This window comes from Alteriqipengyuania lutimaris (assembly GCF_003363135.1).
GTDB classification, from domain to species: domain Bacteria; phylum Pseudomonadota; class Alphaproteobacteria; order Sphingomonadales; family Sphingomonadaceae; genus Alteriqipengyuania; species Alteriqipengyuania lutimaris.
The window spans coordinates 2,082,993-2,138,747 of record NZ_QRBB01000001.1; the positions used below are offsets into that span (position 1 = coordinate 2,082,993).

Genomic DNA, 55,755 nt, shown 5'->3' on the forward strand with positions numbered 1-55,755 from the left:
GCCAGTGCCATCGTCATGAAGCTGCAGACGCTAGTGAGCCGCGAGCTGTCGCCGCTCGAGCCCGGGGTCGTGACCGTCGGCAGCTTCCGCTCGGGGTCGAAGCACAACATCATTTCGGACGAGGCGAAGCTGCAGCTGACCGTGCGCAGCTATACCGACGAATCGCGCAAGCTCCTGCTCGACGGGATCGCCCGGATCGCACGGGGCGAGGCGATGAGTGCAGGCCTGCCCGAAGAGCTGATGCCGGTGGTGGAGGTGGAGGATCCTTACACCCCCTCGACCTATAACGACCCCGAATTCACCGAGATGCTGATGGCGGGTTTCCGCGACCGCTTCGGCGAGGATCGCGTGATGCAGGTGCCCAGCGTGATGGGCGGGGAAGACTTCAGCCAGTTCCGCCGGGCCGCGCCCGAGGATGTGAAATCACTGATCTTCTGGATCGGCGGCGTCCCGCAGGATGAGTGGGAAGCGGCGCAGGCGGGCGAAGCCTCGCTGCCGTCGCTCCACAGCCCGTTCTGGGCGCCCGATGCGGAGAAGGTGATCGCGACCGGTGCCGAAGCGCTTGCTGCGGCGGCGATCGATCTGATGCCGGTCGGCGGCAACTGAGAAAGGGCGAGGCGGGCCGCATCTGCGCGGCCCGCGCGCCCTCGTTATTCGGTGCTATTCCGCGTCCGGAACGTAGGTGCCGAGGCGGTGGTGCAGCGCGTTGATCTTCGCCAGTTCCTCGCGGTCTTCCGTGGTGCGGGCGTGGCTCGCGAGCGCGGCGCGCAGCAGGCGGAAGTCGGCGGTGGACAGCAGCGCACGGGCGCGGCCGGGCTCCTTGCTAGGTTCTTGGGGGGTCTCGTCGGTCATAAGTGCATCCGCTCCATCGGAAAATCAGGTGTCCCGGGGTCGTCGGACAGCAATGCCGACCCGACGCCCCGGTGACAAGCCCGCCTCTCGAGCTCTTGATTGAATTGTGAAGGACTATGCGGCGAACTGGTTCATGGTGTTGTCCTTGCCGCCCGCCTTCAGCGCGGCTTCGCCGGCGAAGTATTCCTTGTGGTCGTCTCCGATGTCGGAGCCGGCCATGTTCTGGTGCTTCACGCAGGCAATCTGCTGGCGGATTTCCTCGCGCTGGACGTTCTTGACGTAGCCCAGCATCGCTTCTTCGCCGAAGTAGCGCTTGGAGAGGTTGTCCGTGCTCAGCGCCGCCGTGTGGTAGGTCGGGAGCGTGATGAGGTGGTGGAAGATGCCGGCGCGCTTCGCGGCATCGGCCTGGAAGCTCTGGATTTTCGCATCGGCTTGCTGCGCCAGCTCGGTGCTGTCGTAGTCGACGCTCATCAGCTTGGCGCGGTCGTAGGCGCTCACATCCTTGCCGCTTTCTTCCCACGCATCATAGACTTGCTGGCGGAAGTTAAGGGTCCAGTTGAAGCTGGGCGAGTTGTTGTAGACCAGCTTTGCGTTGGGCACGGTCTCGCGGATCTTGTCCACCATGCTGGCGATCTGCTCGACATGCGGCTTCTCGGTCTCGATCCACAGCAGGTCGGCGCCGTGCTGGAGCGAGGTGATGCAGTCGAGAACCACGCGGTCGACCCCGGTTCCGGGACGGAACTGGTAGAGGTTCGAAGGCAGGCGCTTGGGCGCCATCAGCTTGCCGTCGCGGCTGATGAAGACCTGGCCGTTGGAGATGTTGGCCGGGTCGACCTCTTCTGCATCGAGGAAGCTGTTGTACTGGTCGCCCAGGTCGCCCGGCTCGGTGGAGTAGGCGATCTGCTTGGTCAGGCCGGCACCCAGACTGTCGGTGCGCGCGACGATGATGCCGTCGTCGACGCCGAGTTCGAGGAAGGCGTAACGGATAGCGCGGATCTTCTGCAGGAAATCCTCGTGCGGCACGGTGACTTTGCCGTCCTGGTGGCCGCACTGCTTCTCGTCCGAGACCTGGTTCTCGATCTGCAGCGCGCAGGCGCCCGCCTCGATCATCTGCTTGGCGAGCAGGTAGGTCGCCTCGGCATTGCCGAAGCCTGCGTCGATGTCGGCAATGATCGGCACGACGTGCGTTTCGTAATTGTCGATCGCGTTTTCGAGGCGCTTGGCTTCTGTGTCGTTGCCCGCTTCGCGTGCTGCGTCGAGATCGCGGAACATGCCGCCCAGCTCGCGCGCGTCGGCCTGCTTGAGGAAGGTGTAGATCTCCTCGATCAGCCCGGGGACCGCGGTTTTCTCGTGCATCGACTGATCGGGCAGGGGGCCGAAGTCGCTTCGCAGTGCGGCGACCATCCAGCCCGACAGGTAGAGGTAGCGCTGCTTGGTGCTGCCGAAATGCTTCTTGATGGCGATCATCTGCTGCTGGCCGATGAAGCCGTGCCATGCGCCGAGCGACTGCGTGTACTTCGTGGGATCGGCGTCATAGGCGTCCATGTCCTCGCGCATGATCTTCGCGGTGTACCTCGCGATGTCGAGCCCGGTGCGGAAGCGGTTCTGCAGCCGCATGCGCGCAGCCGACTCGGCGTCGATTGCGGCCCAGGCCTCGCCTCCATCGGCAATGCGGCCCTTCAACTGTTCGATTTCGCGGGTGTAGGTCATGGGGTTTTCCGTCCTTCGTAGTGCGTCTCTGCTCCTCTCAATATGCGCCATGCTGCTCACCGGACAGGATTAGTTACAAACATTCTTGTTTCAAAGCGCTGAATCGCCAATAGCGTCGTGTGTGATTGTGAAAATGTTTACAAATTGAAGGAAGATCCTTCGTCATGAGCGAACCCTCTCTCTATGCGGGCGCTGCGCTGCGCAGGCTCCGTCGCCGCGAAGGTCTGACCCAGGCAGCGATGGCGCAGCGGCTGTCGATCTCGCCCAGCTACCTCAACCTCATCGAACGCAACCAGCGGCCTGTGACTGCGCGTGTCGTGCTCGAACTGGTGGAGCAATTCGATTACGATCCGCGCGGGCTTCAGGAAAGCAGCGCGATCGGCGGGATCGACGGGCTTGCCCGCCGCCTTGGAGACGAGCGCTTTGCCGACCTGGGCATCGACCGTGCCGAAGTTACCGAATTTCTGGCGGCCGCCCCGCAGGCTGCTGCCGCCTTCGCCCGCCTGTTCGACGAGCGCGGGCGGGCCAGCCTGCACACTCGGCCCTTCGAGGAGGAGGTATGGCGCGCGATCGAACGCTGGCGCAACCATTTCATCGAACTGGACGAGGCGGCCGAAGCCCTGGCCGACGAAATGCGGCTGTCACGGGCGGACGTCGGCGCAGCGCTGACCGATCACTTGCGCGATCGCCACGAGCTCGCGCTGCGCTTCCTGCCACGTGCGGCCTTGCCAGAGGCGAACCGGCGGCTCGATCTGCACGCGCGGCAGGTGCAGCTGTCCGAAATGCTTTCGCCGGCCGCGCGCAATCTCGAGATCGCGCGCCAGGTTGCCGATCTCGAACATCGCGACATGATCGCCGACATTGTCGACGGAGCTGCGTTCGAGCATCCGGGCGCACGCGACGCCTTTGCCGCGTACCTGCGCAGCTATTACGCCCGCGCGGTCATCATGCCCTATGGCCGCTTTCTGCGCGCCTGCGAGGCGACGGGGTACGAGCCCCATGTGCTTGCCCGCCGCTTCGCCACCGATGTGTCAGAGGTCGCACGCCGTTTCACGACCATGCAGCGCGTCGGGCAACGTGGCTTGCCGTTCTTCGCCGGCCGGATCGACGGATCGGTGCAGCTGTTCGAACGCCTGCTGGGTGCGAGCGATGCGAGCATCCTCGACCGAAGGCCGGGCTGTCCGCGCTTCGGCTTCGAGCGGCGGACCGAATGGCACGCGCAGGCCGTCATGATGGAGAGCGGCGCGCTGGGTCCCGAACACTGGCTGATCGCCCATATCGCCGCGCCGCCCGTCGCCGACGAACCGCGCACAGATGTGCTCATCCTCGGCATCGAAGCGCGCCTGGCCGAGAATTTCGCATTGGCCAGAGGCATTTCGCTGCGGCCCGAGGACGCGACACCGGTCGGCCCGGGCTGCCGCACATGCAGGCGGACCGACTGCCCCGCGCGCTCGCTGCGAGGTCCCATGCAGGTGCGGGTTGAATGAATATTGCGGGGAACCGCAAGTTCCTTTGCGCTTTCTGCAAGTCAGATCAGCGGAACAGGGCTCAAGCACGATGACCGAGGAACGTATCACCCGGACTACCGACGAGGATGGCAACACACATACCACGCATACGGTCGTGTCCGATGGGGAGCGTAGCTCTGGCGGCGGGATGGGCAAGATCCTCCTGCTGCTGGTTGCCATCGTCGCGATCGTCGCGGCAGTCATGATCTTCAGCAACATGAGCAATGCCGAGGTCGCCAAGGACAACGCCATCGGCGATGCCGCGGGCGAGGTGGGCGAAGCCGCGGGCCAGGTCGGCGATGCGGCACAGGATGCGGCCGAGCAGCTCGACCCGTCTGGCGAATAGGCCGCGCACGAGCGGATTTCCGGGCGTTTCAGCCCGCGTGTAAAGTTTACCGACATTTCACCACTCCCGCGTAAGCCGGGCCCTCGCACATGTTTGCGAAGAAGGGGCCCGGCCAGCTGCGATGATCCGCCTGTTCAAGCACTATATCCCGCAGGCAGTGCTGCTGTTCGGGTTGTGCGACCTCGCGCTGCTGCTGCTCGCGGGCGATCTGGCATGGCATGCACGCGCGTGGCAGATCGGGACCGACGCCGGACCCTGGAGTGAGCGGCTGCTGCCGCTTGCCGGCTTCGTCATCATCTGTTGGCTCTCGCTGGTGGCGATCGGCCTCTATAGCCCGGAGGCACTGCGCAGCCCCCGCTATGCCTTCGCGCGCAGCCTCGTCGCGCTTTCGGTGGGCGGGATCGCGCTCGCGGTCATCGATTTCATACTGCCGACTGTCGGCTTCTGGCGTTCGACATTGCTGTACGCGCTCGGCCTGGCCGCGTTTTTCATCGGAATGGTGCGCATTGCGCTCAGCCATGCATTCGACCGGGAGCGGTTCAAGCGCCGCGTGGTCGTGTTGGGGGCGGGGGCACGCGCCGCGCGGCTCAAGGCCATGGCACAGTGCGAAGATGCGGGATTCGCGATCGTCGGCTTCATCGCCATGAGCGAGGCGCACCGGATCCTGCCCGAGGCGGTGAACCGCGATCAATTGGGCGATCTGGGTGCGTATGTGGCGCGGCTGCGCGCGAGCGAGGTGGTGCTTGCGCTGGAAGAGCGGCGCAATGCCCTTCCGCTGGCGGACCTGCTGCGCGTGCGCACGCGCGGCGTGCCGGTGCACGAGGTGTCCAGCTTCCTCGAACGCGAAACCGGCCGCGTCGATCTCGATACGCTCAATCCCAGCTGGCTGATCTTTTCCGACGGGTTTTCGGCCGGTCGCCGCTATTCGAGCATTGCCAAGCGCCTCTTCGATATCCTCGTCAGCGGCCTGCTTCTGCTGGTCACCTTTCCCGTCATCGCGCTGTTCGCCGTGCTCGTGAAGCTGGACAGCAAGGGGCCGGCATTCTTCCGCCAGCAGCGCGTGGGTCTGTATGGTCGCCGGTTCTCGGTCATCAAGCTGCGCAGCATGCGCACCGATGCGGAGAAAGACGGTGCCAAGTGGGCCAGCGAGAACGACCCGCGCATCACGCGCATCGGACGCTTCATCCGCAAGGTCCGGATCGACGAGCTTCCGCAGACATGGAGCGTGCTGAAAGGCGAGATGAGCTTCGTCGGCCCGCGCCCCGAGGTCCCGCAATTCGTGAACGATCTCGACGACAAGCTGCCCTATTATGCCGAACGCCACATGGTGAAGCCGGGCATCACCGGGTGGGCGCAGATCAACTATCCTTACGGGGCGAGCATGGAGGATGCGCGGCACAAGCTCGAATATGATCTCTATTACGCCAAGAATTACACGCCCTTTCTCGACCTGCTGATCCTGCTGCAGACCTTGCGCGTGATCCTGTTTCCGTCGGGGGCGCGATGATCACGGGGTCCGAAGCCATGCAGGCGGCGGGACTCGTCATCAACACGGGCTGCGCAGCCACCTGCACGCTCGCCGCCGTGTGGTTGAGCCAGCGCCCCATGCCCTGGCGGCGCGAGCGGATCGCGGGCGTTGCCGCCCTGTGCTTCACCGCGCTGTGGGCAGGCGTGCTCGCCGGTCTCGGCCCGGACAGCCTCGCGACGGGCGCGGTCCAGTCCATTCGCAACCTGTCGTGGCTCGCGCTGATCCATGCGTTGTTCGCAGGCGGCGTCGACCGTGAAAGCGCCCAGCGCGTTCGCTTCGTCATTGCCAGTCTCGTTTTCGTCGAGCTGTTGCAATGCGCAATCCTCGCCTCGAACCTGCTGTTCGATCCCGGGCCGGGCTTCGAGTCCGCGGCCCTCGATGTCTCCGCCTTGCTCCATATGCTCGTGGCGATCGGCGCGCTCGTCCTGCTGCACAATCTCTACATCGGGGCATCGCATCGTGACCGTGCGGGCACGCGATGGGCCGCTCTGGCACTCTCGGCTCTCTGGGTGTTCGAACTCAATCACTATGCCGTGACATGGTTTGCCGGTGACTTTCCAAGCCAGATCGCCGTGATCAAGAGCCTGGTGGTCGCGATCGCCTTCATCCCGCTTGCGATGTCGCTAGGCACGGATGTGCGCGGCCTGAAATTCCGCGCGTCGCGCAAAGTCGCCTTCCGATCGCTCTCCTTGTTGCTCATCGGTGCATACCTGCTCGCCATGGCAGGGATCGCGCGCCTGCTCAGCATGCTCGATGCCGACGGAGCCCGGCTCGCGCAGGTCGGCTTTCTCGTCGCGCTGTTGACCGTCATGGCACTGTGGCTGCCCTCGGCGCGCTTTCGCGCCTGGCTCAGGGTGACGCTGCAGAAGCATCTCTTCAGCCACCGCTACGACTACCGCACCGAATGGCTGCAGCTTGCGGACACGATCGGACGCGGCGTCGACGAAGGCGACGGGCTGCACGTCCGCATTCCCAAGGCCATGGCCGACATCACCGAAAGCCCTTCCGCTGCGCTGTTTCTGACTGATGGCGACGGCACGCTTGCGCTGGCGGAAGCGTGGCGCTGGCCCACGCTCGAGGAACAGGGCACCGCGCTTCCGTCTGATGTGACCCAATGCCTGGCGGATCGTGACTACGTGATCGATCTGGAGGAATGGCGGGGGAACACGTCTCCTATGGGCGAGGTACAGAAACTTCCCTCATGGCTCGATCAACGAAGCCGCGCGTGGGCGATCGTGCCGCTGCGGCATTTCGACCGTCTTCAGGGCGCAGTTCTGCTCGCGCGGCCGCTGATCGACCGGCAGCTCGACTGGGAGGATTTCGATCTGCTGACCGCGGTCGGTCGCCAGCTCGCCAGCTACCTTGCCGAACAGACGAGCCAGCGCGCGCTTATGGAGGCCGCACGCTTCGACGAATTCAACCGGCGGATCGCCTTCGTCCTGCACGACATCAAGAACCTCGCCAGCCAATTGTCGCTGCTGTCGCACAATGCACAGCGGCATGCCGACAATCCCGCCTTCCGCGCCGACATGCTCAAGACGCTGGGCACGAGCACCGACAAGCTCAATGCCCTGATCCAGCGGCTTGGCCGCTATGGTCCCGCTCGTGATGCGCGGCTTGAGAGCTTCGATCTCGCGACCCTGATCCGCGAGCTGGGGCCGCGGTTCGCAGAGCGCCACCGGGTCGAAGTCGCTGCGCAGGACGTCTGCATCGTTCGCGGCGATCGCGACGGGCTTGAGCAGGCACTGATCCACCTGATCCAGAACGCCGTCGATGCGAGCCCGCCGGCTGGGCCGGTCTGCGTGTCGCTGCGAAGCGATGCCCACCTCGCGCATATCGAAATCGTCGACGTGGGCGAGGGAATGGACCCCGCCTTCCTGCGCGACAAACTTTTCGAACCCTTCGTGACCTCGAAGCCCGATGGCTTCGGGATCGGTGCGTTCGAGGCGCGCGAACTCGTCCGCGCAATGGGCGGTCGTCTGATGGTCCAGTCGCGCGTCGGGCTCGGCACGCGTTTCATTATCGACCTGCCGCGCGTGGCTCCTGCCGAATTGCCCGGCGAGACATCATCCAGAGAGGCTGCCTGATGAGCGACAAACTGCCCAAGCTGCCCAAGCTTCTCGTCATCGAAGACGACGAGGGCCTGCAGCCGCAGCTTAAATGGGCGTTCGAAGGCTTCGAAGTCTTCATCGCCGGCACGCGAGACGAGGCGCTTGCCATCCTGCGCGCGGAAATGCCGCCGGTCGTCACGCTCGACCTGGGACTGCCGCCCGACCCCGATGGCACGAGCGAAGGCTTCGCCGTCCTCGAAGCGATCATGACACAAGCGCCTGCGACGAAGGTTATCGTGGCGAGCGGGCATGGTGCACGCGAAAGCGCGCTCGATGCGATCGCGGCGGGCGCCTACGATTTCTACAAGAAGCCGCTCGACATAGCTGCGCTGGAGATGATCGTCGGACGCGCGCTCAACCTCCACCGGATCGAGGCGGAGAACCGGCGTCTTGCGGAGAAGGTGGGCGAGAACAAGACCGTGCTCGGCACGCTCATCACCGGCGCGCCCGAAATGGTGAAGGTCGCGCGGACGATCGAACGGGTCGCGGGCACCGACGCATCGATCATGCTGCTGGGTGCGAGCGGTACCGGCAAGGAACTGCTTGCGCGCGGACTGCATGATTCGAGCCCGCGGCGCGATGGTGCCTTCGTTGCGATCAACTGCGCGGCGATCCCCGAGAACCTGCTCGAAAGCGAGCTTTTCGGGCACGAGAAGGGCGCGTTCACGGGCGCAATCAAGACGACCGAGGGCAAGATCGAGCGCGCCCATGGCGGAACGCTGTTCCTTGACGAAGTGGGCGACATCCCGCTCGCCCTGCAGGTCAAGCTGCTGCGCTTCCTGCAGGAACGCACGATCGAGCGGATCGGCGGGCGCAAGGCGATTTCGGTCGACACCCGGATCGTGTGCGCGACACACCGCGATCTCGATGCGATGATCGGCAATGAAACGTTTCGCGAAGACCTCTACTACCGCCTGGCCGAAATCGTCGTTCGTATACCCTCGCTGGCGGAGCGGGCGGGCGATGCCGTGCTGCTGGCCAAGGCCTTCCTGACCCGCTTCGCGCGGGAGATGAACGCCCAAGTGAAAGGCTTCGCACCGGATGCGTTGGCCGCACTCGATGCGCATGCTTGGCCGGGTAACGTGCGCGAACTGGAAAACCGCGTGAAGCGCGCCGTTATCATGGCGGACGGTAAGCTGGTTTCGGCCCAGGATCTCGACCTCACCGACCTGCGAGAGGAAGCCGCCGATCCGCTCAACCTCAAATGCGCGCGCGAGCAGGTGGACCGGCATGTCATCCGCAAGGCGCTGGCGCGGACCGAGGGCAATATCTCCGGCAGTGCCAAGCTGCTCGGCATTTCACGACCGACGCTTTACGACCTGCTCAAGCAGTACGATCTGCAGACCTAGGCGCTATCGACCTCGCGGCCGTGCTTGCGGTTGTACCGCATCGACCACAGCAGCGAGATGCCGATCAGCACCGCGCCGATCAGCCCGGTGATGCTCTCGGAAATGTGCCAGTGCGCGGACAGCAGCATGATGAGGCCAAGCGCGATGATCGCCCAGAATGCACCATGTTCGAGGAAACGATATTTGGTCAGCGTCCCTGCCCGGACCAGATGAACCGTCATGGAGCGGACGAACAGCGCGCCGATGCTGAGCCCCAGCGCGATGATCAGCATGTTGTTCGACAATGCAAAGGCGCCGATCACCCCGTCGAAGGAGAAGCTCGCGTCGAGCACCTCGAGATAGAGAAACCCGCCGAGGCCCGATCGCACCGCGCCCTCGGCCATCTTTCGCCGCTCCACCTTGTCCAGCACAGTGCCGATGGCGTCGACCGCAATATAGGTTACGAGACCGAGGATCCCGGCTGTCAGGAAGACCATCGCGTCGGCGTCGGGCAGCATAGTCGAGATACCGTAGAGCAGCAGGAGCAGGATGCCGATTTCAGCCGCCCGGATTTCGGAAAAGCGGCGCAACGCCAGCTCGAGCCCGCGAATCCAGTCCACATCCTTGTCACCATCGAAGAAGAAGTTCAGCCCGACCATCGTCAGGAAGGCACCGCCGAAGCCCGCGATGCCGACATGGGCGCTGCTGACGATCGCCTCGTATCGCTCGGGATCGTTCAGCGAGAGGTCGATGGCAGACAGCGGATCGAGCTTGGCGGCGACGGCTACAATGGCGAGCGGGAAAACGATCCGCATCCCGAACACCGCGATCAGAATGCCCCATGTGAGAAAGCGGCGCTGCCACTTCTCGTCCATTTCGCGCAGCACGGTCGCGTTGACCACGGCATTGTCGAAGCTGAGCGAGATTTCGAGGATCGACAGGACGAGCACGATCCACAGCACTTGCGCGACGCCTTCCACACTGCCCGAGCTGTTCCAGGCGTAGATTCCGGCCGCGATGAAGCACACCACCGTAAAAAGCAGCGAGCCCCAGTAATGTTTGAAAAGCGTGTTCACGAATGTCGTCGTCCGTGTGATGCCGGGCTGAGGCCGGTCTATTTTGGTTGATACGTCTGGTCGTCGGTCGGGAAGCTGCGCTCGCGCACTTCCCGGGCATATTGCGCAACCTTGTCGGTGATCTCGCCCGCGAGGTCGCCATATTTCTTCACGAAGCGCGGCACGCGTTCGAACATGCCGAGCATGTCTTCGGTGACCAGCACCTGCCCGTCGCATTTGGCCGAGGCACCGATGCCGATGATCGGCACGCCGACCGCCTCGGTCACCTGGATGGCGATCGGCTCGACCACACCTTCGACCACGATGGCGAAGGCCCCCGCCTTTTCCAGCGCCTTGGCGTCGGCGACGATCTTGTCCGCCTCGGCATCGCTGCGTCCGCGCGCACCATAGCCGCCCAGCACGTTGACCGCCTGCGGAGTCAGGCCGACATGGCCCATCACCGGGATGCCGCGATGGACGAGGAATTCGACCGTCTCGGCCATCGCCTCGCCGCCTTCGAGCTTCACGGCGGCTGCATTGCTGGCTTTCAGCAGCATCGCGGCACTTTCGAAGGCCTTTTCCGGCGATGGCTCGTAGGCGCCGAAGGGCATGTCGACCACCACCACCGCGTGATAGCTGCCACGCACCACGGCGGCCGCATGGTTGGCCATCATTTCCAGTGTCACGGGAATGGTCGAGGGCAGGCCGTAAATGACCTGCGCCAGCGAATCGCCAACTAGCAGCGCGTCGCAATGCTCGTCGAGCAACTGAGCCTGGCGCGCCGTGTAGGCAGTCAGCATCACGATCGGATCCTGCGTCACGCCATCTGCCTTGCGGGCGCGAAGCTTGGGCACCGTAAGGCGCTTCATCGGCTGCGGGGTGGGGGTGGCGCGGCTCGTGGCCGTATCGAGCTGGAAGGTTGTCGACATGGCACGCCTGCTAGCCCGGCTTTGGGGCAAACGCAAAGCGAAGCCCTCGACGCGAGGGGCGAAACATTGCAGAAGCGTGACCAATGACAGGGTAATCCGCGTCCGGGGCGCGGCAGGGAGACAATTTTTCATGGTCGCGACTTCGACGGGTGAGGGCTGGTCCTCACGTTCAGCCTTTATTCTCGCGGCGATTGGCGCCGCCGTTGGTCTGGGCAACCTGTGGCGGTTTCCGACGCTTGCGGGTGAAAGCGGCGGCGGCGCATTCGTCATATTCTATCTCGGCTGCGTATTTTTGCTCGGCCTGCCGCTGCTGCTGGCCGAAATCTTCATCGGCAGGGCGGGGCAGACCGATGCCATCGGCTCCATTCGCCGGGTCGCCAAGGAATCGAGGGTTTCTCGCGGATGGGCTTCGGTCGGCGCACTCGGCGCGTTGGCGGCTTTCCTGATCGTGTCGTTCTACTCGGTCGTCGCAGGCTGGGTTCTTTATTACGTCGGTGTATTCGCAGGCGACTTCGTGTCGGCGGTCGCGGCGGGCGATCCTTTTCGCGGGGCCTTGCAGGGGCAGAGCCAGGACGAGATCGCCAATCGGCTGACCAACCTTTTCGCCAGCCCGGGCCTGCTGATCGCGATGCATTTCGCTTTCATGGGCCTCACACTGTTCATCGTGGCACGCGGTGTTTCCGGCGGGATCGAGAAAGCAGCGACTTGGCTGATGCCCGCCTTTTTCCTGCTGCTGACCGGCATCACCATTTACGGTGCCGTAGTCGGCGACGTGAGCGAGGCGGCGGCTTTCCTGTTCACGCCCGACTGGTCCCGCCTGACGCCCGACGTGATGAACTCCGCGCTCGGCCAGGCGCTGTTCTCGCTCTCGCTCGGCGTGGCGGGGATCATCACCTATGGCTCGTATATTCGCGAAGGCACGCCCTTGGCTTCGACCGCAGTCATCATCGCCGTTGCCGACAGCGCGGTGGCGCTGATTGCCGGCATGATGATCTTTCCGATCGTGTTTTTCGTGGGGCTCGATCCGGCGGCCGGGCCGACCCTTGTGTTCCAGACGCTGCCCTTCGCCTTCGAAGCGATGCCTGCGGGCTCGCTGATCGGGCTTCTCTTCTTCGTCCTGGTTCTGGTTGCGGCGGTCACCAGCTCGATTTCGCTGCTCGAAGTGCCGACCGCGTTCGGCATCGGCGAGCTCGGCTGGAGCCGCACGATGTCCTCGCTGATCTTCGGCGGGGGCGCCTTTCTGATCGGGATCGCCTGCCTGTTGGGCTACAACGTCTGGTCCGACGTGCGTCCGCTCTCGTTCTGGCCGATCTTTGCCGATACCGATATTCTCGACACGGTGGATGGATTCACCGGCAAGATCATGCTGCCGCTGGGCGCGTTGCTGGTCTCGATCTTCGTCGGCTGGAAGGCGGATCGGCGGCTGCTGCAGGCGGCCACGGAACTGTCCGGCCCCATGTTCGCGGTGTGGCGCTTCCTGCTGGCCTGGCTGTGCCCGATCGCGGTGGCGCTTATTCTGCTGACCGGCCTGTTCCCCAGCATCCTGGGATCGGCACCGCAGCTGTAAAAGCAAAAGGGCGCGGCCTTCGCAGGCCGCGCCCTTTTCTTGTCAGCGTGTGAGTGGGCTTTTTAGAGCGACGTTTGCTTGACGTGCTGTTCCTCGGCATCGTCGTGCACGGTCATGCCTAGCGCCATCTTGGCCACGTCGAGCACACCCATTTCACCGTCCCAGATTTCCGCATCGCCCAGATCCATGCGCAGGAAGACGATATTGGGATCGTCCTTGCCGCCATCGTACCAGGCCTTCACGAAATTGTTCCAGAAGTGGTCAAACCGCTCCTGGCTGTCTTCCTTGACGAGCGTGCCGTGAAAGCGCGCGAACATCATGTCGTCGCCCTGGAAAGTCGCGGTGACCGGGCCGAGGCGGACGAAATCGCTTTTCGTGTGGGTGAAGAACCAGATCGAGCTGTTCGCGTCCTTATCAAGCTGCGGAGCCATCGGCACCGCGCTTTTCGAGACGCCGTCCAGCTGCAGGAACAGATAGGGTTTATCCGCCAGTTCCTTCCAGAATTTCTCCCGCAGTTCGTCGGCCTTGCCTTCGTTGTATCGCATGATTTTCTCCTTCGGGCCTGTAACGGACATGGCGGGGGGAAAGTTTCTGACCCGGACCTAGGACGGTAGGTTCGCGTGCCCGGCGGGGCTTGCGGGGTGGTTGGATATGGAACATAGTGAGAACAAATGAGTCGTTCCACCATGATCCCCAAGACCCCTGTATCTGCATCCGAGACCGCTGCCGATCTGTCATCCGCAGCGCATCTGGCTGCCGCCAATTGTGCGCGTGAGGAGCGCTGGCGACCCGGCCTGGGCGGGGTCGCGCAGACCGAGATTTTTGCCTCTTCGCGCGAGGCGAGCGGTGTGGGCGCGGCGCTGGCGCTCGCGCTCGACGCGGGGCGCAGCCGGCCTCGCGAAGAGGGAGACGAGGCGGAGGATCGCTGCGCGGTGGTCTGGGTGCAGACCCGCGCTGCGGTGAAGAGCGGGGGGCGACCGTTCCGTCCCGGCCTGCCGCCCGAGATCCGCCACCGCCTGATCCACGTGCTGGCCGAGAAGGACGAGGACGCATTGTTCGCGCTGGAAGAGGCGGTGCGGTGCCGCGATGTCGCTTTCGTGATCGGCGAACTTGCGGGCGCGGCGCGGGCGCTCGACTTCACCGCCTCGCGCCGCCTGACACTGGCGGCCGAGCGGCATGGCGTCCCGCTGACGCTGGTGCGGCTCGATGGCCCGCGCGAACTTTCCTCCGCCCGCCAGCGCTGGGCGGTGAACGCGGCGCCCTCGGCGCACCCGCGGTGGAACAAGGCGGCGCCGGGCGCTCCCGCGTGGCAGGCCGAACTGTTCCGCGCGCGAAGCCACCCGCCCGGTACATGGCGGCTGAGCGAGGATGCGGGGCAGCTGGTGGCAAGCAGGGTTGCGGAACAGTCCGCTCCCCCTGATCGCGGGGAGGGCACCTCGATCGGTCAGGCAATCGCCCGAAAATTCACACCATCCCGGAACTGCGCTCGTGCTGAGCCTGTCGAAGCACGGTCTTTCACTTTGGTGAGCACGAAGCCCAAAGAAAGTACCGCCCTTCGACAGGCTCAGGGCGAGCGGGTGTAGAAATGTTCCAAGATGGGGGGCATCGCTCCCCCCGCCGCATCCTCTCGATCTGGCTCGTCGCCTTCGCGATTGACCGCTGGCGCATTTCCGAAGGATGCGTCCGGGGGGAGGGTGCCGATGCGAAGCCGCTGGTGCTCATTACCGAGACCGCGCATGGGCCGCGCATCCAGGCGACCAATGACGCCGCGTGCGGTGCGGGTGCGCGGGTGGGCACGATGCTCGCCGATGCGCGCACGCTGTGCCCTTCGCTGGTCGCCGTGCCGGGCGATCCGGCAGGCGATCTCGACCTGCTGGAAAAGCTGGCCGTCTGGGCCCGTCGCTGGGGCCCGTGGTCCGCGCTCGACCCGCCCGACGGCCTGCTCGTCGATGTCACCGCAGTGGCGCACCTGTTCGGCGGCGAGGCGAAGTTGCTGGAGGATGTGCAGCACGCCTTCGAGCGCCGCGGCCTTGCCATCCGCGCCAGCATCGCGCCCACTGCCGGCGCGGCCTGGGCGCTGGCGCATTACGGGCCGGCTCACGCCATTCTCCCACCGGATGACGACATGAAAGCACGCCTCGCTGACCTTCCGGTGGCGGCATTGCGCCTTGACGAGGATGTGCTCACCGTGCTGCGGCGGCTCGGGCTCAAGCGGTTGGGAGAGCTGGGCACGGTAGGCCGCGATGCGCTCCACCGCCGCTTCCGCAACCGCAAGTCGCCCGCCGCCAATCCGCTGATCCGGATAGACCAGCTGCTCGGCCGCGTGCCCGAGCCGCTGCTGCCGGTCGTCCCGCAACAGGTGCCGCTGGTGCAGCGGCGGCTGATGGAGCCGATCCGCCATCGCGCATTGCTCGACACCGTGCTGAACGATCTGACCGAAGACATGGTTCGCGAACTGCAAGGGGCGGGGCAGGGCGCGCGCCGCCTCGACCTCGGGCTATGGCGGGTCGATGGCGAGGTCGTGATGCGCACGCTGGAGCTGGCCGCCGCCACGCGCGACCCGGCGCATATCGTGCGGCTGTTCGGCGAGAAGCTGGGCGACATAGACGCCGGCTTCGGGATCGAGATGGTCCGCCTGCGCGCCAGCTGGGCCGAGCCGCTGCCTGCAACCCAGGCCGATATCGAGGCCGCGGCGCAGCACCACGGAACTTCGCTGTCCGCATTCGTCGACCGGCTGAGCACGCGTCTCGGGCCAAAGGCGGTGCGCCGCCCGGTGCTCAAGGGCAGCCACGTGCCCGAGCGTGCCCAGCGCTGGCAGCCGCCGCTCGAACCCGAGCCACCCGCGCAGGAGGAAATGCGTTTCCACACCCGCCCGCTCAAGCTGCTCGACCGCGCGGAAAGCATCGCGGTGCTCTATGCGACGCCCGACGGACTGCCGCAGCGGTTCCGCTGGCGCGGACAGGTGCACGAGATCTCGCGGGTCGAGGGACCGGAGCGGATTGCGCCCGAGTGGTGGCGCGAGCGCGGCAGCGCGCGGCTGCGCGATTACTACCGGATCGAGGACGATGCCGGGCGCCGTTACTGGATCTATCGCTATGGCATTGCAGGGGACGGGCGTGGTGGACCGCCCGAATGGTTTCTACAGGGACTGTATGCCTGAGCCGCTTGTCGAGAGTGAGCTATCAGTGGCCCGCGAAAGGCGTTCCAAACACGCCCACGGCCAACTCCGCCCACACCAGCACAAGTGCAGCCATGATCGCGAGCACCGTCGCCACGCACCAGGTCGGGCGGCCGATATTGCGGATCGCGAATTCGATCGCGAGCGCGGTGGTGCCCAGAAGCATTGCAGCCACGCCGAAATCGAATGCGGTCCAGCGCACCTCTCCGGTAAACTGCATCGCAACCAGCGGAGCGATCAGAATCGCGAGGAAGGAACCCCACAGTGCCACCCGCCACAGGCGATTGGTCAGTCCGGAAGTGATCGAAAGATCGTCCATAGCGCCTCTCCTCCACCACAATCATGCGTGATTGAGGGCCTGAGTGCAAGATGCGGAATGCAAACGGCTTTCTGGCGCCTCTCGCGAGGACTTATCCACCAAATGATCCACAGCCCCAGCGACGAAACGCGAAAGCGACCGGCGGGAGGTGGCTCCCGCCGGTCCGTAGAAATCATGCCCCGTCGGGAAGGTCGAAGAAATCGACCGCGCCGGTTTCGAGGCTGTAATAGGCACCCACGACCCACAGCTTCCCCGCTTGTTGAGGCTCCAGCAACAGCGGATCGGTCTGCTCGCGCAGCTGCCTGACCACCCGTCGCACGTTCGAGCGGACCGAATTGTCCAGCAAATCGCCTTCCTCGCCTCGCGCCTGCAGCACTGCCGGAATGATCGGTTCGATCATCGGGCCGATCGAGCCCGGGAAGGTCGCATTGTCCGTCACGACCTCGGTCGCGGCCTTCACCGCGCCGCAGCTTTCGTGGCCCATGACCACCACCAGCGGCGTTTCGAGCACGGCGACCGCATATTCGATCGAGCCGAGCGCGACAGTGTCCACCGTGTTACCCGCGTTGCGGATGATGAACAATTCGCCAAGGCCGCGGCCGAACAGCAGTTCGGGCGGCACGCGGCTGTCCGAACAGGTGACGTAGGCTGCGAACGGCTGCTGCCCGCGAGCGAGGACGAGCCTGCGCTGGGCACTGGTCAGCACGCTCGTCTGCTCGCCGCGGAGAAAGGCGTTATTGCCTTCGATCAGCAGATCTAGGGCCTGGCGCGGGGTAAGGTCCGCTCCGGCAGGGGCCACGTTCATGGGCGACGTCTGCTGGGCAGCCAGCGTCGCGCCCCCGCCCATGACAGCGGTTGCGCCGATGGCACCGGTGGCACCGAGCATTTTTCTGCGTGAAATCATGATTTTTCTCCATCCCTTGGCGTAACGATGGAGGTTCCAGGAATTCGGCCCATCGTACGCGCATCGTTTCAACAGGGCTTTTGCCCGTGATTACTCGATGCGGTCCGACATCACGCGCCAAATGACGCGCCAGAGGGGCCCGGTCCCGCAAAGATGCGATATCATGAGGGGGAAGAAATTCAACTGCCCCAAGGGCTAGGGCTGGCATGTCTCTGAAAAAGAACATATAAGGAACATATGAGTCGCGCACCGATCCTCGACAGGCTGAAGATTCTCGCCGATGCGGCGAAATACGATGCCTCCTGCGCCTCGTCGGGCACGGCGAAGCGCAACAGCACCAAGGGCGGGATCGGCAGCACCGAGGGGATGGGCATCTGCCACGCCTATGCGCCCGACGGACGCTGCATCTCGCTGCTAAAAATCCTGCTGACCAATCACTGCATCTTCGATTGCCACTATTGCATCAACCGCAAGAGCTCGAACGTGCGGCGCGCGCGTTTCACGCCGCAGGAAGTCGCGGACCTGACGCTCAGCTTCTATCGCCGCAATTATATCGAGGGGCTGTTCCTCTCCTCGGGCATCATCAAGAGCTCGGACCACACGATGGAACAGATCGTGGAGGCGGCACGCATCCTGCGCGAGGAGCACGATTTTCGCGGGTATATCCACCTCAAGACGATCCCCGAGGCAGACCCGGAGATCATCCACCGCGCGGGGTTCTATGCCGATCGCGTCTCGATCAATGTCGAACTTCCGACCGATGCGGGGCTGACGCGCCTCGCGCCGGATAAGAACGCGCGCCAGATCGAAGGCGCGCTGGGCAAGACCAGCAGCGACATCCTCGAGGCGAAGGACGCGAAGAAGCGCTTCAAGCACGCGCCGCGTTTCGCGCCCGCGGGCCAGTCGACGCAGATGATCGTGGGCGCCGACGCGGCGAGCGATGCGGATATCGTGGGGCGGGCGAGCCGGCTGTATGGTGATTTCGGCCTGCGCCGCGTCTATTACAGCGCCTTCTCGCCGATCCCCGATGCCTCGGCCGTGCTGCCGCTCAAGCGCCCGCCGCTGATCCGTGAACACCGCCTCTACCAGTCGGACTGGCTGATGCGGTTTTACGATTACCGCCCGCAGGAAATCATGCAGGCGACCGAGGCCGACGGGAACCTGCCGCTCGATATCGATCCCAAGCTGGCCTGGGCTTTGAAGTTTCGCGAGCGCTTCCCGGTCGATGTCAACCGCGCGAGCCGCGAGGATCTGCTGCGCGTGCCGGGGCTGGGGGTGAAGGCGGTGCACCGCATCCTCGCCTCGCGCCGCCACCGGACCTTGCGGCTCGACGATGTGGCGCGGCTGACCGTGTCGCTCACCAAGGTTTGCCCGTTCATCTGCACGGTCGACTGGCGGCCTACGCTGCTGACCGACCGTGCGGACCTGCGCACGCTGCTCGCACCCAAGACCGAGCAGTTGGAGCTGTTCGCGGCATGAGACTCTCTTCCCTCCATCCTCATCCCCGCGCAGGCGGGGATCCAGCTAAGGGCTGTGGCACGAGTAACTTCTGTCATCTGGACCCCCGCCTGCGCGGAGGTGACGGCTTGGAGGAGACCTCATGACCGCGCTCCAGAACGTCCGTCCCCATGCGCATTACACTGTCCAGCTGCCGCGCAGCGACGACTTTGCCTTCTGGCGCGAGCGGGCGCGCGCACTGATCCAGTGCGATATCCCGCCGGACAAGGTCGCGTGGGTCGAGCCGGGCGGCAGCGGCGATCTTTTCGCCAGCGGCGGCATGCGCCTGCCCGAGCCGCCGGCCGATGCCCCTCCGGTCCGCGCGAGCAAGCGCTACCTCAGCCTTGCGAAGAACGCCGCGCTGCACAGCGATCCGGCGCGTTTCGCGCTGCTGTATCGCCTGCTGTGGCGGCTCCAGCGCAGCCCGCGGATCATGGAGGACAAGGCGGATCTGGATGTCCGCCGCGTCGAGGAATTCGATAAGAATGTCCGCCGCGACAGCCACAAGATGCACGCCTTCGTCCGCTTTCGGCAGGTCGAGGAAGAAGGCGGAGCGGAACACTACATCGCCTGGTTCGAGCCCGAGCATCACATCCTGCGCGCCAATGCGGGCTTCTTCCGGCGCCGCTTCGCGAGCATGCGCTGGTCGATCCTGACCCCGCAGGGCACGCTGCACTGGGATGGCGAAACCATGCGCGAAGGCCCGCCCGCGCAGAAGAGCGACGCGCCGCAGGGCGACCCGGTCGAGGATCTGTGGCGCACCTATTATGCCTCCATCTTCAACCCGGCGCGGCTGAAAGTCGGTGCGATGCTGTCCGAAATGCCACGCAAATACTGGAAGAACCTCCCTGAAGCCGCGCTCATCCCGGAGCTGATCGCGGGTGCGCAGCAGCGCGAAAGCGCCATGGTGGCAGCGGGTGAACGCGATGACGGCGTACGACCCGAAAGCCTGGAGGCGATCGGCGAGGCCGTTCAGGCGTGCCGCAAGTGCCCCATCGGCTGCCTCGATAACCGCGCGGTGATGGGCGAGGGGCCTTCCGATGCGACGCTGATGATCGTGGGCGAGCAGCCAGGCGATGTCGAGGATCAGGAGGGCAGGCCTTTCGTCGGGCCTGCGGGGCAACTGCTCGACGTGCATCTGGAACGCGCGGGGATCGACCGTGACCGCGCCTATGTCACCAATGCGGTCAAGCACTTCAAATTCACGATGCGCGGCAAGCGTCGGCTACACCAGTCGCCCACCGCCAAGGAAATCGACACCTGCCGCTGGTGGATCGAGAGCGAGCGCGAACTGGTGAAGCCGAAGCTGGTGCTGGCGATGGGCGCCAGTGCGGCGCGCGGGATGCTGGGCAAGACGGTCAGCATATCGAAGGTTCGCGGTGCGCCGATCGCACTGGAGGACGGCAGCGAACTGTGGGTCACCGCGCACCCGTCCTACCTGCTGCGGCTCGATGGCGAGGCGCGCGACAAGCAGGCAGCGCTGTTCGATGCCGACCTCGCCGCGGTGCGCGAGCGGTTGGCGGAGCTGGTGGAGGGCGGTGTCCCATGACCGTTCGTCCTGAGCTCGTCGAAGGGCGAACGAGGTGCGGCGTTCGCGGTTCGACAGGCTCACCACGAACGGGTGGGGCAGGGAAATTGTCATGCCAGAAGCACCGCTCACCCCCGACAAGCGCCGGATAGAAATCGACCCCGATGACGTCGATCCGCCGCCGCACGCGCCTTTCGTAGAACTGGGGCTTGTCTCGTGCTTCAGCTTCCTGCGTGGGTCGTCGGACGCGGTCGATCTCGTGCTGACCGCGCGCGCGCTCGGCTACGATGCGCTGGGGATTGCCGATGCCAACACGATGGCGGGGGTGGTGCGCGTGCATGCCGAGGCGAAGACGCTGAAGGTGCGCCCGGTGATCGGCTGCCGGATCGAGACGGTCGAGGGTCTCGGCTTCCTCGCCTACCCGAGGGATCGCGCGGCCTATGGCCGGTTATGCCGCCTGATCAGCCAAGGCCGAATGCAGACGCTTTCGGGCGGATGGCAAGACAAGGGCGTGTGCGAGATCGACCTCGCGATGCTCGCCGGCCATGCTGAGGATGTGCAGCTGATCCTGCTGCCGCCCGATAACCTCGATGCGCGGTTCACGATTGCGGTGCCGAGCAATGTGATCCCTTTTCGCCATCCTTCTTCGGAGCGGCAGACGGGTAGCGGGACCCAGGATGGGGTCCGGGGTGACGGCAAGGTGGAATTGACCGCGTCTTTCCCCAGCCTCATCCCACACCTTACCGCCCAGCTGCCGACCCTGCGCCACATTGCCGCCGCCTATCTCTATCGCGGCGACGATATCGCCAGGATCGACCGGCTCGACGCCATGGCGCGCGCGCACCGCCTCGCGCTGCTCGCCACCAACGACGTGCATTACCACGCGCCCGAGCGGCGTCCGCTCAATGACGTCATGACGGCAATACGCCACAAGACGACCGTCGAAGCCGCCGGCCACCTGCTCCACGCCAATGCCGAACGGCACCTCAAATCGCCGGAAGACATGGTCCGCCTGTTTGCCCGCTGGCCTCATGCAATCATGGCGTCCCGCGATATCGTCGATGCCTGCCGCTTCAGCCTCGAGGAGCTGCAATACGAGTATCCGAGGCGCGCCTATCCCGACGGCATGACCCCGCAGCAATATCTGGAGCAGCAGACGTGGGAGGGGGCAAACTGGCGCTATTCCAATGTGATACCAGATAAGGTTGAGGCCGCGCTTGAGTATGAGCTGGAGTTGATCGGCAAGCTTGATCTCGCCCCCTATTTCCTCACCATCAAGGAAATCGTCGATTTCGCCCGTAGGCAGACACCTCCTATTTTGTGTCAGGGGCGCGGCAGCGCTGCCAATTCCGCCGTATGCTTTTGCCTCGGCATCACCAGCGTCGACCCTGCCGAGCACCAGTTATTGTTCGACCGGTTTCTTTCCGAAGAGCGCAGCGAGCCGCCCGATATCGATGTCGATTTCGAGCATGAGCGGCGAGAGGAAGTCATCCAGCACATTTACAGTGAGTATGGACGGCACCGCGCCGGGCTGTGTGCCACCGTCATTCACTACCGCCCGCGCATGGCGATCCGCGAGGTGGGCAAGGCAATGGGCCTGTCGGAAGACGTCACCGCGTCGCTCGCACGCACCGTATGGGGTGGATGGGGACGCGAGATCGGCGAAAAGCACGTAGGTGAAACGGGTATGGATATTGCCGATCCACACTTGAGGCGTGTCCTCACGCTAACCAGCCAAATGATTGGAATGCCACGGCATCTTAGCCAACATGTCGGTGGTTTCATCCTCACCGATGGATTGCTGACCGAGACCGTGCCGATCGGCAATGGCGCAATGCCCGATCGCAGTTTCATCGAATGGGACAAGGACGACATCGACGATCTGGGCATCTTCAAGGTCGATGTTCTCGCGCTCGGGATGCTGACCTGCATTCGCAAGTGCCTCGACCTGCTTGAGGACCACTACGACCGCCCGCTGACACTCGCCACCGTCCCGCAAGAGGACCCCGCGGTGTACGACATGCTGTGCAAGGGCGATTCGCTCGGGGTATTTCAGGTCGAAAGCCGCGCGCAGATGAACATGCTGCCGCGCCTGCAACCGCGCCAATTCTACGATCTGGTGGTGCAGGTCGCCATCGTGCGCCCTGGCCCGATCCAGGGCGATATGGTCCACCCCTATCTCAAGCAGCGGCGATTGGCGCGCGCGGGAAAGACCGATTTTCAGCTTCCTGCGCCCGCGCCCGAGCATGGTCCGCCAGACGAGCTTTCCTCGATCCTCGGGCGCACTTTCGGGGTGCCGATCTTTCAGGAACAGGCGATGAAGATCGCCCTTGATGCGGCCAAATTCTCTCCGGCCGAGGCCAACCGCCTGCGCCGGGCCATGGCCACCTTCCGCAGCCGGGGAATGGTGCACGCGCACGAGGAAATGATGGTCGGGAGGATGATCGAGCGCGGCTACGACCCGGATTTCTCCCAGCGCTGCTTCGACCAGATCAAGGGTTTCGGGGAGTACGGCTTTCCAGAGAGCCACGCGGCCAGTTTCGCGCACCTCGTCTACGTTTCCAGCTGGCTCAAATGCCACTACCCGGCGGCCTTCGCCTGCGCGCTGCTCAATTCGCAGCCGATGGGCTTCTACGCGCCCGCGCAGATCGTGCGCGGCGCGGCCGAGCATGGCGTCACCGTGCTGCCAGCGGATGTGAACTGCTCGGACTGGGATTGTACTTTGGAGGATATTCCTCCCCCATTGGGGGAGGGGGACCACGCGAAGCGTGGTGGAGGGGCACCGTTCGGAACTGCGCCCGTGCCCCTCCACCATCCTGCGGATGGTCCCCCTCCCCGTGCCGGGGAGGATAAGGGCCGCCTCGACAGGCATATCGCGCTGCGCCTCGGCCTGCGCCAGATCGACGGCCTGCCCGAGCACGTCGCCGCTAAGCTTGTGGCGGAGCGGGTCGAGAACGGCCCCTACCGCGACGTGGCCGAATTGCGCGACCGCGCGGGCCTCTTGCCTGCGCATGTCGAGCGGCTCGCCTCTGCTGATGCCTTCCAGTCTTTGAACCTGCCACGGCGACAGGCGCTGTGGGACGCGCGGAGCCTGATCTCCTCGCCCGACCTGCCGCTGTTCCGCGCGGCGGACGAGCGTGACGAGGGGGCGGAAAAGGCGCGCACAGCGCTGCCTGTCATGCCGCTCAGCGAAGAGGTCGTCGCCGATTACCAGACCACGAGGCTCAGCCTGAAGGCGCATCCGATGGCGTTCCTGCGCGCCGACCTTGCACAGCGCGGCTTCGTGCGCGCCTGCGACCTGCGCGAGAGGAAGTTCCGCTCCATGGTGCAGGTCGCGGGCGTGGTACTGATCCGCCAGCGGCCGGGCAGCGCCAAGGGCGTGTGCTTCATCACGCTGGAGGACGAGACAGGGGTGGTGAACCTCGTCGTCTGGCCCGACCTCAAGGAAAAGCAGCGCAAGGTGGTGATGGGTGCGCGTCTGATGGAGGTGCGCGGGCGTGTCGAGTACGATGACGAGGTGATCCACGTGATCGCGCATCACATGACCGACGCGACGCACCAGCTGGCCCTGCTCTCCGAAGACACGCTGAACTACCAGCTGGCGCGTGCGGACCATGTCAATTCGCCGCTGCCGTCAGGAAAGATCAACCCGCGCGACGATCTGCGCGATGGGGCGGACGATCCGGCTCACGAAGGCGCAATCCGCCCGCGAGACCTGATCGATGAATTGCCCAACACAGGGGGCCATCCGCGCAATGTCCGGATCATTCCCAAATCGCGCGACTTTCATTGAGGATGGCCGAAAAATCCCGCCTGCGTCCGCTGGTTCGTATCCTGCGCCCCTTTGCCCGGCTGTCGAGCGACCGACTTGTGCTCACTCTGCTACTGCTTCTCGCGCTGCTCGTCGGGGGAAGGGCGTGGCTGGCGGAGAACCCGGGCAACAACCCCTGGGCCCCGCTCGACCTGCGCGAAGAGCCGGGCTGGGCGACGAAATCCAAGGTCGCGGCATTGCGCGACGACCCCGCGCAATGCCGCGCGGTGCTGGAGCGAAGCGAGGTGGCGTTCACCGCGCTTGATCCCGTGGGTGAGGCCCCGTGCCTGCGAGAGAACCGCACCCGGCTCGACGATTTTCCCTATGCCGGTCAGCGACCCGATACGACGTGTGCAATGGCCGCAGCAATCGAAATCTGGCGGCGCGACAGCATGCAGCCGGCTGCGCAGGCGATCTTCGGGCAGGATGTCGCAGCAATCGAGCATTTCGGCACCTTCAGCTGTCGCCGCCTCTATGGCCGCGACGAAGGTCCGTGGAGCGAGCACGCCACCGCCAACGCGATCGACATCGCCGCCTTCGTGCTGGAAGACGGCACGCGGATCTCCGTCGTCAATCACTGGGATGCCGGTGATGGGCCGGGCGACGATCGCTCGCGATTCCTGCACAGGGTGCGCGATGGCGCATGCGGAACCTTCGGCACCGTGCTCTCCCCCGACTACAACGCCGCGCATCGCGACCATTTCCATCTCGATCAGGCGGGGCGAGGCTTGGGGGGAGTGTGCCGCTAGCCGCGCGGCGTGTTTGCGCTGTCCTACCACCGAAGCACTATGCGAAGACCGAGGAATGCCGGCCAGCGATCGTCGACGCGCCGCACTCAACGATTTGTGCTGGCCTGCGATGGGTAGTTTTAGGCTCAGGACAGTGTGTCAGGTGTGTCAGGCCACCGGGCGTTGCGACCGCGCTCGATGCGCGAAAACGCCCCTCAAACCGCTTCCAGCGCGTATCCGGCAGAACGCACGGTGCGGATCGGGTCTTTCGCGCCTTCCAGTTCCAGCGCCTTGCGCAGCCGGCGGATATGCACGTCGACCGTGCGCAGTTCGATATCGCTGCCCGTGCCCCACACCCCGTCGAGCAGCTGCCCGCGGCTGAAAACGCGCCCCGGGCTTTCCATGAAGAACTTGAGCAGACGGTATTCGGTCGGGCCGAGCTGCAAGTTGCGCCCGCGTCGTTCGACCTTGTGCGCGACGGGATCGAGCCGGATGTCGCCGACCTCGATCGTCTCGCCGGCAAGGGCGGGGCGGATGCGGCGCATGACGGCCGCGACGCGCGCCAGCAGTTCGCGCGGCGAAAACGGCTTGGTCAGATAATCGTCGGCGCCGGTTTCAAGCCCGCGCACGCGGTCGTCCTCTGCCTCGCGCGCGGTCAGCATGATGATCGGGACATGCGCGGTTTCCTTGTCGCGGCGCAGGCGACGGCAGACCTCGATCCCGCTGGTGCCCTCGATCATCCAGTCGAGGATGATGAGATCGGGCACGTCCTCGCTCGCCATCAACAGCGCTTCGTCGCCATCGGCGGTGACGCGCACCTGATAGCCTTCGTTGGCGAACCGGAATTCGAGAAGTTCGGCGAGCGCCGGGTCGTCTTCGACGAGGATCAGCTTTGCTGAAGGCACGGGAATTCTCGCTAGGTTTGGATTGATCGGGTGTTAGGACCGGACGGACCTAAGTCAACTGTCGTCGTCGAGCGGGTAGGACCCGGTCGCGGCGAAATAGACCATTTCGGCCACGTTGGTGGCGTGGTCGCCGATCCGTTCGATATTGCGGGCCACGAACAGCAGCTGGGCCGCACTCGAAATGGTCGCAGGATTTTCGACCATGTGGCTCACAAGATTGCGAAAAACCGAGTTGTAGAAGGCGTCGACCTTCTTGTCGGACGCGATTACTTCGAGCGCGAGCGAAGGGTCGCGCGCGGCATAAGCGGTAAGCACATCGTGTACCATCTCGGCTGCAACATCGCCCATGGCGGGCAGCAGGGTAAGCGGTTCGAACCGGGTGCGGCCTTCGATCCGGCCGACGCGCTTGGCGATGTTCTTCGCATAATCGCCGATCCGCTCCACCACGCCGGCGATCTTGAGTGCCGCGATGACTTCGCGCAGGTCGTCCGCCATCGGCGCGCGCAGGGCGATGATCTTGACCGCCAGCCGGTCGACCTCGACCTCGAGCGTGTCGAGCTTGCGATCTTCCGCGACGATCCTGTCGGCCAGTTCCTCGTCGCCCCGGATCAGCGCGTCGAGCGCGTTTTCGAGCGCGATTTCCGCCAGGCCGCCCATCTCGGTGATGAGACCGCGCAGCCGCGTGATGTCCTCGTCGAACGCCTTGACCGTGTGTTCTGCAATCATCCGTAGCGTCCAGTGATGTAGTCCTTCGTCCGCTCCTCTAGAGGATTGGTGAAGATCTCGTCCGTGGGGCCATACTCGACCATCTTGCCGAGGTGGAAAAAGGCGGTTCGCTGCGAAACGCGCGCGGCCTGCTGCATCGAGTGGGTGACGATCACGATCGCGTAGCGGCCCGCGAGTTCGTCGATCAGCTCCTCGATCTTGGCGGTTGCGATCGGGTCGAGCGCGGAGGCCGGCTCGTCCATCAGGATGACCTCGGGATCGACCGCGATGGCCCGCGCGATGCACAGGCGTTGCTGCTGCCCGCCCGAAAGCGCGGTGCCCGATTCGCTCAGCCGGTCCTTCACCTCGTTCCAAAGGCCTGCGCGCTGGAGCGAGCGTTCGACGATCTCGTCCAGTTCGCCCTTGCTATTGGCGAGGCCGTGGATCTTGGGGCCGTAGGCGATGTTGTCGTAGATCGACTTGGGGAAAGGGTTGGGCTTCTGGAAAACCATGCCGACCCGCGCGCGCAGCTGCACGACATCCATCCCGCTGGAATAGATGTTCTCTCCGTCGAGCTCGATATCCCCCTCGACCCGGGCCGAAGCGATCGTGTCGTTCATGCGGTTGAGCGTGCGCAGGAAGGTAGACTTGCCGCAGCCCGACGGCCCGATGAAGGCGGTGACGTACTTGGTCGGGATGTCGATCGACACCTCGTCGATCGCCTTCTTGTCACCATAGAAGACCGAGACGCCGCGCGCGCGCATCTTGGCCTCGGCCTTGTCGTCCATTTCGTGGAGTACGGTCACCAGCTTTTCTCGAACTTGTTGCGCAGGTAGATAGCGAGGGCATTCATCACGAGCAGGAACAGCAATAGCACGATAATCGCGGCGCTGGTCCGTTCGATGAAGCCGCGGTCGATTTCATCCGACCAGAGGAAGATCTGCACCGGCAATACGGTGGCGGGCGAGGTAAAGCCATCCGGGGGCGTCGCCACGAAGGCGCGCATGCCGATCAACAGCAGGGGCGCGGTTTCGCCCAATGCGCGCGCCATGCCGATGATGGTGCCGGTCAGGATGCCGGGCAGGGCCAGCGGCAGGACATGGTGGAACACCACCTGCACGGGGCTCGCGCCGATCGCCAGCGCACCGTCGCGGATCGAGGGCGGAACCGCCTTGATCGCGTTGCGGCCGGAGATGACGATCACCGGCATCGTCATCAGCGCCAGCGTCATGCCGCCGATCAGCGGGGCCGAACGCATGTTGGGGAAGATCGTCAGGAATACCGCCAGGCCCAGCAGGCCGAAAATGATCGATGGAACGGCCGCGAGGTTGTTGATCGACACCTCGATAATGTCGGTCCAGCGGTTCTTGGGCGCATATTCCTCGAGATAGAGCGCAGAGAGCACCCCGATGGGGAACGCCAGCGCAAGCGTGACGATCATCGTCAGGATCGATCCCTTGAGCGCACCCCACACGCCGACCTGCTGGGGATCGGTCGCATCTGATCGGACGAGGAAGCCCCAGTCGAAGCGTTTTGCCAGATTGCCGTCGCGCTGCAGCTGGCTCGCCAGCGCCCGCATTTCGGCGTTGCCTTCGTCGTCGAGGCCCATCGCAAGATCGCCTGTCGACGGCAGCCAGAAGGTTTCCTGCCCGCGGAGCAGAGACGGGTCGGAGCGCAGCGCAGCGGCAACCTCGCGCCAGGCGTCCTGGCTCAGTTCCTGCGCGCCCTCCTCGCCGAGGGCCTGCTCGGCGGAGAAGCCGACCACTTCGGGCAGCCCCTGCATCTCCAGCATCTGCAGCGCACCGGACTTGTTCAATGTGGATGCGTCACCGGAAATGCCCGAGGCGGCGAAATCGATCGGCACCTTCAGTTCGGCGCGCTGGAAACCGCCGATCCCATTGATGGTCATATTGGCGAGCAGCACGATGAGGATCGCGATCGAGACGAGGATCGCGAACAGTCCGAACAGCTTGAAGCGCCGTTCGGAGGCATAGCGCTGCTTGAGCCGTTTTTCGAACGCCTGAGTCCGCGTGGGCTGGCCGTCGTCGAGGGCGGTGGGATCGGCGGGGTTACTCATAAGCCTCCCGGAAGCGCTTTACGACGCGCAGGGCGATGAAGTTGAGCAGCAGCGTCACCATGAACAGGACGAAGCCGAGCGCAAAGGCGCTGAGCGTCGCGGGATGGTCGAAGCTGCCTTCCCCCGTCAGCAGCGCGACGATCTGCACGGTGACCGTCGTCATCGCTTCCAACGGATTGCCGGTCAGATTCGCGGCGGTCGATGCAGCCATGACGACGATCATCGTCTCGCCGATCGCACGGCTGATGGCCAGCATCACTCCGCCCACGATGCCCGGCAAGGCGGCAGGGATCAGCACGCGCTTGATCGTTTCGGACTGGGTGGCGCCCATCGCGAGGCTGCCGTCGCGCATCGAGCCGGGCACGGCCGCAATGCTGTCATCGGCCATCGAGGAGACGAAGGGAATGATCATCACGCCCATGACAAGGCCTGCCGCGAGCGCGCTTTCGGACGACGCATTGTCGATCCCGATGGCCTGTGCGGCATCGCGAATGCGCGGCGCCACGGTCAGCGCAGCAAAATAGCCGTAGACCACGGTGGGCACGCCGGCGAGAATCTCGAGCGCGGGCTTGATAATCTTGCGCCAGCGCGGGCTGGCATACTGGGTGAGATAGATCGCGCTCATCATGCCGAGCGGAATCGCGACGATCATGGCGATGATCGCACCGATGAAAATCGTGCCCCAGAACAGGGGGATCGCGCCGTAGCGATCGCCCTGGGGTGCGTCGGGGTTGGCCATTGGATCGGGATTCCAGCTCAGTCCGAACAGGAAATCGATCGGCGAGACCATGCCGAAGAAACGGATCGTTTCGAACACCAAGCTCGCGAGAATGCCGAAAGTGGTGAGGATCGCGACGAGGGAGGCCAGCAGCAGGACGATCATCACGGCGCGTTCCACCTTCACGCGCGCCGTGAATTCGGGCTTCAGCCGGCTGAAGGCCCATAGGCCGAGGATGGCCGCCATTGCGAGCGCGAAAGCGAGCCCTACCAGATTATAGAACCGCTCTGCCTCACGGAACGGTTCGATCAGGTCCTGCGCCTGCGGATTGAACACTCCGGCGGCGTTGCCATTGGCCACCGCGCGCGCTTCCGCCAGAATCGACTGGCGCTGGAACCCGAAGGTCGGCAGGTCCTGTGCGGCAGGGCTCGCAAGCACCCATTGTTCCACCAGTATGGGCGACAGGATGCTCCACAACACCGCGAACAGGGCGAGGGGGCAGGCAATCCAGATCGCGACGAACCAGGCGTGATAGCCGGGCCGTGCGACCACACGCCGGGGCTCACCACCACGGGTGAACGAGCGGGCCTTGGCGCGGCCCGCAAGCCACCCGGCAAGACCGAGACCGATGGCCAAAAGAAACAGAAAGGCGGGAGACATGCTGCGGCCTGAACCCTCGTATCCTCAATTGGGGATTTCGCCGTCCGGCGACCGACCCCCTTGTTGGTGCTTAACCGCGCGAAGGGTCGCTTGGAAAGCGACCGAGCCGACGCCCTGTTGAAATAATGTGGCAGGGTAATGACACTTTGCGTCCCCGCAGCCTAGCGGCCCGCTTCAGCGTCGAATTCTTCCTCCGACGCGGATCTCCGCGATGACTGCGCTTGGTCTGGTTCGATCAGATCTGCCTCTTCGCTTTCGCGAGGAAGACGAACGGTAACGGTCGTTCCCTTGCCCACCGCGCTCTCGATATCAAGCCGACCGTGGTGCCGCTCGACGATGTGCTTCACGATTGCCAGGCCCAGGCCAGTACCGCCGGACATGCGACTGCGCCCCGGATCGGTCCGGTAGAAGCGCCGGGTGAGGTGCGGCAGGTGCTCGGGCTCGATTCCCTCTCCCTGGTCCTCGACTTCCAGCTTCGCTTCACCGAGCGCCGATTCGGTCAGGCGCACGGCGACCGGCGTGCCTGCCCGACCATATTTGAAAGCATTGTCGACGAGGTTGCGCACCAGCTGCTCCAGCTGTTGCGGGTCGCCCAGCACGAAGAAGCGCCCGTCCGCCCGGTATTCGACCCGATCCGCACGATCCGCACCGGCGCCCTCATGCGCAGCACGTTTGACCAGGCTGTTGAGGTCCACCTTGGTGTCGGGGCGGTCGTGCTTCTCCGCTTCGACTCGTGAGAGCGACATCAGATCGCTCACGAGATTCTGCAGTCGGCGTGCCTCGCGGTGGATCGTGTCGAGAAATTTGCGCGCGGTGGGCTCGTCGATATCTTCGGGATGCTCGCTCAGCGTCTCGACATAACCGATGATCGAAGACAGCGGGGTGCGCAGTTCGTGACTGGCGTTCGCGACGAAATCGGTATGTGCCCGGCTGATATCGGATTCGGCGGTCTTCGAGATCAGTTCGATGACCGCAGAGCGATCATCGATCGCATATCGGCTGACCCGCCATACGTCCTTGCGCCGGACGAGGCCGGTGATGATGGCTTCGCCGTGCTTGTCGCTGTCCATCAGCGCGATCGCACTCGGATGCCGGATGGCGACGCGGACGTCCTGCCCGATGACGTGATGGCCGAGGAGCGCGCGGGCCGAGGCATTGGCGATGACCACGCGCTTGCGTTCGACGAGCAGGAGCGGCGAGTATGCATTCTCGATCATCCCGGCCAGGCTTTCGCGCGAAAGGCCTTCCGGCTGCGCATTCGTTTCCGGGGAAAGTTCCGGCGGATGGCTGATCCACAGGCTGAGCGACCATACCAGCCAGATGGCGAGCGCATAGGAAAAGGGCACGCCCGCAAGCATCATCAGCACGGCACTGCACGACGCGATGGCGAGCCCGGCCCAGGGCAGGAGGAGCGGCTTTTGCATGATGTGGGGGCTTAGGGAGAAAGTTTCGCTTTCGCCAGCCCGCGCGGGGGTGGGCGGCTCAAGCGAAAAACTATCCGGATGGTGACCCCTACGGGAATCGAACCCGTGTTTCAGCCGTGAAAGGGCCGCGTCCTAACCGCTAGACGAAGGGGCCACATCCGAATGAAGCTTCTGGCAGACCGGCAAAAAGCCGTTAGCGCCGAAGCGAGCCGCGCACTTAGGGGGGTGGGGCAAAGCGGTCAAGCCCACAATCGTGCAAAATCATCGCTCGACCAATGCGGCGTCTTCCAGATGCAATTCCGCACGTGGCGTATTGGCCCAGGTGTCCACCTTGGCGCGGCCTGCAAGCCACAGCTGCGTTCCGGGATGGAGGGCGAGGAGGGCCTGCCCCCACTCGGTATCGGCGATGCGGAATGCGATCGCCTTGATTGATCCGCCATCGCGCGATCCCGCGACGAGCCGCACGTGATCGTTTCCGACGCGGTCGACCTTCACCACGTGGACCGGCCCGATCGCGAGTCGCGGCCCGGGCCAGCCCATCCCGTAAGGCCCCCCGCGCTCCAGCGTCTCGACCAAATCGACCGTCAGCCCGCGCGGACCGAGCGAAAGATCGAAACCGAGCGAGGCTTCGGCGCTGGCTGCCGCAACCTGCTTTTCCAGCCGCGCTTCGAGCCAGTCCGACAGCGCTTCGATCCGGTCTTCGCGCACGGTCAGCCCTGCCGCCATGGCATGACCGCCGCCCGCTTCCAGCAGCCCTTCCTCGCGCGCCGCCATGATCGCCGCGCCGAGATCCACGCCGGAGATCGAACGCCCCGATCCCTTGCCGAGGCCGGTTGCGGCATCGCGCGCGATCACGAGGCTGGGCCGGCCAGTCTTTTCCTTGATTCGGCCCGCCACGATTCCGATGACGCCCGGGTGCCAGCCTTCGCCGTGGACGATTTGCACGGCACGGTTGGCCTGGCCTGCAAGCTGCACCTCGCCCGCTTCCTGCACGGCCGCCTCGATCGCGCGCCGATCCTCGTTGAGTTCCGAGAGCTGCGCTGCGATGTGTGCGGCCTCCTCGGCATCTTCGGTCGTCAGCAGGCGCACGCCGAGCGTCGATTCGCCCACGCGCCCGCCCGCGTTGATTCGCGGACCCAGCGCAAAGCCGAGATCGGAGGAGATCGGAGCGCGGGTCAGCCTGCTCGCATCGATCAGCGCGCTCATGCCGGTATTGGCTCGCTTCGCCATGACCTTGAGGCCCTGCGATACGAAAGCGCGATTGAGCCCGTGCAGCGCGGCGACGTCCGCCACAGTGCCCAGCGCCACGAGATCGAGCAGGCCGCGCAGGTCCGGCTCGGACCGGTCCTTGAAATAGCCGTCCGCCCGCAAGGTGCGGACCAGCGCGATGGCGACGAGAAACGCCACCCCGACTGCCGCGAGATGACCGTGCGCTGCCGCGTCGTCCGCTTCGTCGAGCCGGTTGGGATTGACCAGCGCGACCGCAGCCGGGCGTTCGGGCGAGCACTTGTGGTGGTCGATCACGATCACCTCCACCCCCGCATCGCGCGCGGCCGCAAGGGCCTCGTGCGCCATCGCACCGCAATCGACGGTCACGACCAGGCTCGATCCTTCCTCACCCAGCTTCACCAGCGCTTCGCCGCTGGGGCCGTATCCTTCGAGAAGGCGATCGGGGATGTAATGGCCCGCCTCGTGCCCGAGTATCCGGAAGAGGCGAATCAGCAAGGCGGCCGAGGTCGCGCCATCGACATCGTAATCGCCGTAGATCGTCACCCTTTCGCGGCTGACGATGGCCTTGGCGAGGCGCTGGGCGGCGACGTCCATGTCCTGGAAGATCGAAGGGTCGGGCAGGAACGCTGCCAGTTTGGGTTGGCGCTGCCGATCCAGATCGTCGCGGCTAACGCCTCGCGCCAGAAGCAGCTGGGTGAGGATGTCATCGCTCAGGCCCGCCGCCGCGCCCCCGTATCCATCGGCATACTGGTTGCGACCGCCGCGCCAGCGCCAGCTGCGCCCGGCAAGCGAGCGCTCGACGCCGAAAACATGCGTCGCGGAGGAGGGCGAAGATATGGTGGCCATGACACCATCCTAGCCTGCCAGCGCCGCGCGACATAGCGCCATGCCGTTGACTTTCGACAGCCACGCCCGAGGTTGGCCGCATGGCAGAGAAGCAACTCCTGATCATCTGGCACAGCCGGACCGGCGCAAGCGAGGCGATGGCGCGGGCGGCGGCGCGCGGTGCAGGCGAGAAGGCGAGGCTGGTGGCAGCCGAAGATGTCGTCCCCGAAGATCTGCTGGCGGCCGAGGGTTATCTCTTCGTCTGCCCGGAGAATCTCGCGACCATGTCCGGCATGATGAAAGAGATGTTCGACCGCTGCTACTATCCCGTGCTCGGCAGGATCGAGGGGCGCGCTTTCGCCACCATCATCGCCGCCGGATCCGACGGGGAGGGCGCGCAGACGCAGATCGACCGGATCGCGAAAGGCTGGCGCCTGAAGCGTGTCGCCGACCCGATCATCATCTGCATGGAGGCGCAGACCCCCGAGGAAATCCTCGCCGAAAAGCGCGTGCCCGATGATCGGCTCGAGGAATGCGAAGCTTTGGGCGAAGCGCTGGCGGAGGGGATCGCGATGGGGGTGTTCTGACCCGCGACGCAGTGAAGAACCTGCTTCATTTTGGAGCAAACCGCTTCTCACCCCCCTCGACGCGCGAAGGCGAGACGCGCAAAGCTCGCGACCGAAGACGCGCTCGCTAAGGGGAACTACGCATGGTCGGGGATACGACTCCACCCGATGGCTTTGCGCACAGCGGACATGCCCACCACAATCACGCCCACCAGGATGACGCGATGGCGGACGACCTGCTGATCCTCTTCCCGCATGGCAGGCGCCCCACTGCAAGCCAGATCCGCCAGCGCTGCGACTCCGCCGACTTTCTCGATTCGTGCGGGCCGGTTCTCTTTTCCGCCGCCGCAGGGAAGGACATAACCGCGCCCGACGGACTGTCGCTGCAGCGGGCAGGGCTTTCGTTCGACCTCCTCGGCCTTGCTCCCGGCGCGCCCGTTCCGGTCCCGCAAATGGGGGCCGATGTGGTGGCGCAGGCCTCGGTCCTGCCGTCGCGGACCGAGGCGAGCGTGTTGCGGCCGGGCCCGCATATCGCGGCGGGGACCGGCGATCTGACGATCCTGCGCGAATGGTTCGGGCTTGCCCATGGCCTGGCCCTGTCCTTCGACGGGTCCGTGCTGTGCTGGGCTCCCGGCGCGGTGATCCTCGGGGTCAAGCGCTTCGGGGACTGTCTCGATGCCTGGGATGCGCGCGGCGATGTGCCGGTCGCCCTGCTGGCGAGCTTTCGCCGCACGCTGGACGGGGCGCTTCAGAGCCAGGGCCTCGCCTTCTTCACCGGCCAGGAATTCCGGATCGAGCCGCAACTCATCCGCGGCGACGAGGATGCGCTGGCCCGCCTGCTGTTCCGCCATCTGTTCTACGCCGGAAGGCAGGAGGAGAGCGGCCAGCTCGCCGCGCCCGATGGGGTCGCGCTGAGGCTCGAGCCGTCGGAAAACCGCCGCTTCGTGCGCGTATGGCCCGGCTGATGCCAGGGCGACGCGCTCAGTAGGGCGCGCTCGCTTCGTCCAGCGCGGCCTTCGCGTCCTTGTACTCACGCTCCAGCCGGTCGACCATGTCGGCCACGCTGTCCACGGCCTTGACCGCGCCGACGCCCTGGCCCGAACCCCAGATGTCTTTCCACGCCTTGGCCTTGGAATTGCCGCCGCTGCCGAAGTTCATCTTCGACGGATCGCTCTCGGGCAAGTTGTCGGGGTCGAGCCCGGCCGCCTCGATCGAACTGCGCAGGTAGTTGCCGTGCACGCCGGTGAAGAGGTTGGTGTAGACGATGCCTTCGGCGCTGCTGTCCACGATACCCTGCTTGTAACCCTCGTCTGCGTTGGCTTCCTTGGTCGCGATGAAGGCGCTGCCGATATAGCCGAAATCGGCGCCCATCGCCTGCGCGGCGAGGACCGAGCGACCGGTCGCGATCGAGCCGGACAGTGCCACCAGCCCGTCGAACCATTCGCGAATCTCGTGCATCAGGGCGAAGGGCGACTGCGTGCCCGCATGGCCGCCCGCACCCGCGGCGACAGGAATCAGCCCGGTCGCACCCTTGTCGATCGCCTTGTGCGCGAAGCGATTGTTGATGACGTCGTGCAGCGTGATCCCGCCCCAGTTGTCGACCGCCTGGAAGACCTCTTCACGCGCGCCGAGCGAGGTAATGACGAGCGGCACCTGCCACTTCTCGCACACCTGCATGTCCTCCTCAAGGCGCGCATTGGAGCGATGGACGATCTGGTTGACCGCGAAGGGCGCGGCGGGGCGATCGGGATTGTCGCGATTATGCGCGGCCAGTTCCTCGGTGATCTGATGCAGCCATTCGTCGAGCACGCCCGACGGCCGCGCGTTCAGCGCCGGGAAGCTGCCGACGATCCCCGCCTTGCACTGCGCGATCACCAGTTCCGGGCCGGAGACGATGAACATCGGCGAGCCGATGATGGGCAGCCGAAGGCGATCGAACGGGGCGGGAAGGGGCATTGATCTTCTCTCCGGAAAGGTTGTTTGCGTGGGGGTCTATGCGCGGCATCATCCGGTGTCGAGATTGCCGTTACGTCAACTCGAACACATGCTCGATATCATAGATCCGCGCGGCCGTACCGGCGAAGAGCGCGCGCTTCTCCGCCTCCGAGGAACCCGAAGCGAGGCGTTTCAAGGCGTTCCACAGCGTCGCGTAGCTGCCCGCCCACTTGTCGACCGGGTAATTGCTTTCGAACATCGCACGGTCCGGGCTGAAGGCCTCGATGCAGGTTTCCACATAGGGCCGCCACATCTCGGCTAGGTCATGCGAGGATACGCTTTCGGTCGGCCCCTTGGGCGGCATGCCGCAGAAGGACATGGCCAGTCCGCCGAGCTTGACGACCACGTTCTCGCACGCGGCCAGATCGCGGATCGAGGCCCGCCAGCGCTCGAAATACTCGTCCAGCCTGCCCGCATAGCAGGCGGTGCCCAGCGGCGTGCCGCAATGGTCGAGGACGATGGGCTGGTCGGGAAAGGCCCGCGCGAGGTCGATCACGTCGCCCAGCTGCGGCTCGAGCACCCAGGCGTCGAAGCTCAGCCCGCGCTTGCCAAGCTCGGCGAAGCCTTCGCGGAAGGTCGCGTCCCGGTAGAGTCCTTCGGGATGATGGAAGGCGGGGCCGAGCACCTGCGGGTCCGCATCCCACGCGCCCGCATGGCGGATGCCCTTGAAGCGCGCGCCGCCCGCCTGCGCCAGCGCATCGAGCACCGCGCCCGCTTCCGCGCCCAGCCGCAGGTCTGCATGGCCGACGATCCCGGCGCAGGGGCGCACTTCGCCATAGAGGCCGCTCGCTCCCTGCGCGGCGACCCCGCGCGCGAACTCGACCTCGCCAACCACCTTCATCGCCTCGCCGCGCGCGGCATCGTAAAATGCGCCGCATTCCATGAAGACGGTGCCCACGATCCGATGCCCGCTGCCCGTGTCCGCCAGGAACTGGTCGAAGGTATAGTGCGCGGAGCGCGCGACGGTTTCGATGAAGGGATGCCGCGGTTCGGGGAAGACCGCGATCAGGGGCCGCAGGTCCCACAGGTGGTGGTGCGGGTCGATGATCGGCAGGTCGGGGTCGAGTATGTCTTCGCGCGCGCTCATGGAGTCTCCACATCATTCGTCACACAGCGACCGGAAGGCAGTCCCTTCGGCTTGCGTGACCGGGCCGAGCGAAGTGCTGCCGCCATCTGCAAGTTGACAAAGCACATACGCTGACCGCTCCCGTCGATGCGAACCTGCCGCATCGGGTGCTTGTAGGAAAGGCCTTCAGGCGAGCAGCGCGAGCGCCTCGCCGGCGGAGTCGACGCGCGGCCAGTCCTCGGGTGGCTGGCGGCGGAACCAGGTATATTGCCGCTTGGCGTAGTTGCGCGTCGCCTGTCGGCCCTTCGCAATGGCTTCCTCGCGCGACCATTCGCCGCGCAGCCACCCCGCGATCTCGCGCACGCCGATCGCGCGCATGACGGGCAGGTCGGGGTCGAGATCGCGCGCGAGCAGCGCCTCGACTTCGGTCACCGCGCCTTCGTCCATCATCGCCTCGAACCGCGTATCGCAGCGGGCGTAGAGCCAGTCGCGATCGGGCAGCAGGATCAGCGGCGACAGCGCGACCGCATCGCCGATCCCGCCCTCCTTGCGCCGCTGCCATGCGCCCAGCGTCAGGCCGGTCGCGCGGACCACCTCCAGCGCTCGTGCGACGCGCTGCCTGTCTGCCGGATCGAGCCGCGCATGGCTTACAGGGTCCTGCCGCGCCAGTTCGGCATAGGCGTCGGCGGCCGGCATTGCGCGCACCGCCTCGCGAATATCCGCGGGGATCGTGGGGATCGGCGCGATCCCTTCGAGCAGCGTGCGGATGTAGAGCCCCGTGCCGCCGACGAGGATCGGCACCCCGCCTTGCGCGTGGACATCGGCAATCTCGCGCTTCGCCGCCTCCGCCCAATCGGCGGCCGAGCACGGCTGCGCGCCGTCCCATGCACCGTAGAGCCGATGCTCGGCCCGCGCCGCCTCCTCGGGCGAGGGGCGCGCGCTGAGCACCTGCAGGTCGGCATAGACCTGCGCGCTGTCGGCATTGATGACGACGCCCCGGCGACCGTCGGCTGCCAGTTCCTCCGCGCATTGCAGCGCCAGCGTGCTCTTGCCGCTGGCGGTCGGCCCTGCGATGAGCGCGAGCGGTTTTCGCAATGTTTCGGAGGATTCTTCAGTGCTCATCGCCCGCGTCCTATCAGAGCCTGTGCCGCCCGAGGCAAGCCTTCGCGACCTCGAAGCCGCGCTTGGCGAGGCGGGACAGCCGCTCGCCGGCGCCTCGATGCTCGATCATTGCGGGGAGGTGCTGGAGATCGCCATCCCGAGCGGGACGCGCGAGGTGGTCGCGCCGCTGGTCGAGAAGCATCTCGCACCCTCGGCCGCGCTGTTCGCGAGGGATGTGATCGAGATACCGCGCCTGCTGGTCAGCGACATGGATTCGACCATGATCGGGCAGGAATGCATCGACGAACTGGCCGACTTCGCGGGAGTGAAGGAACAGGTGGCCGGAATTACCGAGCGCGCGATGCGCGGCGAACTCGACTTTGCGGGCGCGCTGAAGGAGCGGGTCGGCCTGCTCGAAGGGCTGGAGGAAAGCGCGATCGAGCAGTGCCTGGCAGAGCGGATCGTGCCGACGCCCGGCGCCGCAACGCTGATCGCGACCTTGTCGGCACATGGTGCGCGCACGGTGCTGGTGACGGGCGGGTTCCATCGCTTCGCCGATCCGGTTGCGGAACGGCTCGGCTTCGATCGGGTGGTCGGCAATCGCCTGCTGGTCGAAGATGGGAAGCTGACCGGCACGGTGCAGGAGCCGATCTGCGACAGCGCGACCAAGAAACGTACCTTGCGTGAGGAGGCGGAGACGCTGGGCGAGGGCGCGCGCACGCTTGCGCTGGGAGACGGGGCGAACGACACGCCCATGCTGGTGGCCGCCGATTACGGCATCGCCTACCGCGCGAAGCCGAAAACGCGCGCCGCCGCGAATGGCTGGATCGATGGCGAGGATCTGACGGCCATGCTGCTGCTGCTGGGCATCGACCGGGAGCGGTGGGTGCGGCGCTAGGGCCTTTCCCCGGGCCGGCATGCGAAGGAAAACGCGCAAACCCTCTTGGAACCATCGCGTCGATGCTCTATTGACAACAATGTCAGTAAAGAGGTTCGCATGACCCAAGCCAGCACCTTCACGCCTGATTCCGCGCCCGAACGCGCGCCCGACGGCACGCCGCTGCGCGATCCCGCGCGCCCCGTGCCCAAATATCGGCCGCTGACCGCGATCCATCATTTTCGCGAGCTGCTGAAGGACAAGGAGGATACCTCCCATGTCTTCCGCATCTTCGAGGCGCTGCCGCACAAGAGCTTCATGCCGCGCGTGCGCAATCTCGTCCTGAGCGAGCACGGCGAGCGGTTGCGCGCACAGGAGCCGTACCTCCCGCCGATTCTCGACGATCACGAAACATTGCGCAAGCTGCCCAAGGGCACGGTCGCGCACGCCTATTGCGACTTCATGGAGACCGAAGGGCTTTCGGCCGCGGGGCTGGTGGCCGAGGCGGACAAGCTCGGGCGCAAGAAGTTCGACGACCTCACCGCCTGGTTCGCCTATCGCAGCCGCGACACGCATGACCTGATGCATGTGCTGACCGGATACGGCCGCGATGCGCTGGGCGAGCAATGCGTGCTCCTGTTCACCTACGGCCAGCAGCCGAGCCATGGCCACCTGCTGATCGGCTATGCCGGCGCGCTCAATATCCGCAACAGCGTGAAGGGCAGCAAGGCGCCCGTGTTCAGGGCCGCCCGGCAGGCGCAGAAGACGGGCACCGCGTGCCCCGCGCTGGTCGGCATGTCGATCAGGGAGCTGCTGGCGACCGATCTGGAAGAGGCGCGGGCGCGGCTCTCGATTCCCGAACCGCACTGGTATCGCGAATGTCATCGCGTCTGGAAGGAAGAGGGTATCGATCCCTACGACCTGCTCGGCAGCGAGCCCCAGGGCACGCCCGCCGCGGCCTGATGTTCAGAGCCAGCTGGCGATCTGCGTCAGCGGCTTCTTGCGCAGCGCGTGCTCGGGCACGGTCGCGTCGGCTGCGGGGTGCCCGGCCACCACGATCATCAGCGGTTTCTCCCACTCGGGCCGCCCGCAGATCTGGCGCAGGAATCCCATGGGCGAGGGCGTGTGGGTCAGCGTCGCCAGCCCCGCCTCGTGCAACGTCGAAATCATCATCCCGCAGGCGATCCCGACGCTTTCGTTGACGTAGTAGTTCTGCGTGGTGCCGTCCTCGTCGATCCCGCCCTTGCGCTGCGCGAAGCAGACGATCAGCCAGGGTGCGATCTCGAGGAAGGGCTTGTGCGCGTCGGTACCGATGGGCGTCAGCGCGTCGAGCCATTCCTCGCTCGCTTTCGGCCTGTCGCCGTCTTCGCCGTAGAAACGGCGCTCCTCCGCTTCCGCCGCTTCGCGGATCGCGCGCTTTTTCTCCGTCGAGCTGACCACCGCGAAATGCCATGGCTGGTGGTTCGCGCCGTTGGGCGCGGTGCCCGCCGCGAGGATCGCGTTCTCGATCACCTCGCGCGGGACGGGCGTATCGGTGAAGCTGCGGCAGGAGTGGCGGGTCTTGAGCCGCTCATAGGCCGCCCGCGCCCGCGCGACCCGCTCCCCATCCGAAAGCTCGGGCAGCGGCGGGAAGGGGTGATGGCTTTCGCTCAACGATGATCCTTGGGGATGACGAACTTGAGGCCGGCCCAGGTCTCGTCCACCGCGCAGGTCTTCGTATCGACGAGGCCTGCGACGAGCCCGGCCGCGCGCACGTCGCCCTCGTCGATCGGGCGCGTGGTTTCCGACGCCTTCTCCGGCCAGCTGACCCAGACGTGCCCGTCCTTCGCCATGGTGCGGCGGAAAGTTGCGAGCCGGTCCTCCAGCCCTGTCAGGTCGCGCACGAAGATGTGCAGCGCATCGGCGCCCTCGTCGGGATCGGCGACGAAAATCAGGTCGAGCGCATATTCGCCGATCTCGTCCTGCACGCTTTCGGGCATGTCCTCGAACCAGACCCGCTGGCCGTCCCTGAGGTTGAGCTTTTTGGCGAGCGGGTTTTCGGAATGGCCCGCGCTCACCTTACCCCTCCATCCAGTCCTGGAAGAACGCCTCATTGGCGGCACGCAGGTCGTCGATCTTCACGCCCAGCAGGCTGTCGCCGCGCACCGTGCCGAGACGGGTGAAGCCGACCAGCGCCGCGGCTTCGCTCTCCGGGCCCTCGGCGACGATTGCGTTGAACGCCTCGATCTTGTCCGGGCTGACAGTGACGACGTAGCGGCCTTGGTCCTCGCCGAACCACCATTGTGCGGCGGTGTAGGCCTCGTTGGCGGTCACTTCGGCCCCGATCCCGCCCGCCAGCGCCATTTCGGCGAGCGTCACGGCAAGCCCGCCGTCGGAGCAATCGTGCACCGCGCTCAGCAGGCCCTCGTCGATCAGCTTGAGCACGATTTGCCCAGCGCCACGTTCGGCAAGCAGGTCGACCGGCGGTGCGCGGCCTTCGTCGCGGCCATGCACTTCCTTGAGCCACAGCGACTTGCCGAGATGCGAGCGGACCGGGTCGGGCTTGGCCCAGAATTCGGGCGCGATCAGGTAGATCGTATCGCCTTCGCTCTTGAAACCGATGCTGGCGAGCTTGTCGTAATCCGCGATCAATCCCACCCCGCCGATGGCCGGGGTGGGGAGGATGGCGGAGCCGCCGCCCGTCGCCTTGCTTTCGTTATAAAGGCTCACATTCCCGCTCACGACGGGAAAATCGAGCGTGCGGCAGGCCTCGCCCATGCCGTCCAGTGCATGGACGATCTGCGCCATGATCTCGGGTCGCTGGGGGTTGGCGAAGTTGAGGCAGTTGGTGATCGCGAGCGGCTTCGCGCCGACCGCGCACAGGTTGCGAAAAGCTTCGGCCACCGCCTGCTTGCCGCCTTCGTAGGGGTCGGCATGGACGTAGCGCGGCGTGCAATCGGTGCTGATCGCCAGCGCCTTCTTCGTCCCATGCACGCGCACCACGCCGGCATCGCCGCCGGTCTGGAGCGTGTCGGCCCCGACCTGGCTGTCATATTGCTGCGAAATCCAGCGGCGCGAGGCGAGGGCGGGGCTGCCCATCAGCGTGAGCAGGTCCGCGCCCACATCCGCGCTGTCGGGCACGTTGGTCATGGGCGCGATCTTCGCCCATTGCGTGTATTCCTCGCGGCTCAGGTAGGGCCGGTCGTAGAGCGGCGCATCGTCGGCCAGCGGGCCGAGCGGGATGTCGCACACCGTCTCGCCCTCGAAGTCGAGCACCATGCGGCCCCCAGACGGGCCGGCTTCGGTCACTTCGCCGATCACCGCGAAGTCCAGCTCCCACTTTTCGAAGATGGCGCGGGCCATCTCTTCCTTGCCGGGCTTTAAGACCATGAGCATCCGCTCCTGGCTCTCGCTCAACATCATTTCGTAGGGGGTCATCCCCTCTTCGCGCTGGGGCACGTCGTCCATCTTGAGGCGAATGCCGACGCCGCCGTTCGACGCCATCTCGACGCTGGAGCTGGTCAGCCCCGCCGCGCCCATATCCTGAATCGCGACGATCGCGTCGGTCGCCATCAGTTCGAGGCACGCCTCGATCAGCAGCTTTTCGGTGAAGGGGTCGCCGACCTGCACCGTGGGCCGCTTGGCCTCGGCGTCTTCCTCGAAATCCGCGCTCGCCATGGTCGCGCCGTGGATGCCGTCGCGCCCGGTCTTGGAGCCGACATAGACGATGGGGTTTCCGACGCCCGTTGCAGCGGAATAGAAGATCTTGTCCGCGTCCGCGACGCCCACGGTCATCGCGTTGACGAGGATATTGCCGTCATAGGCCGGGTCGAAATTGGTCTCGCCCGCGATCGTAGGCACGCCCACGCAATTGCCGTAGCCGCCGATCCCCGCAACCACGCCCTGCACGAGGTGCTTCATCTTGGGATGATCGGGCCGCCCGAAGCGCAGCGCGTTGGCATTCGCCACCGGACGCGCGCCCATGGTGAAGACGTCGCGCAGGATGCCGCCCACGCCGGTCGCCGCGCCCTGATAGGGTTCGATGTACGACGGGTGGTTGTGCGACTCCATCTTGAAGATCGCGGCCTGACCATCGCCGATGTCGATCACGCCCGCATTCTCGCCCGGGCCGCAGATCACCCACTCCGCTTCCGTAGGCAGCTTCTTGAGGTGCAGGCGCGAGCTCTTGTACGAGCAATGCTCGCTCCACATGACCGAGAAGATGCCGAGTTCGAGCAGGTTGGGCTCGCGGCCGAGAGCGTTCAGGACGCGCTCGTATTCCTCGGGGCTCAGGCCGTGCTGTTCGACGACTTCTGGGGTGATCGCGTGCGTGTTCGTTGCCATGCGGGGCCGCTTAAACCGCTCCGCGTTTGAGCGCCAGTCCCCCGTCCTGTGGTTTCACACGCCTCTTCTGACCCAGCCACGATGCGGCAAGCGTGAGCAGGCCGAACGCGAAGAACGCGGTGTAGGACAATCCGGCTGTTACCGCCTCGGGTTCGGGCCCGAACCAGTTGATCGCCTGCAGGGCCAGCAGCAGGACCGCAAGGACCAGGGCGGGCAGGACATAGCCGCGCGTGCGCGTGATGAAGAATGCCATCGCGCCGAAGGTCAGCGCCAGTTCGAGCGGCATTTCGACCAGCGGGACATTCCACAGGCCCAGGCCGAATTTCGGCGGATCGCCGGCGAGCGTCAGGTCGGGGCGGTGCACCAGTAGATCGAGCACCCAGTGCGACAGGACCACCGCGCCCGCGAGCAGACTGACCACCCTGTCCTTCGTCACGAGAAGCACGAACAGGGCGAAAGCGAGCGCGAAGCCTGCGCTGCCCAGCAGGCTGTGCGTATAGGGCATCTGGTGAAGGTCCATCGGGTTCATCGCGGTGATCCCGGGTACGATCCGCATGTCCTCCACCCCGATCAGGACGAAGACGAAGAACGCCCAGTCGACCAGCTGTGCGGCGAGGAAATAGAGGCCGAGGCGTGGCCTGGCCGGTGAAACCGCGGCCGCGATGAAGGCGGGCGCAAAATGGCCGATAAACATGTGCGTTCCTTCCCCAGCGCCGCATCGCTCTGCTTGACCCGCCCGAATGCGCGCGTCAATGCTCGCCCGCGATGCAAGAGGGTACTCCCGATATCTCGGAAATGAGCTTCGAAGAAGCGCTCAAGGCGCTCCAGCAGGTCGTGCGTCAGCTGGAGGACGGTGACGTGCCGCTCGACCAGTCGATCACGCTGTACGAGCGGGGCGAAAAGCTGAGGCAGCATTGCCAGGCGCGCCTCGATGCCGCGCAGGCCCGGATCGAGGCGATCGTCCTCGATGCGAAGGGCCAGCCGTCGGGCACCAAGAGCTTCGACGGGCCGGAATGACGGCCCGGCGCGACATGATGGCCCGGTGCGGCATGATGGTTCGGCGCGACAGGGGCGCCTGAGATGCACTTCGTGGAAACCGACGACGCGCGGCTGCGCATGGCGCTCGCTTCGATCCGCACCGATATCGACGATGCGTTCGAGCAGCTTCTTCCCATGCCCGACGATACGCGCGCGCCGCTGGTCGAGGCGATGCGCCACGCCGCGATCGGCGGGGGCAAGCGGGTCCGCCCGCTGCTGCTGGTCGCCACCGCCACGATGCTGGGCGTTTCGCGCGAGGCCGCGGTGCTGGCGGGCGCGGCGGTCGAATCGATCCACGTCTATTCGCTGATCCACGACGATCTGCCGTGCATGGACGATGACGACATGCGCCGCGGCAAGCCGACGGTGCACAAGGCTTATGACGAGGCGACGGCGGTGCTGGCGGGCGACGCGCTCCATGCGCTGGCGTTCGAAATCCTGACCTTCGAGGGCGTGTCGACCGATCCCTTCATTCAGGCCGAGTTGACCCGCTGCCTCGCGCTGGCGAGCGGGATGGGCGGCATGGCGGGCGGGCAGGCGATGGACATGGCCGCGGAGAGCGCGACCTACGACCTGCACACGATCACGCGGCTGCAACAGCTCAAGACCGGCGCTCTGCTCACCGCGAGCGTGGAGATGGGCGCGATCCTCGCGCGGGTGCCGCCCGATGCGCGGTCGCACCTGATCAACTATGCGCGCGACATCGGCCTCGCCTTCCAGATCGCGGACGACCTGCTCGACCACGAAGGCGACGAGGACAAGGCGGGCAAGGCGCTGCGCAAGGACGATAGCCAAGGCAAGCAGACCTTCGTCTCGCTGATGGGGGCCGAGGCCGCGCGCAGCCAAGCCGAGGCACTGGTCGAGCAGGCCTGCGGCCACCTCGCGCAATATGGCGAAAAAGCCGGCATCCTGTGCGACCTTGCGCGCTATATTGTGGAGAGGGACCGGTGAGTGCCAGTAAGAATCCGGAACGCGTAGGCATCTACCCCGGCACGTTCGATCCGATCACGCGCGGCCATGCGGACATCATCCGCCGCGCCGCGCGTCTGGTCGACCGGCTGATCATCGGAGTCACCACCAACCCGTCGAAGAACCCCATGTTCTCGACCGAGGAGCGCTTTGCGATGGTGGAGCGCGAGGTTGCGGGGATGGGGATCGACAATGTCGACGTCGTCGGATTCAACGCGCTGCTGGTCAAATTCGCGCAGAAGCAGAAAGCAACCGTCATCATTCGCGGCCTGCGCGCGGTCGCGGACTTCGAATACGAATACCAGATGGCGGGCATGAACCAGCAGCTCGACGACGATATCGAGACCGTGTTTCTGATGGCGGACGTGTCGCTGCAGCCGATCGCGTCGAAGCTGGTCAAGGAAATCGCGCTTTACGGCGGAGACATCGGGTGCTTCGTCAGCCCCGAGGTTCGCGACGATGTGGTTGCGCGGGTCGCGAAGATCGGCCCCAAGGGCGATTACTAGACGCGTCGCCCGCCGCCCATTCGTTCATTGCGCCGACAGCGCGGGCTTTGTATCGCCAGCCCATTCCGGATTTTCGTTTCCTGTGAGAAATATGTTCAAGACCCTCCTTTCCGCTGCCGTGCTCGCCGCGATGGCCGCCACGCCCGCCTTCGCGCAGGATGTTGAAGAGACCCTCGAAGAGGCGGCGACGCCTGCGCCGCGCGCTGCAGCGACCTACGCCCAGATCGATTACAGCCTGCAGGCGGACCGCGAGAACATCCTGCTGCTCGACCTGTCGACCGGCCGCCGCGTCGCGATCCGCCTGATGCCCGACTGGGCGCCCAACCATGTGGAGCGGATCAAGACGCTGACGCGCCAGGGCTTCTACGACGGCGTGGTGTTCCACCGCGTGATCGATGGCTTCATGGCACAGACGGGCGATCCGACCGGCACCGGGCAGGGCGGGTCCGAGCTTCCCGACCTCGAGGAAGAGTTCAACCCGATGCCGCATGTGCGCGGCACGGTCTCGATGGCGCGCGCGCGGACCGAAGACAGTGCGAACAGCCAGTTCTTCATCGTGTTCTATCCGCGCTTCAGCCTCGACCGGACCTACACCAATTTCGGCCGCGTGATCTCCGGCATGGATGCGGTCGACGGGATCGCGCGCGGCGAGCCGCCCGGCAACCCGACGCGGATCGTGCAGGCGTCGCTCGCTTCGGACAATGCCCAGCCGCCGAGCCCTGCCGAGCTCGCACAGCCGCAGACCGGCGCACGCGAGATCACCGCCGACGACCTCAACGCGCCGCTCGAAGACTGATCTCGCCTTCGCGCCTCCGGCGATGTAGCGCACCGGCATGAAGGTCGATCTGTTCGATTTCGAGCTCCCGCCGGAGCGCATCGCGCTGCGCCCAGTTTCGCCTCGCGATTCCGCGAAAATGCTGGTGGTCGGTGGCGATGCGCCTTTCGACGACCGCCAGGTTTGCGATCTTCCCGACGTCCTGCGCGCGGGCGACGTCCTCGTCTTCAACGACACGCGCGTGATCCCCGCCCAGCTCGAGGGCGAGCGTATTCGCGAAGGCGCTAGCGGCGCCGCCATCGGCGCGACGCTGCACAAGCGGATCGATGCGCGGCGCTGGCAGGCCTTCGTCCGCAACGCCAAGCGGCTGCGCGCGGGCGAGCGGATCGCCTTCCCCGATGGTGTCGCCGCGATTGCCGAGGCACGCGCCGAGGATGGCAGCTGGACGCTGGCCTTCGAAGGCGACGAACCGGTCGAAGTGCTGCTCGAGCGGGCAGGGGCCATGCCGCTGCCCCCCTACATCGCCCAGAGGCGCGCGGCGGACGAGCGCGATGCGCAGGATTACCAGACGCTGTTCGCGCAGAAGGCGGGCGCGGTCGCCGCGCCGACCGCCGCACTGCACTTCACGCCCGATCTGATGGCGCGGCTCGAGGCTGCCGGAATCGCCACCGAAACGCTGACTCTCCATGTCGGTGCGGGCACCTTCCTGCCGGTAAAGGCGCAGGATACGGCGGATCACCGGATGCATGCCGAATGGGGCTCGATCACGCCGGAGGTTGCGGACAGGCTGAATACGGCGCGCGCCGAAGGCCGCCGGGTGATCGCGGTCGGCACCACCAGCCTGCGCCTGCTCGAAAGCGCGGCGGACGAGACCGGCACGATCCGGCCTTTCGCCGACGACACCGCCATCTTCATCACTCCGGGATACCGGTTTCGCGCCATCGACGGGCTGATGACCAATTTCCACCTCCCCAAGTCGACGCTGTTCATGCTGGTGAGCGCGCTGATGGGGCGCGAGCGCATGCTGGACGTCTACGCCCACGCGATCGACAACGAATACCGCTTCTATTCCTACGGCGATTCGTCGCTGCTGCTGCCTCGGTCATGACCGGGCGATAGCTGCCGATCCATCGCCGCGCACAAGATCCGGGCGAACGGCGATGGAGCTTCTGCAACGCCGGGAAATCGGGAACAGGCGAATAGTCGTCCATTCTCCGCCCGGCTCCCTTGCAATAAAGATCGATCGCGCCAAATAGCGCGCCATGTCCGAACCGATCCTAGAGCTCTCCGGCCTGACCAAGGTCTACCCCGGGGGCCTCAAGGCTCTCGACGATGTCGATCTGACGATTCGCAAGGGCGAGATTTTCGCGCTCCTCGGCCCCAACGGAGCGGGCAAGACCACGCTGATCGGCGCGGTGTGCGGCCTCGTGCGGCCGACCAGCGGGACCATGCGCGCCTTCGGGCAGGACCTCGCGACCGACTGGCGCCGGGCGCGCGCCCGGATCGGCCTCGTCCCGCAGGAACTCAGCACCGACATGTTCGAGCCGGTGCAGCGTGCCGTCGCCTATTCGCGCGGGCTCTTCGGCCTGCCGCCCGACTCTGCGCGGGTCGAGGAAATCCTGCGCTCGCTCAGCCTGTGGGACAAGCGCGACAGCCGCATCATGCAGCTTTCGGGCGGGATGAAGCGCCGGGTGCTGATCGCCAAGGCGCTGGCGCACGAACCCGACCTGCTGTTCCTCGACGAACCGACCGCGGGCGTCGATGTCGAACTGCGCAATTCGATGTGGCAGCAGATCGCAGCGCTGCGCGAACGCGGCGTCACCGTCATCCTGACCACGCATTACATCGACGAGGCCGAGGAGATGGCCGACCGCGTCGGCATCATCCGCAAGGGCCGTATCCTGATGGTGGACGAGAAGGAGGCGATGATGGCGCGGCTCGGCCGCACCGAAGCCTACGTCACGCTCGCGCGGCCGCTCGACACCCTGCCGCCCGCCATTGCGCGCTTCCCGGTCGAACTGGAGGACGGCGGGCGCTCGATTTGCTATCGCGGCGGCGACGGTACGGGCAAGGGCCGCGAAGAGGTGGCGCAGCTGACCAAGGCGCTGATCGGCGAAGGCATCGACTATGTCGGCATTGACGTGCGCGAAAGCAGCCTCGAGGAGATTTTCGTCTCGCTGCTGGGCGAGGAAGAGGAGCAGCCGGCATGACCTTCAACGCACGCTCCGCCTGGTCGATCTATCACCGCGAGCTGTGGCGCTTCCTGCGCACCGCCTTCCAGTCGGTGCTCGCCCCGGTGCTCACCACCTCGCTCTATTTCATCGTCTTCGGCGCTGCCATCGGCGGGCAGATGCCCGACCTCGGCGGGGTCGATTACGGCGCCTTCATCATTCCCGGCCTGCTGATGCTGACCCTGCTGGGCGAGACGACCAGCAATTCGAGCTTCGGCATCTACATGCCGCGCTTCACGGGCACGATCTACGAATTGCTCTCCGCCCCCGTCGGCGTAGCCGAAACGCTGGCCGGCTTCGTGGGCGCGGCGGCGACCAAGAGCCTGATCCTCGCCGCGATCATCCTGCTGACGGCGCGGCTTTTTGTGCCTTACGAGATCGCGCACCCGATCCTGGCCGTGGGGTTCATCATCCTCGTCGCGTCGAGCTTTTCGCTGTTCGGCTTCATCCTGGGGATATGGGCGGACAGTTTCGAGAAACTGGGCATCATCCCGCTGCTGTTCCTGACCCCGCTGACCTTCCTCGGCGGCACGTTCTACTCGATCGACATGCTGCCGAGCCCGTGGGACCAGATCGCACTCGCCAACCCCATCGTCTATCTGGTCAGCGGGCTGCGCTGGACGTTCTACGGTTCGGCGGATGTCAGCATCTGGGTCTCGCTCGGCCTGACGCTGGCGTTCCTCGTCGGCTGCGTCGCGATCATCGCCTACATCTTCAAGACTGGCTGGCGGTTGCGCGATTGAGCCGTTATTGGCGGGTCCTATGTCTCGAACCACGTTGCTCGCCGCAGTTGGCGTCTGCCTGATCGCCGCTCCGGCATACGCCGAAAGCCCGCCCGCCGCGATCCCTCCAGAAGTCGAGGCGATGATCGATGCCGCGATCGCCACCGGCGATCCGAAAAAGGTCGAGACGGTCATCGCCCTGGCCAAGCAGACGCAGCCCGACAGCGCGGACGCGATCGAGCAGATCGCGGTCGCATGGCGCGCCGAACAGAACGAGGCGAAGCGTCTTGCCGAAGCCGAGAAGGAAGAGGAGATCCGCCAGGCGGGGCTGCTCGACCTGTGGAGCGGGGAAGGGCAGATCGGCGGGTTCGTATCGACCGGCAACAGCGACGACACCGGCCTGTCGCTCGCCCTCAAGCTCAAGCGCGAGGGGATCGACTGGACCCATGCCCTGCGCGCGACCGCCGATTACCAGCGCTCGAACGGTCTCACCAGCCGCGAGCAGTATCTGGTCGCCTACGAACCCAGGTTTCAGATGGGCGAGAACCTGTTCGCCTATGGCCTCGCCCAGTTCGAACGTGACCGCTTCCAGGGGTTCGACAATCGCTATGCCGTGTCCGGCGGTATAGGTTACAAGCTGCTCGACAGCGATGACGCCAGTCTGGCGATCAAGGCCGGCCCCGCGTTTCGCGTGACCGATCGCACCGACGGCACGAGCGTCAGCCGCATTGCGGCGCTGCTGGGTGCCGATTTCGACTGGAAGATCTTCGACCGTGTCACACTGACTCAGGATGCGAATGCCGTCGCCGAAACCGGCGGTGCGGCGGTCGCCATCATCGACAGCAACAACACCACGCTGAACCTGCTGAGCGGCCTCGAATTCAAGGTCAGCGACAGGCTGCGCTCGCGCCTGTCCTACCAGCTAGAATACGACAGCAACTCCGGGCCCGACGTCGAATCGACCGACACCATCACCCGTTTCACGCTCGTCTACGGGTTCTGAGCCAACCTCAGTCGGCGATGCATACGCGGAAGGGCACGTCGTCGTTCTCGGCACTGCCGAGTTCGAGGAACAGCGCCATCACGCCCGCGAGGTTTTGCGGCGGCAACGGGGCAAGTTCGGCCAGCAGGCGGTCGGCGATGCGGCAGCGCTCCGCGTCGAAACCGCGCGCGATCGCCAGCGCCGCGGCCGGAGCGATCGCGGACTTGGCGATATTCTCGAACCGTCCGTCGACCGGCAGGCTGGTGCCCGCGAAGCGCTGCGCCGCATTGCGGGCACGCGGCCATGCACGATCGGCCTGCGGCTCGAGCTTTTGCTGGAGCGCGTCCGACCGGCTGCCGAGGAAGGCATCGCCCGGCAGCACCTTGGCACAGCGCGTTTCGAGCGCGGCAATCAGGTCCGGCAGGACATAGGCGACGACCGCCTCGTTCTCCGCCGGGGTGATGCAGGGGCGCTGCTGGGTCTGGGCGGCTGCCGACGTGCTCGCGGCGAAGAGGCACGCGGCTGCGGCGAAGGGGCGGATCATGGTCTCGTGGTCCTCGATGGGTTCGCCGTGGTGCCTGCGCCCGGTCCGGTGAGCAAATCGTGAATGGAGAGCACGTCGACAATCGCGCCGCGCTATCCTAGCGAGCGTGGCGATGAGCACCCGTTTCGACTTTCAGATTTCCGCCACCGGCGGTGCCGCGCGCACCGGGACGATCCGGATGATGCGCGGCGAAATCCGCACGCCCGCCTTCATGCCGGTCGGCACGGCCGCGACGGTGAAGGGCATGAAGCCCGAGGCCGTGCGCGCTGCCGGCGCGGACATCATCCTCGGCAATACCTACCACCTGATGCTGCGCCCGGGGGCGGAGCGGATGGCGAAGCTGGGCGGGCTCCACACATTCATGAACTGGGATCGTCCGATCCTGACCGATAGCGGCGGATACCAGGTGATGAGCCTGTCGGACCTCAACAAGCTGACCGAGGAAGGCGTGGAGTTCCGCAGTCATCTCGATGGCAGCAAGCACATGCTGACGCCGGAACGCAGCATGGAAATCCAGCGCCTGCTCGGCAGCGATATCGTGATGGCGTTCGACGAATGCCCGCGCGCCGACCGGCCGCTGAGCGAGATCGAGGCGAGCATGGAGATGTCGATGCGCTGGGCAAAGCGCAGCCGCGATGCCTTCGACGCCGGGGGCGAACATGCGGAGCGTGCCGCGCTGTTCGGTATCCAGCAGGGCGCGCTCGACGAAGGGCTGCGCCAGCGCTCCGCCGACGCTCTGCGCGAGATCGGCTTCGATGGCTATGCGATTGGCGGGCTCGCGGTGGGCGAGGGGCAGGAGGCGATGTTCGCCACACTCGACTTCGCGCCCGCACAGCTGCCCGAGGATGCGCCGCGCTACCTCATGGGGGTGGGCAAGCCCGACGATCTGGTCGGCGCGGTCGAGCGCGGGGTCGACATGTTCGACTGCGTGCTGCCGACCCGCTCGGGCCGCAACGGGCAGGCCTTCACCTGGAACGGACCTATGAACCTGCGCAATGCGCGCTTCGCGGAAGACACCGGCCCGCTCGACGATCGCTGCGCCTGCCCCACCTGCGCAACCTACAGCCGCGCCTATCTCCACCACCTGATCAAGTCGGGCGAGATGCTGGGCGCGATGCTGCTGACCGAGCACAATATCGGCTTTTACCAACAGCTGATGGCGGCGATGCGCGCGGCCATCGCCGACGATCGCTTCGCGGCCTTTGCGAGGGAGTTCCGCAGTACCTATCTGAAACAGGCATGAGCTATCTGGCAGAGCAGGACCGGCAGCAGCGCATCGCGCTGCTCGTGATTCTCGGGCTGGGATCGCTGATGCTGTGGCAGACGCCCTTCGGCGCGATCCTGCTCTATCCCTTCACCATCCTGACCACGTGGTTCCACGAGATGGGGCACGGTCTCGCGGTTCTGGCGATGGGCGAACGCTTCGTCGAGCTGCAGATCTATCCCGATGGCTCGGGCGTTGCCGTCTCGCAGGTCTCCCGGGGCAGGACGCTGCTGCAGGAAGCGATCATCGCCGCGGGCGGCCCCATCGGCCCCGCGCTGGCGGGGGCGGCGCTCATCGCCTCATCACGCACCCTGAATGCCAGCAGGATCGCGCTCGCCGTGCTGGGCGCGACGCTGCTCGTCACCACGCTGATCTGGGTGCGCAGCTTTACGGGCTGGCTGGTGCTGCCCGCCACGGGCCTCGCGATTCTGGCCATCGCGCGGCGCGCGAATGCCGACCAGCAGCGTTTCGCGATCCAGCTGCTGGGCGTCCAGGCGATCATCAGCGTATGGGCGCAGTCGGGCTATCTCTTCAGTCGGGGAGGGACGCTGGGCGGAATAGCGCAGGTATCGGACACCGAAGCCATCGCACAGGCCCTGCTGCTGCCCTACTGGTTCTGGGCCATCGTGCTGAGCGCAGCGAACATCGCGCTGCTGTGGTGGAGCTTTCGCTACGCCTTCAGGCGCTCGCGCCGCTAGCAGGCGCTTCGGTCTCGATCCCGGGTCGGGTCTTCTCGCGCATTTCCAGAACCGTGCCGCGATAGGGCACGAACGTGCCTCCGGGATCGAGAAAGCCCGCGCCGATCCGATTGGCGGCGGCCTGCGCCTGGCCGAGCGTGGAGTACCACTTGCCACGGCGTCTGGGGGTCAGAAATCGGTACTCGATCATCGCGTTTAGCGAATGCCGATTTCGCGCCCCTGTTCCAACCAACCGTCTGATTTCGCTTCGGTTCGTCGCAAACAAAAAGGGCGGCCCAGAAAGGACCGCCCCTTGTAATCGTGTCGGTGGAAAACCGATCAGCGCGAATAGAATTCGACGATCAGGTTGGGTTCCATCGTGACGGGGTAGGGCACCTCGTCGAGCTTGGGCACGCGGGTGAAGGTCACCTTGTCGGTGCCTTCGGGCGCCACGTAGTCGGGGATGTCACGCTCGGGCAGGCTCTGCGCTTCGATCACCAGCGCCATGTCCTTGGCCTTCGCACCGAGGCCGATCACGTCGCCCACTTCGACGCGGCGGCTCGGAATGTCGCACTTGCCGCCATTGACGGTGATGTGCCCGTGGTTGACCAGCTGGCGCGCGGCGAAGATCGTCGGCGCGAACTTGGCGCGATAGACGACCATGTCGAGGCGCTGTTCGAGCAGGCCGATCAGGTTCTGGCCGGTATCGCCCTTGATACGCGCGGCTTCCTGGTAGGTGCGCTTGAACTGCTTCTCGGTCACGTCGCCGTAGTAGCCCTTGAGCTTCTGCTTGGCGCGCAGCTGCAGGCCGAAGTCGGACATCTTGCCCTTGCGGCGCTGGCCGTGCTGGCCGGGGCCGTAGGACCGCTTGTTGACCGGCGAGTTCGGGCGACCCCAGATGTTCTCGCCCATCCGGCGATCGAGCTTGTACTTGGCGCTCTTGCGCTTCGACATAATTCATCCTTCGATTTGCTGGACCGCGCCATTCGCGGCCATTCAACCCGGCATCGCACCGATGGAGCAATTCTCCATCGCGGCCACCGCTTCACCGGGGTGCGGGGCCAATTTCGTGAGGCTTTGTTGGAAAGCTCGCGAGCGAAGCGCGGCACATAGCAATTTTGGCCTGACCGTCAAGGTCTCGACAGTCCGCGCGGAGCGAGGCAGAGCCGCAGGTCATGAGCGATACCGTTTTAGCACCCGAAGAATGCGAAACCATGGCCGAAGTGCGCGCGGGCGTCGACGCGCTCGACCGCGAGCTGATGCAGTTGATCGCAGTCCGCTTCGGCTATATGCGCGCCGCCGCGCGGATCAAGCCCGACCGGGGACATGTGCGCGACGAAGCGCGTAAGGCGCAGGTGATTGAAAACGTGCGCGAAGATGCGCGGCGCGAGAACCTACCCGAAGAAGCGATCGGCGATATTTGGGAAGCCCTTGTCGAGGCGTCGATCGCCTACGAAATGATCGAATGGGACCGGATCAGGGGCGGCGCGAGCTGAACTGCGCCAGACCGATTGCGCGGTCGCGCTGGGCGGCCAACGCTTGGAGTTCGGCCAGCCGGGCTGCCTCGTCCCATTCTGCGCGGGTCATGCAAACAATGTCGGCGTTCCAAGCATCCGGCCCGTCCACGCATACAAGGTTCTGCGAGACGCCCGCCATGATGGCGGCTTTGGCGGGCTCGGAGACGAGTGTGCTTTCATCTGTAATGATAGCCGCCTGCGGCGAAATGGCGAAGACGGTGGCGGCGATAGCGGTAAAACCAAACATGCAACGCTCCTCTTATGATTGCTCGAAGGTCTGCCCGCGCGACTTAACGCGATATGAACGGATACCGTAGCGAAGAGGATCGCTCGCACGAGTACGAGCGCGCTCTGCCTAATCTCTGGGTGCACGTTCCAGAGAAGACAGCACCCCGCGCAGGGTCCGCAACTCAAGATGGTTCCAGCCCGGCTTGGTCAGCACGCCCCGCAGGGTCCGCCGCGTCGCCTCGGCGCGGTTTTCGGGCAGGAAATAGCCCTTCGGCTCCAGCAGGCGTTCGAGATGCGCGATCAGCCCGTCGAGTTCCTCCTGCGAGCCGGGCGGAAGAAGGTCTTCCTTCGGGGGCTGCGCCAGTCCCTTGCGCTTGGACCATTCATAGGCGCACAGGATCACCGCCTGCGCGAGGTTGAGCGATCCGAAATCGGGGTCGATCGGCACCGTCAGGATCGTGCGGGCGAGCGCCACGTCCTCCGTCTCAAGCCCCGAGCGTTCGGGTCCGAAGAGGAATGCGCTGCGGCCCGGTTCACCGTGGATCGCGTCGGCGGCTTCCTCGGGCGTCAGCACCGGCTTGGTCACGCCGCGCTTGCGCACGGTGGTGGCGAAGACATGCACGCAATCGGCGACCGCATCGGCCGTACTTTCGTACACCTGCGCCTGGTCGAGCACGAAGTCCGCGCCCGACGCCGCCGGGCCCGCCGCAGGGTTGGGCCAGCCATCGCGCGGGGCGACGAGGCGCATCTCGCGAAGGCCGAAATTGGCCATCGCGCGCGCTGCCTTGCCGATATTCTCGCCCAGCTGCGGACGGACGAGGACGATGACCGGAGTTTCGCTCAGCGCTTGATCCGTCGGTAAAGCATGTAGCCCGCGCCCGCCGCGAGGCCGAAGGGCCAGGTGATGACCGGCAGAATCGCCGCGCCGACC

The 55,755-nt window shown here is 65.5% G+C and carries 55 protein-coding genes and 1 tRNA gene (2 of these 56 running past the window's edge); 28 read left to right on the forward strand and 28 right to left on the reverse strand.

Translation table 11 applies throughout. The features are described 5' to 3' along the window. On the forward strand, positions 1-606 hold the 3' portion of the coding sequence (locus DL238_RS09955) for an amidohydrolase (RefSeq protein WP_115492115.1). 759 nt of this gene lie to the left of the window's left edge; the window shows 606 of its 1,365 coding nt (coding positions 760-1,365); the start codon falls outside the window, past its left edge; its stop codon occupies positions 604-606. Between the two features lie 54 nt (positions 607-660). On the opposite strand, the gene DL238_RS09960 is transcribed toward DL238_RS09955, so the two are convergent. Beyond that, on the reverse strand, positions 661-852 hold the full coding sequence (locus tag DL238_RS09960; protein ID WP_115492116.1) for a hypothetical protein: 192 nt from the start codon (positions 850-852) through the stop codon (positions 661-663). Positions 853-966: 114 nt separating this feature from the next. Beyond that, complete coding sequence (locus DL238_RS09965) at positions 967-2,562, reverse strand: isocitrate lyase (protein ID WP_115492117.1); 1,596 nt, start codon at positions 2,560-2,562, stop codon at positions 967-969. A gap of 164 nt (positions 2,563-2,726) precedes the next feature. On the opposite strand from DL238_RS09965, the gene DL238_RS09970 reads away from it, so the two are divergent. From DL238_RS09970 to prsR, 5 genes are all read left to right on the forward strand, one after another. Next, positions 2,727-4,049, forward strand: a complete 1,323-nt coding sequence (locus DL238_RS09970) for a short-chain fatty acyl-CoA regulator family protein (RefSeq protein WP_115492118.1) — start codon at positions 2,727-2,729, stop codon at positions 4,047-4,049. A gap of 70 nt (positions 4,050-4,119) precedes the next feature. After that, positions 4,120-4,416: a hypothetical protein gene (locus DL238_RS09975; RefSeq protein WP_115492119.1), complete on the forward strand. Its 297-nt coding sequence runs from the start codon at positions 4,120-4,122 to the stop codon at positions 4,414-4,416. 121 nt (positions 4,417-4,537) lie between these two features. Continuing rightward, positions 4,538-5,923: a TIGR03013 family XrtA/PEP-CTERM system glycosyltransferase gene (locus tag DL238_RS09980; protein ID WP_115492120.1), complete on the forward strand. Its 1,386-nt coding sequence runs from the start codon at positions 4,538-4,540 to the stop codon at positions 5,921-5,923. After that, entirely contained in the window at positions 5,920-8,031 is a 2,112-nt protein-coding gene (gene prsK / locus DL238_RS09985) for an XrtA/PEP-CTERM system histidine kinase PrsK (RefSeq protein WP_115492121.1), read from the forward strand. The genes DL238_RS09980 and prsK overlap by 4 nt, the downstream gene beginning before the upstream one ends. Next, positions 8,031-9,404 (forward strand): PEP-CTERM-box response regulator transcription factor, encoded by a 1,374-nt coding sequence (gene prsR, locus DL238_RS09990; protein ID WP_115492122.1) that lies wholly within the window; start codon positions 8,031-8,033, stop codon positions 9,402-9,404. Before prsK ends, prsR begins: the two co-directional genes overlap by 1 nt. Here prsR and DL238_RS09995 read toward each other — a convergent pair. Continuing rightward, entirely contained in the window at positions 9,401-10,459 is a 1,059-nt protein-coding gene (locus DL238_RS09995) for a DUF475 domain-containing protein (protein WP_115492123.1), read from the reverse strand. The two genes, prsR and DL238_RS09995, sit on opposite strands and share 4 nt — an antisense overlap. Positions 10,460-10,497: 38 nt before the next feature. Continuing rightward, entirely contained in the window at positions 10,498-11,367 is an 870-nt protein-coding gene (gene panB, locus DL238_RS10000) for a 3-methyl-2-oxobutanoate hydroxymethyltransferase (protein ID WP_115492124.1), read from the reverse strand. A gap of 130 nt (positions 11,368-11,497) precedes the next feature. Here panB and DL238_RS10005 point away from each other — a divergent pair, with 130 nt between their 5' ends. Then, the gene (locus DL238_RS10005; RefSeq protein WP_115492125.1) at positions 11,498-12,934 is read left to right on the forward strand and encodes a sodium-dependent transporter; all 1,437 of its coding nucleotides are present in this window, start codon (positions 11,498-11,500) and stop codon (positions 12,932-12,934) included. A gap of 62 nt (positions 12,935-12,996) precedes the next feature. Here the strand turns inward: DL238_RS10005 and DL238_RS10010 are convergent, their stop codons facing one another. Then, a complete protein-coding gene (locus DL238_RS10010; protein ID WP_115492126.1) occupies positions 12,997-13,479 on the reverse strand; it encodes a pyridoxamine 5'-phosphate oxidase family protein in 483 nt (160 codons plus the stop codon). A gap of 126 nt (positions 13,480-13,605) precedes the next feature. Between DL238_RS10010 and DL238_RS10015 the strand changes: the two genes are divergently transcribed. Then, positions 13,606-14,517, forward strand: coding sequence for a hypothetical protein (locus DL238_RS10015; protein ID WP_234031034.1), 912 nt, complete (start codon positions 13,606-13,608; stop codon positions 14,515-14,517). 2 nt (positions 14,518-14,519) lie between these two features. Then, positions 14,520-16,094, forward strand: coding sequence for a DUF6504 family protein (locus DL238_RS10020; protein WP_115492127.1), 1,575 nt, complete (start codon positions 14,520-14,522; stop codon positions 16,092-16,094). A 22-nt stretch (positions 16,095-16,116) separates the two neighbouring features. On the opposite strand, the gene DL238_RS10025 is transcribed toward DL238_RS10020, so the two are convergent. Next, entirely contained in the window at positions 16,117-16,431 is a 315-nt protein-coding gene (locus DL238_RS10025; protein WP_115492128.1) for a hypothetical protein, read from the reverse strand. A 172-nt stretch (positions 16,432-16,603) separates the two neighbouring features. After that, entirely contained in the window at positions 16,604-17,335 is a 732-nt protein-coding gene (locus tag DL238_RS10030) for a carbonic anhydrase (RefSeq protein WP_234031035.1), read from the reverse strand. Between the two features lie 237 nt (positions 17,336-17,572). Between DL238_RS10030 and DL238_RS10035 the strand changes: the two genes are divergently transcribed. From DL238_RS10035 to DL238_RS10050, 4 genes are all read left to right on the forward strand, one after another. Further along, positions 17,573-18,814 carry a putative DNA modification/repair radical SAM protein gene (locus tag DL238_RS10035; protein WP_115492129.1) on the forward strand — a complete coding sequence of 414 codons (1,242 nt, stop codon included), beginning with the start codon at positions 17,573-17,575 and terminating at the stop codon, positions 18,812-18,814. A 121-nt stretch (positions 18,815-18,935) separates the two neighbouring features. Beyond that, a complete protein-coding gene (locus tag DL238_RS10040; RefSeq protein WP_115492130.1) occupies positions 18,936-20,381 on the forward strand; it encodes a UdgX family uracil-DNA binding protein in 1,446 nt (481 codons plus the stop codon). Positions 20,382-20,472: 91 nt separating this feature from the next. Next, complete coding sequence (locus DL238_RS10045) at positions 20,473-24,153, forward strand: error-prone DNA polymerase (RefSeq protein WP_115492131.1); 3,681 nt, start codon at positions 20,473-20,475, stop codon at positions 24,151-24,153. Between the two features lie 2 nt (positions 24,154-24,155). Beyond that, on the forward strand, positions 24,156-24,920 hold the full coding sequence (locus DL238_RS10050) for an extensin-like domain-containing protein (protein ID WP_115492132.1): 765 nt from the start codon (positions 24,156-24,158) through the stop codon (positions 24,918-24,920). Between the two features lie 194 nt (positions 24,921-25,114). On the opposite strand, the gene phoB is transcribed toward DL238_RS10050, so the two are convergent. The 8 genes from phoB to recJ form a co-directional block, all read right to left on the reverse strand. After that, positions 25,115-25,804, reverse strand: coding sequence for a phosphate regulon transcriptional regulator PhoB (phoB, locus tag DL238_RS10055; protein WP_115492133.1), 690 nt, complete (start codon positions 25,802-25,804; stop codon positions 25,115-25,117). A 54-nt stretch (positions 25,805-25,858) separates the two neighbouring features. Then, a complete protein-coding gene (phoU, locus tag DL238_RS10060; protein WP_115492134.1) occupies positions 25,859-26,530 on the reverse strand; it encodes a phosphate signaling complex protein PhoU in 672 nt (223 codons plus the stop codon). Then, positions 26,527-27,297: a phosphate ABC transporter ATP-binding protein PstB gene (gene pstB / locus DL238_RS10065; protein WP_199801381.1), complete on the reverse strand. Its 771-nt coding sequence runs from the start codon at positions 27,295-27,297 to the stop codon at positions 26,527-26,529. Before pstB ends, phoU begins: the two co-directional genes overlap by 4 nt. Positions 27,298-27,311: 14 nt before the next feature. Further along, a complete protein-coding gene (gene pstA, locus DL238_RS10070) occupies positions 27,312-28,586 on the reverse strand; it encodes a phosphate ABC transporter permease PstA (protein WP_115492136.1) in 1,275 nt (424 codons plus the stop codon). Next, a complete protein-coding gene (gene pstC, locus DL238_RS10075) occupies positions 28,579-29,964 on the reverse strand; it encodes a phosphate ABC transporter permease subunit PstC (RefSeq protein ID WP_115492137.1) in 1,386 nt (461 codons plus the stop codon). Before pstC ends, pstA begins: the two co-directional genes overlap by 8 nt. 161 nt (positions 29,965-30,125) lie before the next feature. Beyond that, positions 30,126-31,388: a sensor histidine kinase gene (locus DL238_RS10080; RefSeq protein WP_115492138.1), complete on the reverse strand. Its 1,263-nt coding sequence runs from the start codon at positions 31,386-31,388 to the stop codon at positions 30,126-30,128. A gap of 79 nt (positions 31,389-31,467) precedes the next feature. Continuing rightward, positions 31,468-31,542, reverse strand: a tRNA-Glu gene (locus tag DL238_RS10085). A 107-nt stretch (positions 31,543-31,649) separates the two neighbouring features. Continuing rightward, on the reverse strand, positions 31,650-33,464 hold the full coding sequence (gene recJ / locus DL238_RS10090) for a single-stranded-DNA-specific exonuclease RecJ (RefSeq protein WP_115492139.1): 1,815 nt from the start codon (positions 33,462-33,464) through the stop codon (positions 31,650-31,652). 80 nt (positions 33,465-33,544) lie between these two features. On the opposite strand from recJ, the gene DL238_RS10095 reads away from it, so the two are divergent. Both DL238_RS10095 and DL238_RS10100 read left to right on the forward strand, forming a co-directional pair. Next, on the forward strand, positions 33,545-34,030 hold the full coding sequence (locus DL238_RS10095) for a flavodoxin family protein (RefSeq protein WP_115492140.1): 486 nt from the start codon (positions 33,545-33,547) through the stop codon (positions 34,028-34,030). 122 nt (positions 34,031-34,152) lie between these two features. After that, positions 34,153-34,974 (forward strand): hypothetical protein, encoded by an 822-nt coding sequence (locus DL238_RS10100; protein WP_234031036.1) that lies wholly within the window; start codon positions 34,153-34,155, stop codon positions 34,972-34,974. Between the two features lie 16 nt (positions 34,975-34,990). Here DL238_RS10100 and DL238_RS10105 read toward each other — a convergent pair whose 3' ends face one another. The 3 genes from DL238_RS10105 to miaA all read right to left on the reverse strand — a co-directional run bounded on the left by DL238_RS10105 (position 34,991) and on the right by miaA (position 38,192). After that, positions 34,991-35,965, reverse strand: coding sequence for an NAD(P)H-dependent flavin oxidoreductase (locus DL238_RS10105; protein WP_115492141.1), 975 nt, complete (start codon positions 35,963-35,965; stop codon positions 34,991-34,993). Between the two features lie 70 nt (positions 35,966-36,035). Continuing rightward, positions 36,036-37,091: an amidohydrolase family protein gene (locus DL238_RS10110; RefSeq protein ID WP_115492142.1), complete on the reverse strand. Its 1,056-nt coding sequence runs from the start codon at positions 37,089-37,091 to the stop codon at positions 36,036-36,038. Between the two features lie 165 nt (positions 37,092-37,256). After that, positions 37,257-38,192, reverse strand: a complete 936-nt coding sequence (gene miaA, locus DL238_RS10115) for a tRNA (adenosine(37)-N6)-dimethylallyltransferase MiaA (RefSeq protein ID WP_115492143.1) — start codon at positions 38,190-38,192, stop codon at positions 37,257-37,259. Here miaA and serB point away from each other — a divergent pair. Together serB and DL238_RS10125 are read left to right on the forward strand one after the other, a co-directional pair. Beyond that, positions 38,185-39,069, forward strand: coding sequence for a phosphoserine phosphatase SerB (serB, locus tag DL238_RS10120; RefSeq protein ID WP_407640845.1), 885 nt, complete (start codon positions 38,185-38,187; stop codon positions 39,067-39,069). The genes miaA and serB overlap by 8 nt on opposite strands. 99 nt (positions 39,070-39,168) lie before the next feature. Beyond that, entirely contained in the window at positions 39,169-40,011 is an 843-nt protein-coding gene (locus DL238_RS10125; RefSeq protein ID WP_115492145.1) for a Coq4 family protein, read from the forward strand. A gap of 3 nt (positions 40,012-40,014) precedes the next feature. On the opposite strand, the gene DL238_RS10130 is transcribed toward DL238_RS10125, so the two are convergent. Genes DL238_RS10130 through DL238_RS10145 form a run of 4 tightly spaced genes read right to left on the reverse strand, consistent with a single transcriptional unit; the run spans position 40,015 to position 44,065 of the window. Beyond that, positions 40,015-40,701: a nitroreductase family protein gene (locus DL238_RS10130; RefSeq protein ID WP_115492146.1), complete on the reverse strand. Its 687-nt coding sequence runs from the start codon at positions 40,699-40,701 to the stop codon at positions 40,015-40,017. Continuing rightward, positions 40,698-41,105, reverse strand: a complete 408-nt coding sequence (locus tag DL238_RS10135) for a DUF3052 family protein (protein WP_115492147.1) — start codon at positions 41,103-41,105, stop codon at positions 40,698-40,700. The genes DL238_RS10130 and DL238_RS10135 overlap by 4 nt, the downstream gene beginning before the upstream one ends. A 1-nt stretch (position 41,106) precedes the next feature. Next, on the reverse strand, positions 41,107-43,371 hold the full coding sequence (gene purL / locus DL238_RS10140) for a phosphoribosylformylglycinamidine synthase subunit PurL (protein ID WP_115492148.1): 2,265 nt from the start codon (positions 43,369-43,371) through the stop codon (positions 41,107-41,109). A 10-nt stretch (positions 43,372-43,381) separates the two neighbouring features. Next, complete coding sequence (locus DL238_RS10145; protein WP_115492149.1) at positions 43,382-44,065, reverse strand: hypothetical protein; 684 nt, start codon at positions 44,063-44,065, stop codon at positions 43,382-43,384. A 71-nt stretch (positions 44,066-44,136) separates the two neighbouring features. Between DL238_RS10145 and DL238_RS10150 the strand changes: the two genes are divergently transcribed. The 8 genes from DL238_RS10150 to DL238_RS10185 all read left to right on the forward strand — a co-directional run bounded on the left by DL238_RS10150 (position 44,137) and on the right by DL238_RS10185 (position 50,615). Continuing rightward, positions 44,137-44,388 (forward strand): exodeoxyribonuclease VII small subunit, encoded by a 252-nt coding sequence (locus DL238_RS10150; RefSeq protein WP_115492150.1) that lies wholly within the window; start codon positions 44,137-44,139, stop codon positions 44,386-44,388. A 63-nt stretch (positions 44,389-44,451) separates the two neighbouring features. After that, on the forward strand, positions 44,452-45,360 hold the full coding sequence (locus DL238_RS10155; RefSeq protein ID WP_115492151.1) for a polyprenyl synthetase family protein: 909 nt from the start codon (positions 44,452-44,454) through the stop codon (positions 45,358-45,360). After that, complete coding sequence (gene coaD, locus DL238_RS10160) at positions 45,357-45,884, forward strand: pantetheine-phosphate adenylyltransferase (RefSeq protein WP_115492152.1); 528 nt, start codon at positions 45,357-45,359, stop codon at positions 45,882-45,884. Before DL238_RS10155 ends, coaD begins: the two co-directional genes overlap by 4 nt. Before the next feature lie 91 nt (positions 45,885-45,975). Further along, complete coding sequence (locus tag DL238_RS10165; RefSeq protein WP_115492153.1) at positions 45,976-46,680, forward strand: peptidylprolyl isomerase; 705 nt, start codon at positions 45,976-45,978, stop codon at positions 46,678-46,680. Between the two features lie 37 nt (positions 46,681-46,717). Continuing rightward, positions 46,718-47,767 (forward strand): tRNA preQ1(34) S-adenosylmethionine ribosyltransferase-isomerase QueA, encoded by a 1,050-nt coding sequence (gene queA, locus DL238_RS10170; RefSeq protein WP_115492154.1) that lies wholly within the window; start codon positions 46,718-46,720, stop codon positions 47,765-47,767. A gap of 154 nt (positions 47,768-47,921) precedes the next feature. Further along, on the forward strand, positions 47,922-48,869 hold the full coding sequence (locus DL238_RS10175; protein WP_115492155.1) for an ABC transporter ATP-binding protein: 948 nt from the start codon (positions 47,922-47,924) through the stop codon (positions 48,867-48,869). Next, entirely contained in the window at positions 48,866-49,633 is a 768-nt protein-coding gene (locus DL238_RS10180; RefSeq protein ID WP_115492156.1) for an ABC transporter permease, read from the forward strand. Before DL238_RS10175 ends, DL238_RS10180 begins: the two co-directional genes overlap by 4 nt. 19 nt (positions 49,634-49,652) lie before the next feature. Beyond that, positions 49,653-50,615 (forward strand): DUF481 domain-containing protein, encoded by a 963-nt coding sequence (locus tag DL238_RS10185; protein WP_115492157.1) that lies wholly within the window; start codon positions 49,653-49,655, stop codon positions 50,613-50,615. Between the two features lie 7 nt (positions 50,616-50,622). On the opposite strand, the gene DL238_RS10190 is transcribed toward DL238_RS10185, so the two are convergent. Further along, the gene (locus tag DL238_RS10190; RefSeq protein WP_115492158.1) at positions 50,623-51,138 is read right to left on the reverse strand and encodes a hypothetical protein; all 516 of its coding nucleotides are present in this window, start codon (positions 51,136-51,138) and stop codon (positions 50,623-50,625) included. Between the two features lie 112 nt (positions 51,139-51,250). Between DL238_RS10190 and tgt the strand changes: the two genes are divergently transcribed. Beyond that, positions 51,251-52,381: a tRNA guanosine(34) transglycosylase Tgt gene (gene tgt / locus DL238_RS10195; protein WP_115492159.1), complete on the forward strand. Its 1,131-nt coding sequence runs from the start codon at positions 51,251-51,253 to the stop codon at positions 52,379-52,381. After that, a complete protein-coding gene (locus DL238_RS10200; protein ID WP_115492160.1) occupies positions 52,378-53,100 on the forward strand; it encodes a M50 family metallopeptidase in 723 nt (240 codons plus the stop codon). Before tgt ends, DL238_RS10200 begins: the two co-directional genes overlap by 4 nt. On the opposite strand, the gene DL238_RS10205 is transcribed toward DL238_RS10200, so the two are convergent. Continuing rightward, on the reverse strand, positions 53,081-53,290 hold the full coding sequence (locus DL238_RS10205) for a hypothetical protein (RefSeq protein WP_115492161.1): 210 nt from the start codon (positions 53,288-53,290) through the stop codon (positions 53,081-53,083). The genes DL238_RS10200 and DL238_RS10205 overlap by 20 nt on opposite strands. A 128-nt stretch (positions 53,291-53,418) precedes the next feature. After that, on the reverse strand, positions 53,419-54,033 hold the full coding sequence (gene rpsD / locus DL238_RS10210) for a 30S ribosomal protein S4 (protein WP_115492162.1): 615 nt from the start codon (positions 54,031-54,033) through the stop codon (positions 53,419-53,421). A 221-nt stretch (positions 54,034-54,254) separates the two neighbouring features. On the opposite strand from rpsD, the gene DL238_RS10215 reads away from it, so the two are divergent. Further along, positions 54,255-54,575, forward strand: coding sequence for a chorismate mutase (locus tag DL238_RS10215; protein WP_115492163.1), 321 nt, complete (start codon positions 54,255-54,257; stop codon positions 54,573-54,575). Here the strand turns inward: DL238_RS10215 and DL238_RS10220 are convergent. The 3 genes from DL238_RS10220 to DL238_RS10230 all read right to left on the reverse strand — a co-directional run. Next, entirely contained in the window at positions 54,556-54,843 is a 288-nt protein-coding gene (locus tag DL238_RS10220) for a hypothetical protein (protein WP_115492164.1), read from the reverse strand. The two genes, DL238_RS10215 and DL238_RS10220, sit on opposite strands and share 20 nt — an antisense overlap. A gap of 108 nt (positions 54,844-54,951) precedes the next feature. Next, the gene (locus DL238_RS10225) at positions 54,952-55,650 is read right to left on the reverse strand and encodes an RNA methyltransferase (RefSeq protein WP_407640854.1); all 699 of its coding nucleotides are present in this window, start codon (positions 55,648-55,650) and stop codon (positions 54,952-54,954) included. Between the two features lie 14 nt (positions 55,651-55,664). After that, a protein-coding gene (locus DL238_RS10230) for a hypothetical protein (RefSeq protein ID WP_115492166.1) crosses the window boundary here: on the reverse strand, positions 55,665-55,755 show its 3' end. 131 nt of this gene lie beyond the right edge of the window; 91 of the gene's 222 nt are visible here — the last part of the coding sequence; its start codon lies beyond the right edge, outside the window; the stop codon is at positions 55,665-55,667.

Excerpts from the sequence above, each read along its gene's own strand:
- DL238_RS10215 (WP_115492163.1), top strand. The coding sequence starts at position 54,255 with ATGAGCGATACCGTTTTAGCACCCGAAGAATGCGAAACCATGGCCGAA.
- purL (WP_115492148.1), bottom strand. The coding sequence starts at position 43,371 with ATGGCAACGAACACGCACGCGATCACCCCAGAAGTCGTCGAACAGCAC.
- DL238_RS09975 (WP_115492119.1), top strand. The coding sequence starts at position 4,120 with ATGACCGAGGAACGTATCACCCGGACTACCGACGAGGATGGCAACACA.
- DL238_RS10200 (WP_115492160.1), top strand. The coding sequence starts at position 52,378 with ATGAGCTATCTGGCAGAGCAGGACCGGCAGCAGCGCATCGCGCTGCTC.
- DL238_RS10035 (WP_115492129.1), top strand. The coding sequence starts at position 17,573 with ATGAGTCGCGCACCGATCCTCGACAGGCTGAAGATTCTCGCCGATGCG.
- DL238_RS10110 (WP_115492142.1), bottom strand. The coding sequence starts at position 37,091 with ATGAGCGCGCGCGAAGACATACTCGACCCCGACCTGCCGATCATCGAC.
- DL238_RS10185 (WP_115492157.1), top strand. The coding sequence starts at position 49,653 with ATGTCTCGAACCACGTTGCTCGCCGCAGTTGGCGTCTGCCTGATCGCC.
- DL238_RS10015 (WP_234031034.1), top strand. The coding sequence starts at position 13,606 with ATGAGTCGTTCCACCATGATCCCCAAGACCCCTGTATCTGCATCCGAG.
- pstB (WP_199801381.1), bottom strand. The coding sequence starts at position 27,297 with ATGGACGACAAGGCCGAGGCCAAGATGCGCGCGCGCGGCGTCTCGGTC.
- DL238_RS10180 (WP_115492156.1), top strand. The coding sequence starts at position 48,866 with ATGACCTTCAACGCACGCTCCGCCTGGTCGATCTATCACCGCGAGCTG.
- DL238_RS09965 (WP_115492117.1), bottom strand. The coding sequence starts at position 2,562 with ATGACCTACACCCGCGAAATCGAACAGTTGAAGGGCCGCATTGCCGAT.
- DL238_RS10095 (WP_115492140.1), top strand. The coding sequence starts at position 33,545 with ATGGCAGAGAAGCAACTCCTGATCATCTGGCACAGCCGGACCGGCGCA.
- queA (WP_115492154.1), top strand. The coding sequence starts at position 46,718 with ATGAAGGTCGATCTGTTCGATTTCGAGCTCCCGCCGGAGCGCATCGCG.
- DL238_RS10105 (WP_115492141.1), bottom strand. The coding sequence starts at position 35,965 with ATGCCCCTTCCCGCCCCGTTCGATCGCCTTCGGCTGCCCATCATCGGC.
- DL238_RS10045 (WP_115492131.1), top strand. The coding sequence starts at position 20,473 with ATGCCAGAAGCACCGCTCACCCCCGACAAGCGCCGGATAGAAATCGAC.
- DL238_RS10010 (WP_115492126.1), bottom strand. The coding sequence starts at position 13,479 with ATGCGATACAACGAAGGCAAGGCCGACGAACTGCGGGAGAAATTCTGG.
- DL238_RS10005 (WP_115492125.1), top strand. The coding sequence starts at position 11,498 with ATGGTCGCGACTTCGACGGGTGAGGGCTGGTCCTCACGTTCAGCCTTT.
- DL238_RS10080 (WP_115492138.1), bottom strand. The coding sequence starts at position 31,388 with ATGCAAAAGCCGCTCCTCCTGCCCTGGGCCGGGCTCGCCATCGCGTCG.
- pstC (WP_115492137.1), bottom strand. The coding sequence starts at position 29,964 with ATGTCTCCCGCCTTTCTGTTTCTTTTGGCCATCGGTCTCGGTCTTGCC.
- phoU (WP_115492134.1), bottom strand. The coding sequence starts at position 26,530 with ATGATTGCAGAACACACGGTCAAGGCGTTCGACGAGGACATCACGCGG.
- DL238_RS10125 (WP_115492145.1), top strand. The coding sequence starts at position 39,169 with ATGACCCAAGCCAGCACCTTCACGCCTGATTCCGCGCCCGAACGCGCG.
- DL238_RS10220 (WP_115492164.1), bottom strand. The coding sequence starts at position 54,843 with ATGTTTGGTTTTACCGCTATCGCCGCCACCGTCTTCGCCATTTCGCCG.
- prsR (WP_115492122.1), top strand. The coding sequence starts at position 8,031 with ATGAGCGACAAACTGCCCAAGCTGCCCAAGCTTCTCGTCATCGAAGAC.
- DL238_RS10175 (WP_115492155.1), top strand. The coding sequence starts at position 47,922 with ATGTCCGAACCGATCCTAGAGCTCTCCGGCCTGACCAAGGTCTACCCC.
- DL238_RS09980 (WP_115492120.1), top strand. The coding sequence starts at position 4,538 with ATGATCCGCCTGTTCAAGCACTATATCCCGCAGGCAGTGCTGCTGTTC.
- DL238_RS09970 (WP_115492118.1), top strand. The coding sequence starts at position 2,727 with ATGAGCGAACCCTCTCTCTATGCGGGCGCTGCGCTGCGCAGGCTCCGT.
- rpsD (WP_115492162.1), bottom strand. The coding sequence starts at position 54,033 with ATGTCGAAGCGCAAGAGCGCCAAGTACAAGCTCGATCGCCGGATGGGC.
- DL238_RS10145 (WP_115492149.1), bottom strand. The coding sequence starts at position 44,065 with ATGTTTATCGGCCATTTTGCGCCCGCCTTCATCGCGGCCGCGGTTTCA.
- DL238_RS10025 (WP_115492128.1), bottom strand. The coding sequence starts at position 16,431 with ATGGACGATCTTTCGATCACTTCCGGACTGACCAATCGCCTGTGGCGG.
- DL238_RS10150 (WP_115492150.1), top strand. The coding sequence starts at position 44,137 with ATGCAAGAGGGTACTCCCGATATCTCGGAAATGAGCTTCGAAGAAGCG.
- DL238_RS10190 (WP_115492158.1), bottom strand. The coding sequence starts at position 51,138 with ATGATCCGCCCCTTCGCCGCAGCCGCGTGCCTCTTCGCCGCGAGCACG.
- DL238_RS10050 (WP_115492132.1), top strand. The coding sequence starts at position 24,156 with ATGGCCGAAAAATCCCGCCTGCGTCCGCTGGTTCGTATCCTGCGCCCC.
- DL238_RS10155 (WP_115492151.1), top strand. The coding sequence starts at position 44,452 with ATGCACTTCGTGGAAACCGACGACGCGCGGCTGCGCATGGCGCTCGCT.
- recJ (WP_115492139.1), bottom strand. The coding sequence starts at position 33,464 with ATGGCCACCATATCTTCGCCCTCCTCCGCGACGCATGTTTTCGGCGTC.
- panB (WP_115492124.1), bottom strand. The coding sequence starts at position 11,367 with ATGTCGACAACCTTCCAGCTCGATACGGCCACGAGCCGCGCCACCCCC.
- tgt (WP_115492159.1), top strand. The coding sequence starts at position 51,251 with ATGAGCACCCGTTTCGACTTTCAGATTTCCGCCACCGGCGGTGCCGCG.
- prsK (WP_115492121.1), top strand. The coding sequence starts at position 5,920 with ATGATCACGGGGTCCGAAGCCATGCAGGCGGCGGGACTCGTCATCAAC.
- DL238_RS10020 (WP_115492127.1), top strand. The coding sequence starts at position 14,520 with ATGTTCCAAGATGGGGGGCATCGCTCCCCCCGCCGCATCCTCTCGATC.
- DL238_RS10040 (WP_115492130.1), top strand. The coding sequence starts at position 18,936 with ATGACCGCGCTCCAGAACGTCCGTCCCCATGCGCATTACACTGTCCAG.
- DL238_RS10165 (WP_115492153.1), top strand. The coding sequence starts at position 45,976 with ATGTTCAAGACCCTCCTTTCCGCTGCCGTGCTCGCCGCGATGGCCGCC.
- miaA (WP_115492143.1), bottom strand. The coding sequence starts at position 38,192 with ATGAGCACTGAAGAATCCTCCGAAACATTGCGAAAACCGCTCGCGCTC.
- DL238_RS10205 (WP_115492161.1), bottom strand. The coding sequence starts at position 53,290 with ATGATCGAGTACCGATTTCTGACCCCCAGACGCCGTGGCAAGTGGTAC.
- DL238_RS10030 (WP_234031035.1), bottom strand. The coding sequence starts at position 17,335 with ATGATTTCACGCAGAAAAATGCTCGGTGCCACCGGTGCCATCGGCGCA.
- DL238_RS10100 (WP_234031036.1), top strand. The coding sequence starts at position 34,153 with ATGGTCGGGGATACGACTCCACCCGATGGCTTTGCGCACAGCGGACAT.
- pstA (WP_115492136.1), bottom strand. The coding sequence starts at position 28,586 with ATGAGTAACCCCGCCGATCCCACCGCCCTCGACGACGGCCAGCCCACG.
- DL238_RS09960 (WP_115492116.1), bottom strand. The coding sequence starts at position 852 with ATGACCGACGAGACCCCCCAAGAACCTAGCAAGGAGCCCGGCCGCGCC.